The organism is Moritella sp. JT01 (assembly GCF_001574435.1).
Taxonomy (GTDB): Bacteria; Pseudomonadota; Gammaproteobacteria; order Enterobacterales; family Moritellaceae; genus Moritella.
Window position 1 is genome coordinate 1 of record NZ_LOCN01000031.1, and the last position, 57,671, is coordinate 57,671.

Below are 57,671 nucleotides of genomic sequence, written 5' to 3' on the forward strand. Positions count from 1 at the left end.
ACAAGAATCCCCTTCCTTCCCCGACTTGTCGGGCGCGAAGCGAGGTGGGGGAGCTTCAACTAACCTTATGTCCGGTACTTTACGGTCTTCTTTATTCAATTAAATTTTTTAACCAGATATGGCGTTGTGAATTGCGATTACGGGTATGCCAGATTTTTACTATTTCAAAAGGAGGCACTTCAAAAGGTGCTGGGGTTTGCGCGAATTCTTTGAATAATGATTCAGACAGTTTTGAAGGCATTGTCGCTATAATATCAGTGCCTTTAATTAAAGAGGCTAGGGCGCTAAAATTTGGTGCACTAGCAACAATTTTTCGCTTGGCGCCAAAACGCTGCAAGTCCACATCAATATCTGTTTTCTGCGAGTTATTAAATGACATTATGGCATGCGGTAATTGGCAGTATTGTGCTAATGTTTTTGGGGCACTCTGATACTCTGGATCGTAAAAGCACACTTCTCTATCACTGAATAATGTTGTTTGTACTAGATCGAGTTCACTGCTATCTAAGGTTGGAGATAGCACGAGATCGACCTCTCCTGAACGTAATAAATTCGCCCACTGAGATTGCGTTCGTGCAGGGGCAATGTGCAGTGTACTCAACGGTGCTTGTACCCGAAGTTTTTTCAGTAACGGTTTGATAATGGTTTCTATCTCATAATCGCTAGCCGCGATGGTAAAGGTAGAAGTATCGAGCATGGGATTATACTGCTCAGGGGTGGCGAAATCTTGCATTGCGACAATAATCTCACGAGCTTTATCTATCAGTACATCTGCTTTTGGTGTCGCGGTAATACTTCTACCAGACTGTACAAACAAATCATCTTGTACTATTTGGCGCAATTGATTAAGGCCGTGACTAACGGTTGATTGTGTCAACTCCAATGTCGCAGCCGCTTTCGTGACAGATTGGCAGTCATAAACGCTGATAAACATGCGTAGCAAGCGCACATCTAAAGACGTGTAATCGATTTTTTTCATAGGTGGTATTTAACTCATGATATTTATTAATTCAATGTGACTAATCATAATCGTTTTAATCTCACAACAACAGATGGATATTTCACAATGATATTAAAACGAACTTTAGTTACAGCGACACTTAGTTTGGGATTATTGCTAGCGGCGCCGGGCTTTGCTCAAATTAAGATGATAGACGAACAGACAGAACAGTCCGTTGAAATAGCGCAGGGATTTTACTTTGATGTCATTAAGTATCGAAACCTTAATAACTTCTCTCGATATGTAGGTGAAACATACTTGCAGCATGCTCCCGCCTATGGTGACGGCCCTGCACAGTTAATTTCAGCTGTGGCGCTTGAGTTGACGAATGATCCAGGTGTTAAGGTTGAAATTTTACGCACTATCGCAGAAGGTCCTTATGTTGCAATTCATTCAGCATGGACAGCAACCAGTGGCGATGTGTATGTCTATATCGATATTTGGCGTACAGAAAAAGGGAAGTTAGTCGAGCACTGGGATCATTATCAGCAGGTGCCTACAGAATCAGCGAATAAAAATACGATGTATCAAGGCCCTGACGCTGATATATATTCGCGACAGAACAAAGAGCAAAACAGAGAACGTTCACTGGCAATATTAGCGTCATTTAATAATCCATCAAATGTTTCTGCTGTTGATAATTTTGTTGCCGAGCAGTATATCCAACATAACCCCTATGTTGCAGATGGTCCGCAAGCGCTTGTTGATTATTTGAAAAGCTTGGCCTCTGACGGTGTTCGTTTAAAAACGGAGATAGCTAAAACGATCGCAATGGGCGATATGGTTCTCGTTCATTCACGCCAAACTAACCTCGATATTAAAAGTGATCTAGGCACTGGCTACATAGATATTTTTCGCTTTAATGACGAAGGAAAAATAGTAGAGCATTGGGATATAGAAGAAAAAGTTAGCGGTAAGTCTAATAACGACAATGATATCTTTGGTTACTCTCAAAAATAAACCTTTCTCGATCAGGTTTATATACACGACCATTTTAAATACTAACTCAGGATTTCGAATGGTCGTGGTTATATGTCCGTGGGATAGAGATATGTTTGATAAATTTAATGGTGTAAATGCAGATTGATTCTAATTGTTATTGATTCTCATTAATAATCGGGTAGACTAAGTGTTATGTTATAACATAACGCTTGAGGTAGTAATGAAACAAGGCATACACCCGGATTATCAAAAAGTCGCTTTTCACGATATAGCAGTAGATAAATATTTTATTGTTGGTTCAACGTTGAAAACGAATAGAACGGTAGAAATTGAAGGCATAACATATCCTTATGTGCCACTGGATGTATCAAGCGAATCGCATCCTTTTTATACGGGTAAACAAAAAACGATCCAAAGTGATGGGCGTGTGGCGCAGTTTAATCGTCGCTTTGGTGGGTCAAAGAGCCAAAAGGAGGTTTGATATGAAGGTTTTAAGCTCACTTAAAAGCGCCAAGCAGAGACACCCTGATTGCCAAATTGTGAAACGTCGTGGTCGTGTTTATGTTATTTGCAAAGCCAACCCCAGATTTAAAGCTGTTCAGGGAGGAACGAAAAAACGTGCTTAAGCTTTAATACCACTGTCGTTAAGTAATCTCACCATATCTAAATGACAAAGCCTCAACACATGTTGGGGATTTGTTGTATCTGGCGCTAAGTCTTAAAACTCCTACTTTCTATACCGAATTCAAGTTTTTATAATGATTTGAGTGAGTACATTGGAGCCTATGCTGAAGTTGTCAATTATACGTAATAAAGAGATCGGTAAATGTTTTGCTAGCGGGAAAATAAAGAACTTATTAAATAGATGTTTACTGTATTTATTTTTATAAATAACCTGATAATTGACGGTTAAATGATTAAAAAGGTTATTGGTGGCGTCGTCATTTACGTCTGTTATCCAAATAAACCCACCCTCGTTCAATTGCGCTTTTACGTTATTGATTACCTTTAATTGTTCGGCTTCTGAAAATTGTGCTATAGCGGTCGAAAATATAACGAGGTCGAATTTAATGCCTGTTTGCATTGGCTTAAGCAAGTCGTGGACAAAATAATGAATGTGCGGGTTTTGATTTTTACATTCGTCAATGCTTTGCTTCTCAATGTCGCAGCCAAAAATAGATCTCGGTCCGAAATGCTCCCGTAACTCTCTGGTAAGCGCCCCCGTCCCGCAACCTGCATCTAAAATTTTAAGTTCTTCTAAGGACCGTTCGGCGTCAATAGCTCTAAATCCTCGCACGAACTCACGCTTACACATTAAGTCGATGTATAGATACGCCTCTTGTGTCCAATGGAACATTTCACGATTTCTCATAGAGCCCTTAAATTATAGTGGTTTAGTAAAGAAGTGTTTCACCCATTTGTTATGGGCTATGCAGATGTTCCCTGCGTCTGCAGCTAAAAAAGCTTATCAACTAAGGATTTAGCTGATAAGCGTATATAATCAAAGTTATAATTTGCTAATTTAACGCAGATTATTATTGATTATCTCAGTACAATAAGCGGCACTCGACAATTTTCAATCATACGCATGGTATTGCTACCAAGGAAAAAGCTCCTCACCTTGGAATGAGAAAATGCACCCATCGCCACAAGCTGAATATCATGCTCTTTTTTGTAGTTCATTAGCGAAGAGGAAATATCGCCTTCAATATAAGAGGCAATGACTTTAAAACCTTCTTGCTTAAGCAGCTCTTGGGCTTGTTCAAATTTTTCCTTGTGTGCGTCTTCACTGTTTTTAATTGTGACTAAATGACATATCAGCCCTTTGAGTAACCCACCTTGAATGATGCGTTGTACTACTGTATCTGCTGTTTCACGCCCATCATAAGCCAACATGAAGTTAGTCGGTTCGATAAAATCTTTTGGTGCAATAATGATCGAAGTATGGACCTGACGAATGAGAGTTTCAATATGATAACCAAGCGCTTTAAAATCGCCTTGATGTCCATCCCCAGATCGTCCGACAACCATTAAGCGCGCATCTGCTTCTAAGGCAACCAATGCATCAACAAAATCGCCATGTTGTTGTTTATGCTCAATGTCTGTAAGACCTGCTGATTTAGCGCTATTTACAGCAGCATCTAACATGTCATTTCCCAACTGAATTTCAATTTTGCCACGCTGCTCATCAAGTTCTGCCATTTTGTTAAGCAATGCTGAGCGAGCACCTAGCCCAATAGAACCCGTTAAGTCATCTGCACCATGTTGTTGTTGTTTCTCGATTGTATGAAGAAAGAGAATACCGTTACTCAAGCGCTTTGATGCCCAAATTGCAGTCTCACATACTGCTTTTGCTAAAGCAGAACCATCAATACATGCTATTATTTTGTTCATTATCTTCTCCTTAGTGACCTGCCATCATTTTTTCAACGGCTGCGGGATCATTATGAATTGCAAATTTATCTATCACGGTCGCTGTTGCTTTGCTCATACCGACAATATTAACGTCTGCTCCCTCTCGTCTGAACTTAATGACAACTTTATCCAATGCCCCAACCGCGCTAATATCCCAAAAGTGAGCGTGCGATAGATCGATGATGACTTTACCGACGACGTCTTGAAAATCGAATGCATCAACAAATTTATTCGCAGACGCAAAAAATATCTGACCCGTTACCTGATAAGTCGGCACTTGTTGTCCTACCATTGTATTTTTCACAACCATAAAACGACTGATTTTATTAGCAAAAAATAGCGCAGAAAGTAACACGCCGACAAATACGCCAATGGCTAGATTATGTGTTCCAACAACGGTGATCACGGTAGCAATCATGACAATATTTGTTGATAGCGGATGTGTTTTTAGATCTTTAATTGAGCTCCAAGAAAACGTACCAATCGCCACCATGATCATTACTGCAACCAAGGCCGCCATCGGGATTTGTTTAAGCCAGTCCCCCAAGAAAACCACCATAATAAGCAGGAATACCCCGGCAGCTAAACTTGATAGGCGACCTCTACCACCCGATTTAATATTAATGATTGATTGACCTATCATGGCGCAACCAGCCATACCACCCATTAAACCAGCGCCTATATTTGCAAGACCTTGTGCTTTACATTCTCGATTTCGGTCACTTTTAGTATCAGTTAAGTCATCGACGATCGTTGCTGTCATCATAGACTCTAAAAGTCCAACAACTGACAAACCTATTGCATAAGGTAAAATTATCCACAGCGTTTCTAACGTTAACGGTACATCTGGCCATAAGAAAATAGGCAAAGCATCTGGTAGATCACCCATATCGCCAACTGTTCTAATATCTAACCCCATAGCCTGCGATAAAACGGTAAGTACTACGATACAGACTAAAGGAGAAGGAATTTTTTTCCCTATCACTGGAATGTAAGGGAATAAATAGATAACGCCTAGCCCACCGACTGTCATTGCGTAGACATGCCAAGTGACATTCGTTAACTCGGGTAATTGGGCTATAAAAATTAAAATAGCAAGGGCATTTACAAAACCAGTCACCACAGAACGGGAGACAAATCGCATTAAACTGCCCAGTTTAATATAACCTGCGAACACTTGAAGTAGACCCGTTAACAAGGTTACGGCAAGTAAATATTCTAACCCATGTTCTTTCACTAATGTGACCATGAGTAAAGCCATAGCCCCTGTTGCTGCGGAAATCATTCCCGGTCGACCACCTGTAAAAGCAACAATTGTCGCAATACAGAACGAGGCGTACAGACCGACTTTAGGGTCTACACCGGCAATAATAGAAAACGCGATAGCCTCTGGTATAAGCGCTAGGGCGACAACAATACCGGCTAAAATATCTCCTCGAACATTTCCAAACCAGTCTTGTTTTGTTGATGAAAAAATCATACTTATCCTTTTTTATACATATATTAATCACTAAAATAATGTGATTATGCACGGGTATTCTGTTTTAATTAGCCATTAAATCGAGTGTCATTATGCTATTTCATTCACAGCCAATGGCTGCGGAAAGGACGACATCCTTGCCTGCAAGGTATACTCAATTTATTGTGCTTTTAAACGATAAATAGCGCTGGCAATAGTGCCATGCTGGGAATTCCTGCTTTAAATGAACTGTATCGTCTTAACTAATCCAGCTTTAAGATCAGAAATTCAAAATTCTCTCTGCCGTATGCATCCGATATAACTGCATAGATAGCAAGTACGAGAAAATCGAATAAACGATGTCTTTTGCCACGCTTAATACGAGGATAGATTGATCAGTTCAAAGTATTTCAGGAACGTAGGGGTCATTACAATGAGCAAATTATCGTGTATCGATATGCTCAGTGTTTCTGATAAAGTTCAATTTATAATGATTTTACGGCGTGCAAAAACCTAACTTTATGTAGAAAAAGTCATATAAATGGCGTGCAAAATCCTAACTTTATGTAGAGAAAGTTATATAAATGGATTAAATAATGGGGGGCGTATGGTTATGGCGGCGTCATCACTGTACCTTTGGTTTAAATAAATAAGCGTATTAGTTGATCTGTTTCTTTATCGTGATGAGTAGTTTAGAAAGTATATCTTTTTCTTCATCAGAAAGAATATTGCAAATTTCATTTTCAATTGAATCTGCAATATTCCACAGTTCTTTAATAATAGGCTTGGCTTTTGTCGTTAATTTTAAACGAAATACTCGTCTATCTTCCTTATCATTTACTCGCTTGACTAAACTCAACGCTTCTAGCAAATCAATTTGTCTTGCTAGAGTAATTGGTTTCACGTTTAAAATATCTGCTAAATCAATTTGTCGACAATTCTCATTTTCAGAAAGGTGAACCAATGCTCGCCACTGAGAATGTGTAATGCCCATACTTTCGGCTTGTTTGTTAAAACGTTGTCTAATGATGTGACTGATTTCATAGCTAAGAAATCCAAATTTAGAATGTATCATGATTCAAGCGGCATATAATAAGGTAGGCTTATTATATACCGTGTATAGCTTTAAAGTAAATATGTTATTTAAATGACAAAGCCTCAGAATACGCTGGGGCTTTGTTTTATCAGGGGCATGGCGCAAATATAAATTAAACCTTAATTGCGACCTGCAATAACCCCCCCATCTACATCCCAAATTGCACCTGTTACCCAGCTTGTTTGATCAGACAGTAAGAAACAAATACTGTTGGCAATATCTTCTGGTGTGCCTACACGACCGATTGGGTGGAATGCGTTAAAACTTGCTAATGTCGCATCCATATCTTCAGGACTGATGAATGTTTCATATATTGGTGTTTTCACTACCGCTGGCGATACCGCATTGACGCGAATATTATGTTCGGCCAGTTCCATTGCCATATGTTGAGTTAAAGCGTGTAGTCCTGCTTTTGCCATCGAGTACGCAGAAGAAGGTGTGGCTTTAATGGCTTGCTTACCCCACATCGAACCGATATTAACCACGTTACCACCCCCATTGGTGATCATTTTTTTAGCTACCGCCTGCGTGATCTTAAATGTAGCTTTGTTTAATTCATGGTAAAGGTCATAGTCTTGCTCGGTATGCTCGATAAATGGTTTTGGATTAAAGTAACCCGCGGCATTAACAAGGTAACCGATGTTCTTATCCTGCTCGGTGATATTGTCAATAAATTGCGCGACACTGTCGTTGTCATAGAGGTTTAATTGAATGCCTGTCACGTCACCGATTTGACTAAGTTCTGAAACAGCTGCGTCTAGTTTGTCGATATTGTTACCTACAATGGTGACTGGAATATGTTGAGCTGCAAGTTGTTTTGCTGTTTCAAATCCCATGCCACTTGTGCCACCAATGATGAGTGCAATACCTGATTGAGTAAATGTCATTTTCTTTCTCCTAAGATTTCGTATGTGGTAATCTTAGGAGTTAATTCACTTATTAAATAGTAAGTACAAATCGGTTACCTAGGTACTTATTGGTACATCTTCATGAATAATAACGAAAAAATATTTATAAGAAAAACCGCGCCGGAAAATAGCGCAAGAATGGTCGAAAGTATTTATGGCTGCAAATGGTCATTGACTGTCTATCAGTTACTGGCTCATGACATTAATCGACCGGGTGAAATGGTACGTAACGTAGAAGGCTTAAGCACCAAAGTATTGAATCAATGTTTAAAACGAAATGTTGAATTCGGTATCTTAGATAAAGTAGTCTACAACGAATTACCTCCTCGAGTAGAGTATCATGTGACTGAGTTTGGTAAGAAGTTCCTTGGTATTTTGGCACAGCTCGACGCTTTGCAGGATGAAATTGACGACCAATATGACGCTTGATGAATTTGACTTAGCCACCCCCTCCAAACCTCAACGGACTCTAAGTATTCGACGCTTTTATAAAATACCTATCTGTAATTTGTCATTGTAAAGTTCAATAAAACTACGTTTGTTGTAAGAGGGTGTAAGACGTTGTAAGGGAAGGGGCCGAATATAAGAAATAGAATAAATAATATGTTACGTTTTTATTCCTAGCTCGATACCCCATGGGCAATATAATAGGAATCGCTAATATGCCACTTCAAAGTCAATCCCACTTAGAATTAGATCTGAGTATTATCTACAACCACTTAGGCAAGGTCGGTGTATGCTCGAACGAATTTAATAAATGGTTAGACCGATTACAAAATTCGTACGGGAAAAAAAATGCAATTAGGGCGCTTCCTTCTCTACAAAGAGGGATTGATGGTGTTTACTCATTACTTGAAAAAATGAAATACCGACACCACAAGGGAAGCAGTAGTGCATATGAATATGGTGTATCAGCGATTACTGAAGATCCGACGTGGCAATGTCTTGTTTCTTCTGTTGTTCGTCATTTCCCTCAACAGGTTAAAGTGGTTAGACCGAGTCGAACACCGCATGAAGCGATTCGAGATAAATGTGTTAATCGAACGTTTTTTAATTTTATTTTTCAGAAGCAACGTTTAGCTGAAATGATGAAACCGAATATTATTGCCCAAGGTGAGTTAGGTCGTTTACAGGTTCAGATTCTTGACGCTCAGATATCCTCTTTAGAGAAAGCCTATAATGAGCGAAGTCGGTTCAGTGAGCAGGTATGGACAATTCTGAATGACTACAAATGTCGTCAGAGTGTATTTCAGGCTACAGCCTCACCTAAAGCGAGTGCAGAAGCAAAGGGTAATAGCTTATCTGCTGATGCAAATTTCGAGCTTTTTGCAGGTTTGAAAGTTGAAGTAATTAAAGAGTGGGATTTTGCTAATATAATGCGTAATAAAATAACTACAAACGCATTAATTGGTAGTGATTTTAAGGCCAAAGTCAGTGCTAGCGCTAAGATAAACGACGTGAGTTACGCAAGTGCTAGTGCTAAAATTGACGAAGCAAAAAAGACCACGAATAAGAGCGGTTTTTCTGATTCCATGCAATTGATACCCGGTATTGATTTAGGTGTAAATGCAGAACTTGCAGCAATGGTTGGGGCAAAAATTACCGTTAAGCATGAGCTTACTGTGGGTCAGATTATGGCCATGACCAATGAAGCTGAACTGTTTGTTGGTGCAGAGGTAAAGGCCTCAGCGTCAGCTACGCTGAACTCAAATAACATTTATGGAAAAGATGAAATAATTGTCGGAAAGCTGGGGGCAAGTGCTTTTGCGGGACTAAAAGCTACAGGCTCGAGTACCGTTACCTTTAAAGCGCGAGGAATCAATGCAGCATCGGTGAAGGTTTCAGGATCTGTGTCGGCGGGGATAGGTATAACAGCTGAAATTGAAGCATCGGTTCGAACGTCTGGAGATATCAAATTTAAAATTGCATCAGGTGCGACCGCGGGGATAGGGGCTTCAACAGAACTGGGCGCAACCGTTAACCCGGTTGCTCTTAAAGTGATCTTATGGGATGGTTTTGCCCATCACCTGACAACAAAAAAATACCAGATACGCAAAAATGAAAAGCTAGATAGAAATTTAAATACAGTGGCAATTATACGCTGCAGTGAGCATGCGCTTATGTCATTAAATTCTTTAGAAGACGATTATAGAAAAATGGCAGAAGAGCTTTGGCGAATTCCGGTCGATGTGAACTTTTCTAATGGAACTTATCATGATGATTTATCCCGAGGCGTTGAGCTTGATAGTGCTTACATGCGTTCGGTTGAGATGAATAGTGATAACGGCATGGAGAAAGCCGAGGAGGGAATTATGCGTAGTTCTCAGGTTTTAAGCCAATCGGTTGCCGTTAATAAGTCGCATCTAAATAAACAATCTCGAGGTCGAAAAGCAATACGTAGAACGAAAGGATTACTCGCAATACAGCCACCGGTAGGGGCTTGGGTTTAATACCATTTAAAATAATGACAAAGCCTCACCTATGTTGGGGCTTTGTCATTTCTAATCTCCAACTTTCACCCGAAATAAATGAACTGCCTGAATCTTAACCGCTTGTGAATAAACAACAATAATTTGATCTTGATGATTTAATATATCTATATTTTCTAATAAAATAGCACGAAATTTTGTTAGTGATACTTATAATGAGCATTATTAACTATGTCTGTATTAATGTTTTAACAAGGAATTAAGTGGATGAACAATATAGATCAAGGGCCTAAAAACCTTAATCGTCGTAAATTTCTTAAAAGTACAGCGGCCAGTGTGGCGGTTGTAGGGCTTGGTGGTTCAGTATTTGCATCAGAATTAGATCCTGATTGGTTGCCCTATACACATAATACACATAATAGACATAACAGAAATTTTTGGAATAAAGTTCAGAAACAGTTTGTGTTAGATAAAAGAACAACCTACATGAATGTGGGTACAACAGGCTCAATGCCAAGGCATGTACTAGCAGGATTTAATGACAATAATAAAGCCGTGGCGAAATACCCATGGGATATGGATGCACGTTTTGGCTCTTGGCCATATATGTCAGAGATGGTCGCTGATGTAGCGCCGGGATTTGGCGCTGAAGCCCATGAGATCGTGTTGAGCCGTAACACCACCGATGGCATATGTTCTATTATCAACGGTCTTCACTTTGAAGAAGGTGATGTTATTCTGACTACGCACCATGAACATATGGCATCGACAACACCAATGAAGATTGCTAAACAGCGCTTTGGAGTGAAAATAGTGGAAGTTCAGCTTCCTGTTTACACTGGGTTTGAAACAGTGACAGAAGAGGATTATGTTGAAGCATTCCGAACTGCATTGAATCAAAACCCGAATGTTCGTCTGATTGTGTTCTCTCATATTACCTACAAAACCGGTACAAAGCTGCCAGCAAAACGTATTTGTGAATTAGCAACGCAATATGCCGTACCAACACTCGTCGATGGCGCGCATTCGATCGGTATGCTTGATTTGGATTTTCACGATATGGATTGTGATTTTTATGCGGGTTCTGGTCATAAATGGCAATGTGGACCAGGTGCGACCGGCATTTTATATGTGCGTGATAATGCACAGCGTTTAAATGAATACTGGAGTGACCGTGTTAATCCGCTTTGGATTATTAATTCATCATTATCGCATGCTGATTACCTTTGTTATCAAATGCAGTACATAGGTAATGATAATTACCCAGCGAAACAAGCCTTGGTTGATAGCTGTAAAATGTGGGATGACATTGGTCGAGCGCGTATTGAAAAACGCGTGTTAGATTTAAGCGCATTGTGCAAATCATTATTGGCCGAGGCGTTGCCTAATGCCTACCTATTTTCTCCAAACGTTGACGCGCTAGCGAGTGGTTTAACAACATTCAATCCATTTGAGTTAGAAGATGATGAGCGACTGACTGAGTTTAGAGATCGGTTACGCAATCACTATGGCTACATCATTCGCACAACCAACTTTAAATTGTATAAAGAAGATACCGCTAACACTTATGCGTTAAGAATTTCTACACACCTTTTTCACGATGAAAAAGATGTGAGAGGTTTAGTTAACGCGATTAAGAAGCTATACAAACGCATGGCTTAATACTTAGGCGTCCAGTCGAACTGGGCGCTCTCTTTAAATTAGAGCCGATGAGATAGAGTATGTCGATGAGAGTTACAAAATTTAAAAATACGATAAAGAATATTTTGTTTATGGGTTCAGCCATGATTTTTAGTCAAGGTGTCTTGGCTATTGATTTACAAGATATAAAAAAACAAGGTGTGTTACGTCATATTGGCGTACCTTACGCAAATTTTGTGTCTTATATTAAAAAAGATGACTTTGAATTGTTAAGCGGAATGGATGTGGAACTGGTGAAAGGTTTTGCAGAATATCTGGGTGTTGAGTACCAATATGTACCAGCAAAATGGAACAACGTGATAGGTAAATTAACCGGTCAACATGCGCAATTCGAAAATAATAAAACCATCATTGGCGATGAATGCACAATAGAAGGCGATATCATTGCTAATGGTGTCACTATTTTAGATTGGCGTGCTGAACTAGCTGATTTTTCAAATGATTATTTCCCCTCAGCAGTATGGCTGGTGGCACGTGCAGATTCAGATCTGCACCCTATTCAGCCAACCAACTCGATTGATAAAGACATTAAGAAAGTGAAGCTGCTTATTAATGGCAGAGATGTGTTAGCGATGGAACATTCTTGCCTAGACCCTAATTTATATAACCTTTATAGCACGGGTGCGAATATAATATTACCCGCGACTGAACGGAGCTTGAATGAAATGGTTCCGGCGATCTTGAATAAAGATGCAGAAAGTACCTTGCTTGATGTTGCTGATACCTTAATTGCACTCGAAAAGTGGCCCGGTGAAATAAAAGTGATAGGGCCAGTGTCACAAGAACAAAGAATGGGGGCTGTCTTTAGAAAAAGTTCGCCAGAGTTACGTAAAGCGTTTAATCAATATTTAGATGACATAAAAAAAGATGGGACTTATCTACAATTAGTTGAGAAATATTATCCATCTGTGTCTGATTTCTATCGCGATTATTTTAACCACTGTCATAAGTTAGGCCGATGAAAAAGTTGAAGCGGAAATTATCCAGTAGCCGTTTAATTATTATTGCGGCGGTATTACTTGCGGCGTATTTAGTATCTATTTTGGCTGTAACCAATTTTGGACAGACACGATTGAAAGAGTCACAGCAACGAGAACTTAATCTGAAGGTGCAAAGTTACACCAATATGTTGGAAAATTTTTTCAATGTGACGAATGATGAGTTAACGGATCTTGCTAATGATAAATCAATGTTGACCTATTTTGCGAATTTGGCATCAGGTATGTCAATGCAATATGGCTTAGGTGCGAGTTTATTTAACCTTAATAGGGAACTGAACCGCCTCATCGATAATACTGAAATAAGTCAACAATCGGTTTATCAACGCTTGGTGCTTGTTGGTTATGATGGCACTGTTATTGCGGATACGGAAAAGAACCCAGATACCGCGTTCGATAGGGTCAATATGCCACATATTCGCGAACAGAGTTTGACCATTCGCGTAGTTCAAAATGATAAGTGTCCTTATATTCAACTGGTTAAACGTGTTGAATACGCAGGTAAACCGGTCGCTTTTTTGGTTGCTGATTTGAACAGGAAAGTGATCGTTTCACAGCTGACGGCACAGGAGCATGTAGACAGTCGAAGCCGCATGGATTTAATTACGGCGGATGGTGATATTTTTATCTGGGATTCATTAACAACGGAACCACAATCGGATGATAAAAATGTGCTCGCCAATAAAATTTATTTTGAAATGGAAATTGAAAATACCCCCTTTAAATTAAGAAGTTGGTTTGAACCCGTCAATGAAAAAGATATTTTCACTTCGGGTTGGTTTATCGCAGGTCTGTCTTTTCTTGCCGTGCCTGTTGTGTTTGGGCTTTTCTATACATTCATGATTAATAACGCAAATGTTATTTTAAGAACCAAATTTGAAGAAAGTCATAAACAACGACGGATCTTATCGACTCAAAACCAATTGTTAATAGAAGAGATTGAAAAAAGAAAGGCTTCAGAGCAAGAGCTGGCTTATCAAGCCACGCATGATGCGTTGACTGGGTTACCCAATCGAAATTGTGGCAATGACCGCTTGGAGCAAGAATTAGTAAGAGCAAAAAGATCGAATACTAACGTATTAGTCATGTTTATTGATCTTGATAATTTTAAACAGATCAATGATACCTTAGGGCATTCTGCTGGTGATCAGGTCTTGATGCAGAGTACCGCAAGATTACTGGATTCTATACGTGATACCGACGTTCTCGCCCGTTTAGGTGGCGATGAATTCTTATTAGTTATCCCCGAACTGAACAATTTGGATTCGGCAACATACTTAGCGGCTAGGGTATTGTCGTTATTTGATGATCCTTTTATCTGGAAAAACCAAGAGTTGTTTATCTCTACCAGCATTGGTATGTCGGTATATCCTCAAGACGGTAATAATGTGCAACAGTTACTTGCCAGTGCTGATACTGCCATGTATCGAGCCAAACAAGATGGGCGTAATGCCTTCAGTTTTTATAACGCGGCGATGAGTGCTGATTTACAGCGTACGTTAGATCTCGATGGCCGATTACGTCAAGCGCTTGCGCGCGATGAGCTCGAAATTTACTATCAGCCGATTATTGAGCTAGCATCCAACCAAATTATTGGTGCTGAAGCCTTGATGCGTTGGCATGATACCGAGTTTGGTTTTATATCACCGGATGAATTTATTCCTTTAGCTGAGAAAAATGGCTTAATACACTTACTTGGTGAATTTGCGATTAACAAAGCTTGTATGCAGGCTGCTGAATGGCAAAAGATCACACCGTTACATATCGCCATTAACTTTTCGAGTGTGCAATTTAGACATTGCGATAAGCTATTCGAGAAAATTAACGCTGGATTAATGCAATCTGGTTTACCTGCGGATAAGTTGGATATTGAGATTACCGAAAGCTTGCTGTTCAATCACAACGACGAAGTGGTCTCCTTACTTAATAAACTGCAAGCGATGGGCATGCAGCTCTCGATTGATGATTTTGGTACGGGTTATTCGGCACTGAGTTATTTACAAAAATTCCCCTTTGATAAATTAAAAATAGACCGCGCTTTTTTGCAAAACATGCATGAAAGTGACTCTGATCGTGAGCTGGTCAATGCGATCATTGCGATGGCGAAAGCACTTAACTTAAAAGTAGTCGCAGAGGGAATTGAAGACCAATGGCATGCGGATTATTTGAGGTCAATGCATTGTGAATATGGACAAGGTTATTTTTACAGTAAACCAGTGCCCGCTAAAGAGTTTGAAGCGTTATTACATCAACAAAAAGAGGATTCAGTGTAGATAATCAAAAGGTCAGCTTTATCATAAAACGAGATGATAATCATATATATACATATTTGTTTACCGTCTGGGTTGAAATGTTGCTGTTTCGTTAGAGTATTTTCACTAATGTAATGTATTATTTATAATTATTAATATAATCAATAGTTAATAACTAAGCCAAGGACTAGGTAATGCATTTAAATAAAATACTTTCATTGTTGATTTTAGCGTCCCTATCGCTAAGTCAGGTTCATGCCACAGAGAACATGGAACCCAGAATTATTAATGGAGAAAAAAGTGCGAGTGGGAACTGGCCATTTATGGTGGCTTTAGTCCATAAAAATCGGGATATAGATAAAGGTCACTTTTGTGGGGCGAGCTTCTTAGGGGGGCGCTATATATTAACCGCGGCGCACTGTGTAGAGGATATGGAGGGGGCAGATCTGGATGCCGTTATTGGTATTTCGGATCTAACTCAGGTTGATGCTGCTGCACGTCGATACAGTGTTAAAGAAGTTTATGTTCACGAAAGCTACTTGGATGCATCGGATGGCAATGATATTGCTATTTTAGAACTTGAGCGCGAGGTAAATTATACAGCCGTTAATTTGGCTGATAGGAAGTTACGTCATAATCTTTCAACGGGCGATATGTTAACTGTGATGGGGTGGGGAGATCAAGATCCAAAGCCCGGGCTAGAAAACATGAAATTTGACAATGAGCTATATCAAGTTGACGTACCGCTAGTCGAACAAGCGCTATGTCCAGGTGATGTCAGTTCAAAAGATAATGCATTTTGTGCTGGATACCTTAATGGTGGTTATGATTCTTGTCAGGGTGACAGTGGTGGGCCAATCGTTGTAGCCAGTGGTAACGGTTATGAACAACTTGGTATTGTGAGTTGGGGTTATGGGTGTGCAGAAGCCGGAAACTACGGTGTTTATGCTAATGTGAGCCATTTTTCAGATTGGATTGCAGGAAAAATGCAAGGATTCAGTTACCGTCAGTCAGAGTTTGTAGGGGTTAAGCCTTTAGGTGCCAATTCGCATACTTTCACTATTCACAATAATACAGCAAAAACGATTAGAACGTCCGGAGTTCAGGTGCAGGCCTATGATGCTTCAATAACAGCGAATACTTGTTCCGTAATAGCTGTTAATGCTAGTTGTGCTGTAACCATTAATTACAATGCCAGAGAAAGTTTTGGAGAGGTATCGGTCAGGATGCTTACAGATCTTGTGCAAACACCTAACCTCGATCTAAAGGTGTCATATATTGGTATGGGAACAGCGTCTACAGATGTTAGTAATATGGTTTCTGTTGCGAACAGTGGCATATATTCTTCTGCAAATTTATGGTTTAAGAATGGTAGCTCAATTGAAGCACCAGTGTTGGGTTACAATGAGTTCGCGCAATTAGCGATTACGGGATTAGCTGCAGGGACGTTATCTTTTAATGTCGATATCTCAATTCAAGAATACTATGATTATTTTAATATATATATTAATGGTCATTTGTATGGAGGAGTGAGTGGTATTAAGTCTGGTAAGCTTACTATTGGCTTACCTAGAGATAATAATACGGTTGTATTTGAGTATAGGAAAAATTCATATAATTCGTATGGCGATGACCGAATTATGATCAGTAATTTTACTCACTCGGTAGCTGGTGGTTCTACTGGTAGCTCTACTGGTGACTCTACTGGTGGTTCTACTGGTGACTCTACTGGTGACTCTACTGGTGAGTCTACTAGACCTGATGGTAATTCTACGAATAGAAGTTCTGCTGGTAAAGGCGGCGCTATTAATTGGATTACTTTACTTGCTTTAGGTATGTTAGCGTTAGTTAGAAGACGACTAGTATAAGCACTTAGTCAGTTGTAATTAGTGACCCAACTATTAGTTGGGTCACTTGTTACCTACAAACGGCAGCTTGCGGTAATATCTAAACGTGGGTTAATCACGTCACTTTCGACACCGTACAATCCAAGTAAAGTGTGGAATAAATTATCGTGAGAGAACGTTTCTGTTTTTGCTTTTTCTATTAAACAGCGTTTATCAATGCCTTTCGCGTCAGCATATTGTTGCGGTAGCCACATGAATAATGGTACTTGAGTTTGCTCTTCAGGAGCGAACGTATAAGGCGTACCGTGTAAGTATAACCCTTTTTCGCCTAATGATTCTCCGTGATCAGACAGATACATCAGAGCGACGTTATAATCTTTTGAATAGCTTTGCAGTTTCTTAATTGTTTCCGCAATCACGTAATCGGTATAAGCGATCGTATTATCATAGACATTAACGATTTCTTCGTCGGTACAATTTTCAATATCACTCTGATTACATGATGGCGTAAATAGTTCTTTTTGCGCCGGGTATCGCTGCCAATATGTCGGACCATGGCTGCCAATCAGATGCATGGCGATTAATTTATTGCCTTTCATTTTCGCGACTTCATCATCAAATGACTTTAACATGACTTCGTCATAGCAGGTGGAGCCATTACACACATCGGTATATTTATCGGTATCGATAGTGATTTTAGTAACCCCTTTCGCTACTGATTTATCTCCTCCATCATTCTCTTTCCATAGCGTATCTATGTTTGCATATGTTAATACATCAAGTACGTTATCTTGGCTGTTAGCTCGGTTTTTATTATAGTTGTTGCGATCTAGATTTGAGAACATGCAAGGTAATGAGTGTGCTGTTGCCGTACCGCAAGATGAAACATCTTGAAACGAGATAATCCCCATATCCTGTGTGTAAGGGTTGGTATTACGTGAATAACCGTTATAACCAATATTCATGGAACGTGCGGTTTCACCAACAATCAATACCATTAAGGTAGGCTTACCATTGATTGCTACGGGTAGAGTTGCATCTGTACCTTGCGTTTTATAAGCTAGCTTTTCTGTAAAGAATTCATTTTTTATGTATTTAAAACTATTAAAAATATGTGCAGGCACAATCATTTTATTGAGATAAGAGTTATTGCGGCCTACAGAAGCATAGTCTTTATAAAAAAATGCTGCGATTAAAACCAATACAACGATGGCAGATAAGACCAACATCAGTCTTTTGAAAGCACGTTTTAGTAATGACTCTTGGGTATTAAATTTTATTAATGCAATTAATATTACGGGAAGAATACCAACCAACAACAGATAACTGATCGAACTTGAATTGACATACGATGACATCTCACCAGTATTGGTTTCCATCACATTTTCAATCATTGTATAATCAAATAACACGCCATATTTTAATGTCGCATAGCAAGCTGCGGCGGATGACACGAGTACAAAAATAAAGAATGGCTTGGCAAAATAAGGGATCGCAAATAACGAAAAAATAATGACAAAAGCACTGCTTAGTAAGAGGGGTGCAGTATAAACAAATAACCAATTGTTGGTATCTGCGGTAATCTCAATTAAGCGTGAGATGATTGGTACATTGAGAACAAAGCCAAAATACAACGAATACAGCAATAAAAACTTGGTCATGCTGATATTAATACGAAACTTACGTAATGTATTGGTACTAATATTAAGGCTCGAGATTGAGCTATTTTGTTGAGCGTTAAGTATGTTTTTCATCGTTATAGTATCACTATCATAAACCAAATGAATGCCGTTAAGCACAGAGTGACAAACACGGCCGCTGAGCCGATGTCTTTCGCCCGACCACTTAATTCGTGATGTTCTGTGCCAATGCGATCAACAACTGCTTCAATAGCCGAATTTAATAATTCAACAATGAACACGAGTACTAATGGTGCAACGAGCAATATTTTTTCAACATTACTGATGTCTAATAACAGAGCTATAGGCGTGAAAATGACCAGTAATAGTAATTCTTGTCTTATCGCGGACTCGTATTTAAATGCAGCTCTTAATCCTAGATATGAATATCCGGTGGCTTTAATAATTCGTGTTATACCTGTATATCCGGGTTTACCGGCGTTGTTAGGTACTTTTTTTTGATTCATTTGTTCATCGATCCTAATTTTTTGAAATAAACAGCTAATTAAAACATAATTATAGTGTCGTGTGTTGTAAGTGAATGTAAGAGTTTCTACACAGTATTGTATAAAAAGCAGGCTGTAACGTAGTGTTATTGGCTGTTTGTAGCGCTGACTACGCTAATTTTAAAGATAAATCAATCTAATCTAATCTCATATCAAATAAATAAAACTGGACTACTTTAGCGTGGGGGGTGTGGGGCGTTGTAGTTACTGTTGCGCTATTAGGCATCACATTTCATGTTTTTGTATTGTTACCGTGCTGTGTGTTCGGTAGTATTGATGTTTATGACAACATAATGTATTGGATTGGATGAACAAAATGAAGAAAACCCTGTGTGCGGCGATCATTATATCGGCTGCTGGATTATCAGGCTGTGCGTCGACTGAATCAACGCAACAAAATGTTCATAATACCAATGATGTTGTAGTCATGGATGAGGCTGCGCTAGCGATACAAAAAATTAAAGCGCTGGCTGAACATGTTGAGCAGCAATACCAAGCGGCAAAAGAACAGAACTATGTTTACTTTGCACCAGACAGTTGGGGAGATGTAAATTCCGATGTCCGAACGATGCGTACACTGGTGGCGAGATTTGATCCCAATGACCAAGGATTTTTTGGCGGTCCCTCGGAAAGCAAAGTAATCGATAAAATTGAAGAGGCGCAAGCAGCATTAGATAAAGCTGTGCGTATTAAACAACTGGTATCGGTATTTTTAGCGCAGCAGTTAGCTGACATTGAATATTTATCACCACAAGTTCATGGGCAATGGCAAAATGCATTAAATGATATTAACGAAAGTACGGCTGATTTAATTGCGGACATTGAAGATGATGACTCAACTGACGGTTATGAAAAACGCAGTACGGCTGTGCAAGCACGTTTATTACAACTCGAGATCCGAATTGTTAAAAGTAATTACTACACGCCATTGGTAAAGAAAATGAAAAAAATGGATCAAAACCTGATCCCACAAACATATGCCCAAATACAACAGAGCGTGCAGCAGTTGAATGATGCGATTGTGCTTGCTCCGCGAAAGCAACATATTATCGAAAATATCGTGACTAAAGTGGAAGACGATTTACGCCGCGCCAACAACGTCACCACAGAAGTGAAGTGGATCAACAGTGTTGATCGTTCTGACGGTGAAAAGATCGCGTTACGTTATCGCGATGCGATTGCAACAGTGGCATTTAATTTATTTTCAGAAGATATTTCTAGCCTTACCTATGTTGAGCAAATCACGTATTTTAATGATGCATTGCATAATAAACTTGAACAGCAACAAGCCCGTAATGATGAGCAAGCCCAGCTAATTATTACCTTAACAGAAAAGGTGAAAACGGCACTGACAGAGACTGATATTGTAACAAACAATGCAGTCATCATTGACTCGGATATTATTACCAAGACTGCTGCAGAGTAGGCATAATGAAGATTGAACTGCTTACTCCTCATATTGGCGCGTTGATCCATGACGTTGATTTAGCCACTTGTAATGACAGTACGTTTGAAGCTGTGTATCAAGCGTGGTTTACCCATCAAGTGATCTTCTTTCGTGAGCAAGCTTTTTCACCGCAGCAACAGTTAACTATTGCTGCCCGTTTTGGGGAATTAGAGCCAGTACATCCTTTTTTCCCTTATGTAGAGCAAGCGCCACAAGTCAGTGTTATTGAAACCGTTAGCGGTAAGCCACCATTAGAAAGTTTTTGGCATACCGATTTAACCTGGCGAGAGCAACCTTCTAAAGCGTCTATTCTTCACGCGCAATATGTGCCTGCCTGCGGTGGTGATACCTTGTGGTGCTCGATGAGCGCTGTATTTCGGGATTTACCTGAACAAGATAAAGTACTGCTGCGAGAGCTATCTGCCATGCATGCGTTATTTGCCTTTGATGGTATAGAAGCGAGTGAGATCACCGAGGATTGGCAAAAAGAGGTGATTGCAGTATCGGCACAAAATCCGCCTGTATCGCACCCTGTTATAACGCGTCACCCAGACACAGGTGAAGAAGTCTTATTTATTAACGAGCAGTTCACCCGTTATATTATTGGTATGAACCGTGATGACAGTCATGCGTTGTTAGCGAAATTATTTTCAATGGCAAGACAACCAGAGTATCAGGTTCGTTTTAAGTGGCAGCCAAATTCAGTGGCAATTTGGGACAACCGTAGCACCCAGCATTATGCGGTCATTGATTATGCCGATAGCCCACGTAAATTACACCGCGTGACGGTCGTTTGATTTAGTCGAATAAAGAGTAATTCTAATCGATAAAAAAAGAGAAATACGTGAGTCGTATTTCTCTTTTTTATCGTCTAATGTTATTGCACATTAAATGATGGCGAAATTAACGCTACTCTAATTAAGCAATGCCAATTCACTATCAATATCGAACAAGTGGCAGTGTGCCATATCGAAATGCATAAAATGACTTTCGCTATGTTGGATATTGGTATTTAGATCAAAGTGACAGCGAGAAATAATCTGTTCTTGCCCTAATGTACAATAGAGATAAACTTCATTGCCCATCGACTCTACGACTTTAATGTAAGTCAGTTCAACGTTTTGTTTTGGCTCTGATGTATTTTCTTTTGAGGGTGTAATCACTGAAATGTGTTCAGGGCGCAGCCCAAACCAAACTTGTTGACCTATTTTATGGGTGACTTTGTCGGCTTTATTCGCTGGTAATACGAATTGTGAACCGTTATCTAATTGCACATAAGTAAGGTCGTTTTCTTGAGCAAGTGTCGCGCGGATCAAGTTCATCGCGGGAGAACCAATAAAGCCTGCAACAAACTTATTGGCGGGATAATGATACAAGTTCATTGGCGTATCAACTTGCATGATCTGACCTTGGTCCAGCACGCAAATACGATCACCGAGCGTCATCGCTTCGACCTGATCATGGGTCACGTAAATCATCGTTGCATTTTGACCTTCGGCTTTCAAATTCTGGTGTAATTGGGCGATACTGATACGGGTTGAAACGCGTAATTTAGCATCTAAATTTGACAAGGGTTCGTCAAATAAAAATACATCTGGTTTACGTACCATCGCACGACCTAAGGCGACACGTTGGCGTTGTCCTCCTGACATTTCACCGGGTTTACTGTCGAGTAGGTGAGTGATTTCTAAGGTTTCTGCAGCATCACTAATGCGACGTTCTATTTCGCGTTTATTGATTTTTTGTTGTTTTAAACCAAAGGCCATATTCTCATAAACAGACATATGCGGGTATAACGCGTAATTTTGAAATACCATCGAAATGCCACGGTCTTTGGGTGGTAAATTATTTACACACTTGTTACCAATCATGATCTCGCCATTGCTGATTTCTTCTAATCCAGCAATCATGCGTAATGTGGTGGATTTTGCACAGCCAGAAGGACCAACAAACACCATGAACTCACCTTCATTAATGGTGAGGTCGATACCATGAACGGCTTTGAACCCATTTGGATAAACTTTTTCTACTTGACGTAGTATTACTTCAGCCATTGTGATTTCCGTATTATTAGTTGTTATTATTATAAATTAATCGTCATTAATAAACTTGTGTCAAAGTCGGCAACTGAATGCAGGACAATATCAGCGTAAGGCTGTAATTCGTCGTCGGTTGCAGTCCCAGTTAAAACACCGACCGTGCTAGCGCCCGCATTACGGCCAAATTCCATATCAGAAACCGTATCGCCAAACATGGTGACTTGCTGTGGCGTGAGATCGCAGCGATTGCAAAATGCATTAAGTAGTGCTGGCGCTGGTTTTGGCGCGATATCACCATCTGAATAACCGACATAATCGAATAAGTCATAGAGTTCAGCTTGCACGAGACTGTAGACAGTTGAATCTTTAGTGTCCGCCGTAGCAATGCCGAGTTTGAAGCCTTGTTCTTTTAGAGTAAGCAGCTTCGCTTTAATACCTGGCAATGATTGGATCAGTGCGGGATTATCTTGAACTTGCTTATTGAAAAGTTGTTTTACCGTGTGGCTGAACTGGGCCTTATCACTGCTTAGTTGTAATAATTGATACCAAGCATCAGCCGTATCTTCGACGGGGTTGGAGGCAAGCAAACCATGATTATCAACATGATTACCGCGTACACCTATTGCCGCTAACAATGCAACGTCATCAACGTCATGGTTATTTTCTGCTACGTAGGCAATTAATGTGTCTGCCGCTGCGCCTTGCGCTACGTGTAGCCACATTTGATGAAACTCCAGTAATGTTCCGTCTTTATCGAACAGTAATCCTTTAATTTCCATTATTATTTATTAACTCCATTAGTTCGCCCCAAGTACCAACTAAAGGCTGGCTAAAGATGGCTTGTGTACCGTTATAAATCGGGTTTATGACGCCCTCAAACTCGGACGCCGCAAGGTCATCTAATCGACCTCGGCGGATATCAATACGTAACCAGGCATATGTACTCATATCCACTTGAAAATGGATATTTTTGGTCGTGAGTTTAATGCGTTTTATCACATTGCCGTCAGCGATACATTCTGCATAATAGCTCGTGCTGTTATCTGTCACCGCCAGATGATAATCGACTATATTTGTGCCGACATCTTGACCTGGTAAGACTGCACCAGAATTAAGTTGAAAAACCAACCCACATTGACGCTCTAGATAAACATGACCTTGGCGTAAACCTTGTAAAATACCGTTACCCGATAAGGTATCGGCATAGACAAATGTACTTGGATCACCATAGACAGATGGCTCTGTTGCATTGGCATTGCGTTCATGGGGCGCTAAGTGTGAGTCACTGCCACCAACAGCCGCGATACGATGACCGCTGTTCCATATGTGCGTTAATAGGATTAATGCATCTTCAGTGGCTTTGGGTGATGTTGACCATGTAGGGTCACAGCAGACCTCAAAGGTATTTACTTTTTCTAGCGCGATATTTGCGTAATGCCAGTGCCAAGGTTTCATCGCTGGGTGATTAATACTGATATTACCTTCACCTTGTGCCACTAGACCGAGTCCCTGTTCAATCAATGCAGCACTGGAATAAGTGGCATTAAACATATTGAGCGTGCGGCGCGGGCCGTGCACATTAAAATGGCCTTGGTCTGTGGTGACCTCAATCGCAGGTAACATTAATGTATGTTCACAAACGGGCAGTGCAGGGTGACAAATATTGTGCTCGGTGAGAAAAAAGAAATCGAGCGCTTGTTGCTGGGCTATTTGGGTTGCTGCAGCGAGGGTATTATTCCCATCTGATAATTGCGTATGGGCATGTAAATCACCACGATACCAAGCGGCGTTATTATTTTTACTGTGGTTGTAATCAAAATGAATGCTGTGATCAAGCGGAGCGTCTTTATCGGCAACTAAACAAGCATGCGTTTGCGTTGCTAACAATTTCTCATGACTGCTATATTCGGGATCAATATGCTCACTTAATTCAACATCAATCGCATAGCACATGGCTTTTGGCGTTCTGGTTTCACCTTCAAGATTATACAAATGTAATTGCCAATCGCCTGGAGGTAAATGACCTGAAATACCACCAAGTGAGGCAGATTCCGGCGTTAAAATTAAGGTTTTTCTGGCTTTTTCAAATAACAAATTTGCACGTAACTGTTGCTTACTGTCATACAGATAGGCATATAAAAAGCCTTTCTTTACTGTAGTTGCAGTAAGGGTGAGGGTATTAATATTGGCGTTAACATTAAAATTCAAAACGCGATGGCCAAAGACCAACTCACCGGTAAAATTCAACATGGTAAATCCTTGTTGCTATTAGTTGTACTGGTGATGAATGCAGCGCACTCATCACCCATATTTACGTTTACTTTTGAGACTAGCGATTAGCGCGATCTAGTGCTCGCTGTGCTCGTTTTGCCGCTTGTTTTAGGGCTTTCTCCGCGGGTATATTTTCGATTAGGATCTGATCTGCCGCGATAGATAATGCATCTATGATCTTGCCTTTGGTTGGATCAAAGAAGTCCTGGCTTGCTGTGCTTGCTTGTTTTAACGGGATCAAGGATTGGGGATTTTTAGCCGTGTAATCTTGGTATGCAGGAACCTGTTTTACGCTGTTTCGTACCGGGATATAACCCGTTTTCATTGACCAGCGTGCAGTATTTTCTGCAGATGTGTAAAACTTCATGAACTCAAATGCCCCTTTTGATGCTTCATCATTGGTGCCTTTTGGCATGACAAAACTCACTGCGCCAGCTTGCGGTGCTGCAGGATGATTACCCCAGCCAGGTTGTGTGGTTGCACCCAGTTTAGTGAAATCAAGATCACCTTGATCACCTGATGAGCCGGTATAACCCAATGCGCGATCTTTCACTACGTCATCAATAGTTTTGTACCAGTATTCCCAACCTTGACCACCGTGATGAATACGCATCGTTTCATCTTCATGGATCCACTTGCGGAAGCTATCCCAAACCGTTATCCATTCTGGGGTGTTAATTAAAATAGTTTTACCGTCATCACTGATCACTTTACCGCCGTTAGAGAATGCAGCATCGATTAAGTTGTCTTCGCCCCACATCGGCTCCCAGCCATAAAATGTCGTATTCCCTTTTGCATCTTTTTGGGTTACTGCTGCCGCTACTTTAGCGACGCCTTGCCAGGTGCTAAGGTCTTTGTCAGTAAAGCCATGCTCTGCAAGTACTTGCTTGTTGTAATAAAGAATTTGCGTAGTGCCGTAAGCAGGTAAACCATAAACTTGACCATCTTTTGCGGTTACTTGCTGGCGGAAAGAACCAAGAAAATCATCAAAATTAAATGTGCTGTCCATATAAGGGCGGATATCTCGAGCCAGATTTCGTTCGGCCATCATCTGCGCTTGGCTTGAATAGAGTAATACAAATTCAGGGGCCGTTTTTGACGCTAATCCGGCCTGTAGTTTCTGATAGGTTTCGTCGTAGTTGCCTTGCAAAGCACTTTTAATCACATACTCATTCTGGCTACTGTTAAATTCAGTAATCAGTGTCGTCATTAATTGCTGCTGCTTTGAACCACCAGAATACCAAAAGTCCACTTCGGTTTTCGCCATTGCACTACCAGCGAAAGCGAATGCACCCACTGCGTAGCTAGAACATACAATTGCTAATGTTTTCAGTTTCATATTTATTTACTCTTTTACACCGTTATCGGCTATGCCGGACAAAATTGTTTTTTGACAAATAATGAATAAAATCAACAGTGGTAGTACAGCGATGGTACTTGCTGCCATTATCTGTGACCAATTTAAGCCATAGTTACCTTCGGCAATAAAAAACTGTCTAATACCGGTCGCAATCAAATTAAGATCTTGCGAGGTGATCAACAGGCTTGGCCACATGTAGCTGTTGTAGTTAGTTATAAAGGTAATCAGGAATAAGGTCGCTAATGCTGCTTTGCACTGGGGTAGCACGATCGCCCAGAGAATTTTTACTTCTCCGGCGCCATCAATTCGCGCCGCTTCAATCAGTGATGGGTGCACTTTTAAAAATACTTGGCGTAGATAAAATACCCCGAACACACTCGCAGCATTGGAAATAATCAAGCCGGTATGGCTATCGAGTAAACCCATATTGGCCAAGGTGATATACGACGGAATATATGTCACTGCACCCGGTAGCATGTAACAAGCCATGACCACAAAATAGAGAGCCGTTTGTGACTTAAATTTAAGTTGGGTGATGGCATAAGCAAACATTGCCGAGTTAATCATCACGATAAGTGTGGTGAATAATGCCACCGTAAAACTGTTCATGATGTACAAACCAAACGGTGCACTGTTGAAGGTTTCTACGAAGGTTTCCCAACGAAATTGCTCTGGTAAAATATTCAGTGGATTACTGAATATTTCATCATTGGACTTCATCGAGCCTGACAGCATCCACACAAATGGGAACACCATGAACAAACCCGAGATGGTTAAAAAACCATGTTTTAGCAGTGCTAAACCCGTGGGTTTTAATACTGCTTTAGTCGGTATGTTCGTTGTTGTTACTTGTGTTTCTATAGCGTTTTTCTGTTTACCGGTTTGGCCGTTAGCCAAGGGTAAATCGATGGATTTAGTTGTCATCTGTCTTTTCCTTAGTAATATATCCAACGTTTACCCATCTCGGTGTTAACCAGTGTTAACACGCCTGTGATCAGTAAAATGATTAATGAGGTTGCTGCCGCAGGACCCATATCGTATTGCTCAAATGCTTGTTGATAGAACAAATATAATAAGGTTCGAGTACTGCCACTTGGGCCGCCTTGTGTGAGTACCTGGAATTGGTCAAAGGCTTGTATCGCGGTGATCATGTTGACGATGATAAGGAAGAAAGTTGTTGGCGAAATTAACGGTAAGGTGATCTTTATAAAACGCGTCCACGAGTTACAACCATCAATTAATGAGGCTTCATGGAGTGATTCAGGGATCTTGTTTAATGCACTGATGAAAAATAACATAGTCCAACCAACGGCTTGCCACACGGTAACTATAATCACCACGATCATGGCGGTATCACCGCTTTCTAACCAAGGGATAGGCTCAAATCCTAATTTACCCAATAGTAAGTTTGCTAACCCTGATTTAGTTTCGAATACCCATGACCAAACGATTGATACAGCGACGGTTGGTGTGATCCAAGGTGAGAAAATAACCGCACGATAAAGTTGGCTACCTCGGAAGTTTTTATGCAGTAATAAAGCAAACGCTAACCCTAACATGACAGTTGGGATCACAACCCCCAGTGCAAATACGAAGGTATTATTTAACGCATCCATAAAGTAACTATCTTCAAACATGTATTGATAGTTTTCTAAACCGACGTAACTGTATTCTGGCGAAATGTAATCCCAGTCTGTAAAGCTGATATAAATGCTCCAGCCAAATGGCACAATCCAAAAGGTCAGTAGCGGGATCAACAAAGGTGCGATAAATAACACTACCTTTAATTTGTCCGAGATTGAGTGCGAATTAATCTTCATGATAAAATTTTTCCTTAACTGTATGTGAGCATCATAGATTGGCACTGTGACAAATTTGGGTGTGTCATCATCATATTTTCCATCGTCAGGCATAAGAAAATGTGATGATTAAATCGATTACGCATTAGAAAACATAGCCTGTATAGCGCTATCGGAATCTTGCTGGTGTAGCCAATCGCAAAAAAAATTAACTTTAGGGCTGCGTTTATTGGCGGTGATAACGTAATGACCTGAATCAGACGGCATGCTGCCATTCAGTGCTAAGACTAGTTCGCCAGACGTCAGTGCTTTTTTTGCCACTAACGAGCGTACCAGCATCAACCCCATACCTTGCTTCACCGCTTCTAGACCATGTAATGAATTACTGATTTCGAGTCGGACATTAGGTGGCACGGGATCGATATCATGGTGACACAGCCATTGCATCCAGCTTTCTTCATAGCCTTTAACTTGAATGGCAGGTAGTTGCGAAATATCTTTGTTGGTTAGTGCATCAAGATGCTGTTGTTTGAATGCAGGACTGCAAACCATCAACCATTGCTCTTGGCATAGGCGTTCGACTTGGGTGTTTTCACTGTCAATAAAACCATTGGTGATCTCAACATCTGCTTCACTGCAAGGCTGTCGTGATGGCCAGTCGACTAAGGTCAAATCTAATTTAATGAACGAAAATTTGTTACTGAAATCAGCCAGTTTTGGAATTAACCAGTTATGACCAATCGAGGTGTTGGCCTTAATGCGTAGCACATCGGATTGTTGCGCTCCGAATAATATTTGTGTTTGCAGCTTAAGATGTTGCAGGGTTCCGGTTACTACTGGCAGATATTGCTGCGCAGCTTGGGTTAAGGTAACGCCACGCTGATTGCGAATAAATAAAGTGCAATTGAGGAATTGTTCAAGGCTTTTTAGTTGTTGGCTTACAGCCGCTTGTGTCACGTGGAGTTCACGCGATGCAGCACCAATCGAGCCTAACCGAGATACGGCTTCGAAAGCCAAAAGTGCACGTTGTGGAGGAAGCATACATTGCCTTAACAAGTAAATTGTTAAAGTAATTCATTTTTATGACAGTAATATTAAAAAAATAGGCAATGTGAAATTAATATTACTGTTAGTCCTGATTTTATTTAATGTAATAACCTTAATCAGTGGCTTATTGTAGTAGAAAATACGTTAATTATGACACTTCCAAGTAAAATTAAGCTTATTCCAATAATGGCTACCCAATCGAGTTGTTGCTCATTTTTTATTTGAATTGTAGGGTGTTTTTTCATAAATTTTATATAAATCTGTAATTTAAATGTAAACAAAAACAACTTTAGTTAACACTTGTTTATATTTTTACCTGTTATTTGACTGGCTGTCATGTATTAAGTTGTTGTTTATTAAGTGTTATTTGTCAATTTATTTGAATTGGAACGTTTTTAAAATACTGATAGATCATTCTAGTGTACAGCTGTAAGCTCTATTTAACTTTTAGGGAGAGTGCTATATGCTTAATGAACTAACCAATAAATTGTCGCTGACGTTATTTAATAACGATACATTCAAGGCTTACTTCGCCCCATTTTCAAGCAAGCCAATTGCGGTACTTATGGGTGAGATGCACGCGGCAAGAGTCGTGGGAATAAAGACTGAAAATAATGACATGTATTCATTAACATTAGCGATATCAGGCAAGGTGAACGAACAATATTTTTCATTTAAGGCTGGTCAATATGTTGAGCTGCAAGTAAAGAAAAATGGCAGTTATGTTAAACGTCCTTTTACCATTTCTTCGCCGATATCGCAGTTACAGCAAGATAAAACCATCACTTTAACAATTAAAAAGCAATTTGAAGGTCGGATCACGCCTTGGTTGGAAAGTGCTGTTGAGAAAGGAGATCTATTTGGTATTTCTCCTGCCAAAGGTGACTTTGTATTAAATACAGCGGTACCACAAAACCGAAATGTTCAAACAACTAAAGAGGTTATATTCATTGCTGGTGGCAGTGGTATTACCCCTTTTCACAGCTTGCTGTTATCGCATGTAGTGAATAACCCGACGATCAATTTTACCCTGCTTTATTATGCTCGAGCTAATCAGCATGCGCTGAGAGAAAACCTTGTATCGTTAGAAGTAGAGCACGCTAATTTTACGCTGAAGTTATTACAGAGTGAACGTGATGGTCATTGTTCTCAAGCGCATATTAACGCCATCACAAGCGATTTAGCACGTTGTGATGTATATATCTGTGGTCCAAATAGCATGATGGATAACACACAAGCATTATTAGTTGAGATGGGATTGCCACTGGATGGATTACACCTTGAGCAATTTGGTCTCGCCAGCTTTAGTAATGTCGATTTAAATGTCGCGCGTAAAATTTCATTCACCACGACGAACAAAGACATTGTTGTCAATGAAGACAATCAGCAAACGCTATTAACCATTGCCGAGGATAATTATGTCCCCGCGAAATATGGTTGTCGTATTGGTATTTGCCAAGAGTGTAAGTGTAAGAAAGTAAGTGGTGTGGTTTATAACAGCCAGACTAAAACATATTCAGATACTGGCGAAGAAGATATTCAAGCTTGTATCAGTGTTCCAGTGACTGACGTCGTTATTAATTTATAGGGAGAGCGTAATGGCAAAGTTAAATGAAGAGCAGTTAGAACAACTGGCGATAGACCTTGATGGCGTAAAAGCAAAAGCCATGAAACAAGTGGGTAGTACCGATGAACGTTATATTAAAAAGATTGTACGCCTGCAACGTACGCTAGAAATATCTGGGCGTATTTGTCTCGTACTGGGCTTTCTTTCATTGTATTTCTGGGGTGTAGGTGTGCTGCTATTAAGCGCCTCTAAGATTTTAGATAATATGGAAATTGGCCATAACGTATTGCATGGTCAATATGATTGGATGAATGATCCGACGCTTAATTCACAAACATTTGAATGGGATAATGCGTGTAGTTCAGAATCGTGGAAGCGTGTGCATAATTATGAACACCATACTTATACCAATATTATCGGTAAAGACCGTGATTTTGGTTACGGGTTATTACGTTTAAGTGATGATTTTTCTTGGCGTCTACGTAACTCATGGCAGTTCATTACGTACCTTGTGTTAAGTACGTTATTTCAATGGGGTATTGCATTCCATGAGATGGCGGGCGAGCGAGTATTCTTTGGTAAAAGAAAAGAAGGTCGTGCATCACATGTTGATATCGAGCAATTAAAGAAAGTATTTTACAGCAAATCAACACGCCAAATTTTAAAAGATTACGTTATCTTTCCAATCTTAGCCGGACCGTTTTTCGTGATGGTACTGTTAGGTAACCTATGTGCTAATTTACTGCGTAACTTTTGGACTTCAACGATTATTTTCTGCGGACACTTTCCTACCGAAGTATATACTTTCACGGAAAAAGAATGTGAGGATGAATCTCGTGGCCATTGGTATTATCGTCAAATTTTAGGTTCGGCAAACTTAACCGGACCTAAATGGTTCCATATTTTGACGGGGCATTTAAGCTGTCAGGTAGAACACCATTTATTCCCTGAAGTGCCTGCACATCGTTATGTGGCTATGTCGAAAGAAGTGCAAGTAATTGCGGCTAAATACGGGATTGCTTACAATACCGGGAGTTTCTTTAGCCAGTATGCATCGGTAGTACAACGCGTTATTTATTTCTCATTCCCAGTAGGTAAAGTCACGGGTAAGAACGCGGCACTTTACCCTCGTTTTTAACGCTTATTAAGGTCAGTGATACTGGCTAGTTAAATGGCAATAAATACGAAAAAAGCCTGACAGTGTGAATCGTCAGGCTTTTTTGTGCGCTCAATATAAGTGCGAATATGCGCTATTTATGAAGGCTTGTGCTGTTATTAAGCGCGTTGTTATTTCTCAATTAACGGTACTAAGTTAACGGTGACCAAGTTAATTGCGGCCAGTGCTGTGTTTCAGCATAACGGGCTAATTGTGGGCATGGGTTAACAACATGCGGGTATTGACTGAATAAACATAAAGGCAGATCGTTAATTGAATCCGTATAAAAATAAGTATCAGTAAAGCTCTCGGTTTGCTCTGCTAACCAAGATTCTAAGCGTGTGACTTTACCTTCTCGGTAACTGGCCACGCCGAGTATGTTTGCCGAATAACAGCCATCCTCAACTAACATATCGATACCCATCGCATGGTCGATGCCAAGTAGCTTGGCTACTTTTTTCACAATGAAGCTGACCGTCGCCGAGATCAATACCGTGGTAATATTGTCCTGCTTAAGTTGTGCTAACAATTGTAGTGCTTGCGGAAATACTGTTGGCATAATGTGCTTTTCTACACATTCATCCACTAAGCTATCGACTTGTTCTTTAGGAAGCAGGGCAAGGGGCGCCATCGCAAAATTAAGGTACTCAGGCATATCCAATTTACCGGCTGAATACAGAGTCATTAAACGTTGATCTTCAGTGAGAAATTCTGGGTCTGTAATGATCCCTTTCTTCACTAAAAATTGATGCCATAACATCGCGCTATCAGCACCAATCAGGGTTTCGTCCAAGTCAAAAATATATAATGGTTGGCTCATGGTATTCACTCTCTTAACTGACTTGTTGTAATTCATTTAAATTAAACAGTAACTCGAGTCGCGAGCCCGTTTCGAATAGTCGCTCTGATGAACGGTTGAGTAAATCGACGGTGATATCACAGCCTTTTACTTCTACTTGATAGCGGATCACATTGCCTAATAATTGATGACTTTTAATAATGCCTTGGGTCGGCGCTGAAATATGTTCACCATAAGTACGACCCGCTTCACGCACATAAATTGATTCTGGGCGAATCGCCAGTTTGCCACTAATTTTCATATTAAGTACATCTTGCGTCTGTTGCGCAGACAATAAATTATAATTACCCATGAACCCGGCTACAAATTCATTGTGTGGTTGGGTGTATATTTGCTCGGCACTGCCTTGTTGTACAATCGAGCCTTCATTCATCAAAAAGATACGATCAGACATGGTCATGGCTTCTTCTTGATCATGGGTAACAAACACAGTAGTGAGATTAAGTTCTTTTTGAATATCACAGATTTGTTGACGTAAATGTTTACGAATACGGGCATCCAATGCTGACAGTGGTTCATCAAGCAGTAATATTTTTGGTTGTACCACTAATGCTCTAGCCAACGCAACCCGTTGTTTTTGACCACCTGATAATTGATGTGGATGCTGGTGTTCTTTGCCTTTTAGCTCGACTAATTCAATCACCCGCGCCACTTGTTTGTTTATTTCATCTTTGCTCAGTTTTTTCATTTTTAAACCGAAGGCGATGTTATTTGCTACCGTCATATTCGGGAATAAAGCATAAGATTGAAACACCATGCCGATGTCTCTTTTTTGTGGGGCTAAATGGGTAATATTCTGTTCACCAACCCATATTTCACCAGCTTCGACGTTATTTAGACCAGCAAGACTGCGTAACAAGGTTGATTTACCACAACCACTGGGGCCGAGTAAGGTAACAAATTCACCTTGCTTGATACTGAAGTTAATATCTGAAAATACGGTATTACTACCAAAGCTTTTTTGTAGATTTTTTACAGTAACAAAACTCATGATGGAGCTCCTCGGCTAATACGGCTGGCCAACCAAGTGAAAAGAAAAATAAAGGCGAAGTAAGTCATTACTAACGCGGAGGTGAAGTGACCACTGGTTTGGCGCATGTTATATAAATAGATTTGCAGGGTTTCATAACGTGTACCCACCAAAATGTTAGAAAATACGAATTCACCTAATAAGAACGAGAAAGATAAAAACAGTGAGGCAAATAACCCTTTCTTCAAGTTCGGTAAAACAACCATAAAGAATGCTTGCGTCGTACTCGCACCAAGTAAGTGCGCGGCATCCATTAGGTCCGCTAAATTAATCGCTTCAAAGCTGTTAGCGATAGCGCGATACATAAATGGCAACGCAATGGTGAAATAAGTACCAATCAAGATCCACGGTGTACCAACAATTTGTATTGAACTATCAGCATATATTTGCAGTAAACCCACGGACGACACCACGGGGGGGACGGCAAAGGGCAATAAGATCAGTACATTCATCAGCCCATTTAATTTAGGGAAATAATAAAAAACCACAAAGATGGCGGGAATGATCAACACACTGCTTAATATCAATGCGCTAATACAGATAAACAGTGAGCGACCAAATGCCGCAATAAAGCGCGGATCTTGCCATAACTGACTATACCAATCGAGAGTCAAACCATCGGGTAAAATCGTCGCCCCCCAACTAGAGGAAATCGAATAAATAAACGTCGCGAGGATAGGGATGAATAATAACGTCACTGTGCCATAGACAATGAATTTATGAAACGACGAAGAATTAGCGTTTTGCATGATAACTCCGGCCAATAAGCATTTGGTTAATGATGGTAATAAATGCCAGTAATAAGATGAGTAAGACCGAAATTGCGGCGGCTAGATTCGGTTCCAGAAAAATATCGCCCGACACTAAACTGGCAATACGTACGGTGATGACATTGTAGTTACCCGTCGTTAACGCATAAACACTGGCGTACGCACCCATGGCATTAGCAATCAAAATAATAAAGGTGCCGAGTAAGGCGGGTGATAATACTGGCAGGGCAATGTAACGCCAGAACTGCCATGTTTTTGCGCCCAGTAATGCGGATGCCGCTTGCCAATCGTCGCTCAATGCATCAAATGCAGGGTAGAGTAGTAGTACGGCGAGCGGTACTTGAAAATAGATATAAAGGGCCAGCAGTCCCCATTGACCATATAAATTAAAATCGTCAATAATACCGTATTTTTTCAGTAATAATGTCAGCGCACCGTTAAAACCGAGAATGATAATAAAAGCGAAGGCCAGAGGCACACCACTAAAATTCGCGGTCATATTGGTAAACGAAATGATCCAATCGCGTAACCAAGAATCAAAGCGGCGCAGTGATGAAACGAAAAACGCGGCAATAATAATACCGACTAAGCTAGACGTTATGGATAGCCATAGACTATTGGTAAACCCTTGCAAGATAAACGCAGAATCAAAGATCTCCAGGTAATTCTCGAAGCTGAACGCTTCTTCATAAATGAAACTGTTGACCAGTACCCATAACATTGGGGCTATTTGGAACATAAAAAATAACAGTGCAAACGGCAGCAAGATTAATGCAGGTTTGAACTTCGTTAATGCCAAACGCTTATGGTTTGGCTTTGTGGTTGTTACTTGTGTAACTGGGACAGAAACAGTGTTCATAGACTTATTTACACTCTTGGACTGTTTGATTAAGCGAGCTAGATTGTTTGATTAATCGCTCAGGGTGTTTGATTAATAGATCCTGATTGTAGGATTTGTCATGGTCGGTTAATCCCAATAATTGGCAAACGTTGCCGCAAATATCTGTTTGTTTCATTGCCGTAGGCTGGTGGCTAAAATGTTCACCGATCACAAACAAAGGCACAGCGCGTTCTTCAGGTAAGATGCCGCCATGTGATTTATCATTGTTCATGCCATGATCACTGGTGATCATGATCTGATAGCCTGCTTGTAACCAAACATCCACATAGTTAGACAAAATGATATCTGCGCGACGCGCTGAATTACGGTATTGGCTCGAGTCCAGTCCAAATTTATGCCCCGCATCATCGATGTTCATCGGGTGGATCAGTAAGAAATCAGGTTGGTGCTGTTGACGTAGATGCTCAGCGTCCAAAAACAACATTTCGTCAGGGTAATGATCAAGGTGATAGAAACAACCATGTTGAATATTCAAACTTGGATCTTGGGTAAAGCGATCGCGCACGGCATTGTAAGGTGCGATGTTATATAGCTCGCTCATCCAATGGTAAGCGGCAGCAGCTGTGGTGAGAGAGGCTTGTTTAGCTAAACTAAATATACTGCTATGGTGGGATAGACGAACAATATCATTATTGACTATGCCACTTTGTGCTGGCGTTACCCCTGTTAATAAACATTCATACAGCGGGCGCGACATTGATGGTAGTTCGCTGATAATCGGATAAAGTGTCGCTCGATCTTGTTCGATTAATGCATTCAAGTAACCCATGCACTCACGGGCTACTTGATGATTAAGACCATCGAGAACAACAAGTATGACTTTATTGTTCATTCAATTCTCGTTATTTGATATGGTTTTTGCTATTTAATATTGATCAGTACGTTTTCTTGCCACTGACGTGGTAATTTACGCGCGCTTTTTCCCCAGGCCTTAAAGTCTGTTACTGGATGAACATTGGTATATTGTTCATCGGGTAACAATTTCGCTTGAATTGACGCTGGTAAACTCACATTGTTACGGATTGGACGTGCGTAGCCTTCGGCTAAATTGATTTGGCCTTGGTCACTGAAGATGTATTCACGCGCAAGTTTTGCTGCATTTGGATTTTTGGCATATTTATTAATGATGGTGGTGTAACCAGAGATAACGGAACCATCTTGTGGAATCGATACCGTGAAACGGTTACGATCAATTTTATCGCGATAGCTCAGCGCATTAAAGTCCCAAAGAATGCCGACTTCAACTTCGCCTTTTTCAAGATTAGCGACAACAGGATTATTAAATGATAGGCGACCTTGCTTTGCGAGTGTCGCGAAAAATTTAAGGGCCGGTTTCAGGTTATTTTCACTACCACCTAGGGCAAATGCAGCAGCTAGGACTGCATTATTTGCTTGTGATGCGACGCCTACGTCACCGACAGTGACTCTATAATCACCTTTTAAGATATCGTCCCATGATTTAGGCGGGTTTTTTACTAAGTTATTATTAGAGATAAATGAGATGGTGCCAGTATAAGCAAGTGCCCAGTGACCATCTTTATCTTTAGCCCAATTGGGTATGCTATCCCATGTGCTTGGTTTATACGCTTGTGTTACGCCTTTTTTTACTGCTATACGCGCAAAAGCAAATCCTACATCACCGATATCTGCGGTTGCATTGTGTTTTTCGGCTGCAAATTTTGCAACTTCTTGTGCTGAACTCATATCCGTATCTTGGTGTTTTAAGCCATATATAGTACTCAGATCACTCCAAGTACCTTTCCAGTTCGCCCAGCTATCCGGCATGCCGACACTGTATACAGCGCCTTCTTTTTTTGCAGCGACAATAATTGAATCAAGATTGTCATCCGCATTAACTGCTGTTGTCATCAAGCTTACGATTAATGTAGTACTGGTTAGCAACGTTTTCATTATCTCTATCTTCCTAGACAGGTGAGTAAGTTCGTTGTGTATGTTATGTCTTTTTTGTGACAGTTTTTGTGGGTTTTTATGACAGTTTTATGAAAGTGTGGTGACAATAAATAGTATTTAAATAAGGCGGTATTTTAAATATCAATGTCTATATTCAGGGTAATACTCTGCTATTCAAAGGTTTAGTGGCAGGTATGACCTTTCGTTTGATTGCTATTTAGATTTATATTGTTGTGCTGTATGATTGCGAAAATCAGTCGTAACAAAAGGTTGAACTAATAAGGATGTGAATGTTCATTAAGTTTATTAATGTTAAAAACAATATCACTAGAAAAAAAATTGCTATTAATAGCAGGTAGCCTGTCTTTCGTATTTGTTATGTTGAGCACAAGTTATTTTTTATATGTACGTAATAATGTTATCGATGACCGTCGCGATGCATTGGCACCTCGCATCAATTTTATCGGTACTATCATCAATGGTTACTATCAGCAATATCTTGATGGTGAGTTAGGGCTAGTCGACGCGCAATCGCAGGCTATTGATAAAATACACCAAATAAATAAAGACAATGATAATTACATTTTTGTGTTTAGGGATGATTATCTCTTACTTGAATCCATTAACCGTTCTGTCTTGCGTAATCAGAATGTCAAAGAGATCAAGGATATTAAAGGTGTAAAGCTCTATCAGCTGTTACATACAGCAGCGGTAGCGAGAGCGAATGGGGGTTATTCTCATTATTATGCTTATTCTAAAGTTTCACATGAAGAGCAGGAAAAAATTTCCTACTCTGAGTATTTTGCCCCTTGGGGTTGGATCTATGGTGAGGGTATGTATATTAATGATGTCGATGAGTCTATTCTCAAGATGCTGACCTCATACTAGTCTCGAGATTTTCATATATATTGTCATCATAAAACCTTAGCCTGCTGGGGTTTTGTTGTTTATGGCCATTAGAATTGCTGACTGGTAGGATGAACAGAGCGCGCAATTCGACGAAAATAGTTGCCGTTATGGTTGCCAGCGAATGATATCACTAGGTAGACTACTAGCTTGGGTATATATATTCAAATAGTGAGTTTAGCGCGACAAGGAGTTGCAAATGTTGGTCTATAGCCTAGAAATGATATGTATTGTTGCGTTTGCGCTCAGTGGGGTATTGGTCGAGTCTAATCGCGGTAAAGATATTGTCAGCATCGTGATGCTAGGTTGGATCACGGCATTAGGCGGCGGCACATTACGTGATCTTATTTTGTCAGCTGAGATGATATTTTGGATCCGCGACCCCAGTTATTTTTGGACCGCGTTGTCGAGTGCTATTATCGGCTTTTTCAGCATTACCCATATCCGTAAGAATAGCCTCAACAAACTCATTATTATGTTTGATACTATCGGCGTATCGCTATTCTCGATATTAGTCACCCAACAATTATACAGTGCTGGTTACGCGGCTTATGTTTCGGTATCAATGGGCATAGTCACTGCGATCTTTGGTGGGGTATTACGGGATATTCTGGCTCACCGCCAAACCTTGTTTAATAATACCGAACTGTACGCAAGCCCGGTTATTTTAGGCTGTTGCCTGTATATATTATTGGTTAACTTGCAGGTTGATATAACATTGGCTGCGTTGACGTGTATGGTATTAATCGTCTCTATGCGTTTGTATATAGTGGTAAAACAGATCCGTTTTCCCGCATTTCTATTATTAAAATAACCGTGCTGATTTATGATGAGGTATTGTCGTAATAGTAAATTATTGTAATGAACGGGTGTATATCTAAGCTAGTATCTTAAAGTACGGTGGTAATAATGCGGATTAAAAGTGGTGACAAGAAACGATGATGAATAAACCTTCGACAAAACCAAGTACAACAGAGTCTGGCGATATGGTTAGTGAACCAATAGTGGCTGAAAACTTTTTAGTCTCGCAGCCATGGCGGGCATTATTGCTGTGTGCTGGCTGCCTTGCGGTGAGTCTTGGCGTGCTCGGTATATTTCTACCTCTATTACCCACAGTGCCATTTTTATTGTTAGCGGCGGCGTGTTTTAGTCGTTCTTCACGAAAATTACAGTTGTGGCTGTTTAACCATCGCTATCTCGGACCGTACTTAACCAATTATTTATTGCGTAAAGGCATCAGTAAAAAGCAGCTGTTGAGTTCACTTTTCAGCATGTGGATTGCGATGTTATTAGCGATATATTTTGCCCCTATCTGGGCGGTAAAAATATTCTTATTAGTCACGGCTTGTCTTGTTAGTCGTCACCTTCTATCCTTACAACGATTGCCGTAATCACCAGTTTTATGATTTTTATATGGCATTTGGGCTGAAATTTCCGCATAAACTGAAGTGAAATACTAATTATTTTATATAAAACGCATTTTCTTTCTAGATCTGCTAACTAACTCATATTATTTTTGTATCTTTAATGTAACACTCCCGCAGCATTAAATTTCGTAAGTTAAGAGGCCCTTGGTATGTTTAAAGCGTTAGATGCACTTTCTCCGTCGTTTATAGATCGTCCATTGGATGAACTTTGGCAGTTAATATCTCCTTTGTATATGGTTGATGAGTCAAAATGGTTAGCAGAATTGTTACCAATGGCACGCCCATCTGCAGAAGAAAAATCTCAGATCACCACCAATGCAACTGTGTTAATTGAACGCGTGCGCGCTGATAAACAAGCCATCCAAATGATTGATGCCTTGTTACTGGAATACAGCCTAGATACCAAAGAAGGTATTTTGTTGATGTGTCTTGCTGAAGCATTGATGCGTATTCCGGATGCGGCAACAGCAGATGCATTAATCCGTGACAAATTAAGCGTTGCAGATTGGAAGTCACATCTAAAAAACTCGGATTCGACATTTGTGAATGCATCCACTTGGGGACTATTACTGACAGGTAAAGTGGTCAGCATGGATCGCAAAGACACTAAGTCGGCGAGCAGCACCATTAGCCGATTAGTAAATAAAGTATCCGAACCTATTATTCGCCAAGCGATGAACCAAGCCATGAAGATCATGGGACACCAATTTGTATTGGGTCGTAACATTGTTGAAGCGCAAAAAAATAGCCGTTCATTTCGAGATAAAGGTTTTACCTATTCGTTTGATATGTTGGGTGAATCGGCATTAACAACCGCCGATGCGAAGAAATATTTTAATGATTACATCAAAGCCGTCGAATCGGTGGGCGGCAACAAATACGGCAACGACAAAACGCCTTCGCCAACAGTTTCAATTAAGTTATCTGCATTGCACCCGCGTTATGAAGTGGCTAACGAAGCACGTGTGATGACTGAAATGCACGACACTGTATTAGAATTACTATTACGTGCACGTGATTTAGATGTTGGCATTACTATCGATGCGGAAGAAGCTGACCGTTTAGAGTTATCTTTAGCATTATTTGAAAAACTGTACCGTCATCCAAAATTACAAGGTTGGGGTAAATTCGGTATCGTAGTTCAGGCCTATTCAAAGCGTGCCCTGCCAACCTTAGTTTGGCTCGCCGCATTAGCTAAAGAGCAGGGCGATGTGATCCCGCTGCGCTTAGTTAAAGGTGCTTATTGGGATACTGAACTTAAATTATCACAGCAAAATGGCTATGATGCTTATCCCGTTTATACTCGCAAAGAAGCCACGGACGTTGCCTATTTAGCGTGTGCGCGCTTCTTGTTAAGTGAGCAAATTCGCGGTTGTATCTATCCACAGTTTGCCAGTCACAATGCGCACACTGTATCAGCAATTGCGACCATGGCTGAGCATAAAGAATTTGAATTCCAGCGTTTACATGGCATGGGTGATGCGCTGTATAACCACGCATTAGAGATCTATGGAATAAATGTTCGTATTTACGCACCAGTGGGTAGCCATAAAGATTTGTTACCATACTTGGTTCGCCGTTTATTAGAAAATGGTGCAAACAGCTCGTTTGTGCATCGCTTAGTTGATGCCGATTGCCCGATTACGGAATTAACAGAACATCCGGTTGATACCTTAGAAAGTCGTCCGACATTACATAACAGTTTGATCCCATTGCCGACTAAGATCTTTGCCGGACGTAAAAACTCATGCAACATCAATGTTGATATCATCAGTGAAATTACGCCGTTTAATACCGAGTTAAGCTTACAGATGCAAAAAACCTGGCAAGCAGCACCTGTGGTTAATGGGCAAGTGATCACCACTGAATTAGACAATGCAAAACCAGTCAGCGCCCCTTACGACCGCCGTATCCACGTCGGTCAAGTATTGTGGTCAACACCTGCAGACGTCACAAAAGCATTAGATACCGCTGCGGATTATTTCCCAACATGGTCAGCAGTTCCAGTGGCGGAGCGTGCAGCATGTTTAAATAAAGTCGCTGATTTACTGGAATCGAACTTAGCTGAATTAGTGGCGTTATGTCATAAAGAAGCCGGTAAAACGATTCACGACAGCTTAGATGAAGTGCGTGAAGCGGTGGATTTCTGTCGTTACTACGCAATGCAAGCCACTGAAAACTTCTCGGTAGCAAAAAACCAAGTACGTTTTGATGGTATCGCTCAGCAAGTAACGCGTCAGGGACAAGGTGTGTTTGTTTGTATCAGTCCTTGGAACTTCCCTCTGGCTATTTTTCTTGGTCAAGTTGCGGCTGCATTGGTGGCGGGTAATACTGTTATCGCGAAACCAGCAGAGCAAACCAGTTTGATTGCGGCGCGTACCATGGAATTAATGTTAGAAGCAGGTCTGCCTAAAGAAGCTGTGCACTTATTGCCTGGTGGCGGTGCTGCGGTTGGTTCTCTGCTGACATCTGACGAGCGTATTGCTGGTGTAGTATTCACGGGTTCAACAGAAACGGCGCAGGTCATTAACCGTGCATTGGCCAAGCGTGATACTAACGTAGCGACGCTGATTGCTGAAACGGGTGGTCAAAACACCATGATCGTTGACAGTACAGCACTGCCAGAACAAGTGGTTCGTGATGTGATGCGCTCTGCGTTTGCTTCTGCGGGTCAACGCTGTTCAGCACTGCGTGTATTGTTTGTGCAAGAAGATATTGCTGACCGTATTACCACCTTGATCCAAGGTGCAATGCAAGAATTACATATTGGTCTACCGCAACATCATCATACCGATGTGGGTCCGGTGATTGATTTACTTGCTAAGAACAAACTGCAAGCGCACATTGATAAAATGCGTGCGATAAGCAAACTAGTCGGTGAAGTAAGTCTGACTGACGAATGTAACTTTGGTGACTTTATTGCGCCAATCGCATTTGAAATTAACAGCATTAATCAGCTAGAGAACGAACAGTTCGGTCCTATTTTACATATCGTGCGTTATAAAGCCGCTGATTTAAACAATGTGATTGCTGAGATTAATGCGACAGGCTTTGGTTTAACGATGGGGATCCACAGTCGTAATGAACGTACTTATACTGATATCGAACGCCAAATAAAAGTGGGTAACTGCTACATCAACCGTGACCAAGTTGGTGCTGTTGTTGGTGTACAACCATTCGGTGGTCAAGGTTTATCAGGTACGGGTCCAAAAGCGGGTGGTCCACATTATCTATATCGTTTCACTAAGCAAGTTGTTAGCGCTTAAGCTGCGTCATTGTAAATTAAGGAGTTAAACCATGGTTGTAGAAAAAAAATTAGTTCAGACGCAGCATCTGATTGAAACTGGCCTTTGTGCGTGGCAGAGCTGGAATGAACAGGGTGTCATTGCCCGTGCTGAGTTGATTGCAAAATGGGCTGAGATCATTAGCCAAGAAGCAGCATTAGGTAAACTTGCGGGTGAAATGGCGAAATATCAAAAACACCAAGCAATTACGTTATTGGGCGATGAAAAATTAATGCCAGGGCCGACAGGTGAAGTGAACGAACTTTACAGTGCCGGACGTGGATTATTTATTGTCGCAGCAACAGATGCTGAGCAAAGTAGCAGTATTAACGCCATTGTGGGTCATGTGAGTGCAGCGTTATTAGCGGGTAATACCTTGGTATTGGCATTACCACAAGCGCAGCAAGCATTGCAATTTGTGTTGCTTAATACACTGCATGCCGCGGGTATTCCTGAACTTGTCGTGCAGGGCGCTGAGGAAACTGAGTTAACGGCACTGATTGAATCTCCAAAAGTAGCGGGTGTTGCGTTTACCGGGGATGAAAAAACCGCGCAAACGATTAACCGTACTTTGTCTACTCGTGATGGTTTATTGGCGCAGTTAGTGGCTGAAGTGAGTGGCTGTGCATTGGCTTACGTCACAGATGATCACTTTATCTTACGCTTTATTACCGAGCGTACCCGTACTATTAATATTACGGCTGTGGGTGGTAATGCAATCTTGTTAGAGCTCGGTGGCGGTGACCATTAATTGCTAGCGCGATTCACAGTAAAATTGATCGTGTAATATGAATACCCCATATCAGGTACGCATTTGAGTACCTGATATGGGACTCCTATCAGTGTAAGTTCCTTTATTTAGTAGTATCATCAGCCTCATTGTCTTAAGTTATCATTTATAAACTTGTGTCTTAAGTTATTATTTGTAAATTAAAAGTAGGTCACTGATGCAAAAAACTACCCGTTGCATGGCAGCTAACAAACGTATCGCGCTTGTAGCCCATGATCACATGAAATCAGATTTGATTGCTTGGTCAAAAGCACGTGCTGAGATTCTCCAAAAACACGATTTATTCGGTACTGGCACCACAGCCACATTATTGACTAAACACGTTGAATTACCTGTTAAAGCATTGTTGAGCGGACCTATGGGGGGCGATCAACAGCTTGGCGCTATGATTGCAGAAGGCGAGATTGATATGATGATCTTTTTCTGGGACCCTATGAATGCAGTGCCACACGATCCGGATGTAAAAGCATTATTGCGTTTAGCAGCAGTGTGGAATATTCCGGTGGCAACCAATCCAGCCACGGCTGATTTCATTATTGATTCTATTCATTCCAGTAGCAAATACGAATATGCAGTGCCTGATTACGAAGGTTATTTAGCAGAGCGTATTAGCGAGCTATAACGTAGTAAATAACGATTTTTTGGCATAACAGAAAATAACGATTGTTTTGAAATAAACAGTATGAAAGGTAATAACAGCAGCGCGTGTCTGCTGTTATTATTGATTGATGTGAGTCGTGTTAATCTTCTTTGAAATGCTCTTCAGTCATCATATGCCCAAGCTTGTCGGCTTTGGTTCTCAAATAATGTTCATTGTGCATATTCTTACCCACTTGTAATGGCTGACGTGCCACCACATTAACGCCGTATTCTTCCATCGCCGCCAATTTTTTCGGGTTATTGGTCATGAGCCTCACTTTGCTAATACCGAGGTGGTCTAACATAGGTTTGCACATGGCATAATTACGTAAGTCTGCAGCAAAGCCTAATTTTTCGTTCGCTTCAACCGTATTGGCACCAGAGTCTTGTAAATTATATGCACGGATCTTATTTAACAGACCAATACCACGACCTTCTTGACGTAAATACAGAATAAAGCCAGAACCTGCTTCGGTGATATTTTTCATTGCGGTTTCAAGTTGAAAGCCACAATCACAACGTAAACTAAACAAGGCGTCACCGGTTAAACATTCTGAATGTATACGACCTAATATGACTTCGTCTGTAGCTAACTCACCATACGTTAGCGCCACATGTTCTTTGCCTGTTTCTGAGTCTTCGAAGCCGTGCATAGTGAAAGTACCAAAAGGTGTTGGTAGTTTTGAAGATGCGATAAATTTAATAGACACGGATTACCTCTTACTATTCATCGCTTATGATTAGTGATGAACGTCAAATAAAATTACTTTGGGCTAGTTTACGCGTTTATGGTGGTAATCTGAATAGAGAATTGTAAAAAGACGGGATAATTATCATTCGCTATCAATGCAAAGTATACAAAGTTATGTTCTTTATCAATGCAAAGTACACTAAAGTTATGTACTTTGCTGTTTAAGATCATGATTAGAGACTGGTTGGATTTGCATCAGCATCAGGATTAATATTAGTGGCGTACGTAAAACTCTTTTGCAAATGATGGACGTGCCGCTTTAAGAGTCTGTGCTTGTTGTTCAGTCATTTTACCTGCAGGAAAACCTAACGCTTTGTGATCGAGTAAAGCGCGGGCCTTAATATTGATACACAGTTTGATTTTACTGCCAGTACCGATGATTTCTTGACTGTTGAGGGCGGGTACTAAAATGCAGTGTTCGATTAAATTGGCAACAGAAGCGACTTCTAAAGGCAGTGAAATAATATCTTTCTTTTGAAAAATGAATTCACGGATCACTGCTTGCTCGGAGGTATTCATTATTTTAACCATTTTGGTTATTTTCTTCATCATATCTGTTTCACTTTGTTTCTCAAGCACTGATTGGCCAGCTTGAACAAGTAACAGCGCGATAAAATAAGCGATGCCTGAAATGACAATAATAGAAATATAACCACGGTATTCCGTCACCCATAGCTCTAACCCAGACACCGACAGTGCAGTGGTTGGCAGTAGTAATACTAATGCTGCAGCAAGCAGTAACCAAGTGGTGGCAATGTTTATCTGTTTGTAATTTTGAATATACTGCTTCAGTTCATGCATGATCAAGCCTCTACTAATAACTGCTGTCAAAAAATTGTCTGATGTATGACATTATTTATGTAATTCTTCTTAGATTCAAATATAAGCATTTTTTGTGCCACTAAATTAATTATTTTCAATGGTCGTGATGTTGATGACTATCAGCAGGTTGCACCGTATACTAACGGCTGTTTATGCACTTTTAAATGGATGTCACATGCAGTATTTGCCAATTTTTATGGATGTAAATAATAAAAACGTGCTGGTTGTTGGTGGCGGAGAAGTCGCGAGTCGAAAAGTTGACTTGTTGTTGAGTGCCTGTGCCAAGGTAACTGTGTTATCCCCACGTTTAAACGATACGCTGCAACGCTATCGTGTTAATGCCAAAATAACAGTGATTATTGACGGCTATAACAGTAACTATCTCCTTGATTATGTGATGGTATGGGTAACAACGGATGATACCTTGCTTAATAAACAAGTATGGCAAGATTGTTGTGAACGTAACTTATTAGTCAATGTGGCTGATCAACCTGAACTGTGTGAATTCATCACCCCTTCTATTATCGACCGCTCGCCATTACAAATTGCTATTTCAAGTGGTGGGGCTTCGCCTGTACTGATCCGCTATTTGCGTGAAAAACTTGAAGCCTTATTACCAGAAACTCTGGGTCAACTGGGTACATTTGCCGGTGAGCAACGTGAGCGGGTAAAGCAACAATTTAGTAGCGTGACAGAAAGACGTCGTTTTTGGGAACGTTTTTTCAGCTCTAAAGCCGTGACGCTGGCCACCGATACAGTGCAATTACAACAAGAGTTTGATTTGCAATTAACCACGCCAAATACCGACGTTGACGGTGATATTTATTTAATCCAATTACCTGACGAAACTGACTTATTACGTTTAAGAGCCTTGCGTTTAATGCAACAAGCGGATGTTATTTTATACGTCGAGGACGGTGATGACAGTATTGCTGACTTTGTTGAATTATGCCGTCGAGATGCCGAACGCTATCCTGTACTGAATGATGATTTTGTTGTGCAAGCGCAAGCGCGTAAACAGCAAGGTGAGCGTGTTTGTTTGTTAATTAATAATAATACACAGTTTGATTTATTAACCACAGAGCTCAACGCGGTTAGTGTTATCGCTTAATTATTTGTAGGATTGATTTTAAGATGTATTCAGGTTTTCTCATTGTTATCATACCCTTGATACTGGGCTATCTTGTCGAATTAAAACAAACTAAACATATTCATTGGATTAATGTTTGTACCAATAAAATGATCTACGTGATCTTGTTTTTGATGGGAATTAGCTTATCGCATCTGGATAATTTCGCGCAAAATATCCAGAATATCGGATTATACAGTTTTACGGTGCTCAGTTGTGTGTCAATTGCGAACTTAATGGCATTGTGGGGACTGGATAAACGTTTAACTAAAACGATAGCGGGAGAAGGGGAGTCATTAAGTAAATGGCATCTTATTTTAGAATCACTACAGTTAATTTGTGTTATTGCTGCCGGTTTTATATTGGGTTTATTTGTTTCTTCAGAACTGATTGAGATTGATGCAATCAGTGAAGGCGCATTGGTATTGTTGTTACTGTTTATTGGTTGCCAGCTACGTAATAGTGGGATGAAGTTACGGGAAATTCTACTTAATACTTGGGGTATCAAGATTGCAGTGGTCGTGATGCTAAGCTCTTGGTTAGGAGGGATGGCGGCCGCTTTATTCCTCGGTATACCGTTAGCTAATGGTCTGGCGTTAGCGTCGGGTTTCGGTTGGTATTCGTTATCGGGTATTTTATTGACCGATGGCTTATCACCGGTATATGGGGGCGCGGCGTTTATTATTGATTTAGGCCGTGAGCTGGTGGCTATTTTAATCATTCCATCATTGATTCGTTTATACCCATCAACCGCAATTGGTTATGCGGGTGCGACGGCAATGGACTTTACTTTGCCAATGATCCAAAAATCCGGTGGTAATGGTTATGTACCGCTCGCCATTGTCAGTGGTTTTATTTTAAGTTTATCGTCACCGTTATTTATTAGCGTGTTCTTGGCGCTGTAATCACGGGAACTTAGGCTAATAACCCCAGATAAACAAAAGGGAGATGCTGTTAGTCAGCGTCTCCCTTTTGTGTTTTCTCCCCGAACAAGTTAATTATTGTTCGGGGAGATTGCTTGTAAATTAGCTAATCTTACCTTCAACTAATAGCTGACGAATTAATGGCGCACAGATAAGCTCCATCGCCAGTGCCATTTTTCCGCCAGGTACAACCAAGGTATTGATACCTGAAATAAATGAGCCATCGATCATGGTTAGCAAATAAGGGAAATCAATATTCTTCACGCTTTGGAAACGGATCACCACCAAACTTTCATCCAGCGTTGGGATCGTTGTCGCACTAAATGGATTCGAGGTATCAACTAGCGGCACCCGCTGAAAGTTAATGTGGGTGCGTGAAAACTGCGGCGTAATAAAGTTAATGTAATCGTCCATTGAGCGCACGATAGAATCGGTTACCGCTTCACGAGAGTGCCCACGGTCTTCAGTATCACGGACTAACTTTTGGATCCATTCTAAATTGACGATTGGCACCATGCCGATCAACAGATCAACATGCTTAGCTACGTCATTGTCTTTGGTTGCGACCCCGCCGTGTAGACCTTCATAAAATAAAAGGTCAGTACCCGTTTCGATATCTTGCCAAGGGGTAAACGTACCCGGCATTAAGTTATACGGTACGGCTTCGTCAAACGAGTGCAGGTAACGACGGTACTTACCGCTACCATCACGGCCATAGTCTTGAAAGAAGCTTTCCAGTAACTCAAAATCATTGGCTTCAGGCCCAAAATAGCTGATATGCCGACCTTGTTCACGTGCTTTGCGGATTGCCACATCCATTTCGGGACGGGTATAACGATGAAAACTGTCGCCTTCGATAAAAGACGCTTTGATGTTTTCTTGCTGGAACATGTGTGCAAAGGCCAAGCTAGTGGTAGATGTACCGGCGCCTGATGAACCTGTCACAGCAATGATAGGATGTTTTGCTGACATTTGATCGACCAACTAGTTGAATTTAAGGAAATAGAGCTATGTTATACGAGGTTAATGCTTTCAGATCAAGTATAAAATTTGCACGATTATTGTGGGTTTTTAAGAACTTCGCTCTTGGCTAGGATGTTCACGCTATCATGCAATTCAGAGTAAACGATGACCACATCACCGCTTTCAAGTTGTTTGGTTACTTGACATACTTTTTCTGACATTGACATCTCAAGGGTGCCATAATCAGTACCTTCTCGTAGTACGAAATGTTCGATTAATGTATTTAGCGTATTCTTATCGAGTTGTTGATATGGAATAATCATAATTGAGCTCTACGTTGTATATACCAATAATTTGCCTAATATTAACATATTTATTCTAATTGATTGCTAAATACAATTAGCTTAAATACAATGATTCTCATTTAGATTATTTATATTTATAATTCGCTAACTCTTACTTCATATTTAGTCGCAGTGGAATAACATGAACTATTCAGCAATTTGGTCAATTGGGTTACTTGCAGGTACATTAATGATGCCTGTTCAGGCTGCTCCCGCAACGAGCGAGCTTGATAATATTATCGGTAGTAAGCAGCAATCACAGGCGCAAGCACAACGTACTCAGGATCATATTGCTGATCTAGATGACAAAACCAGTGAAACTGTCAGTGAATATCGCGCCTTGTTACGTGAAAATGCAGTATTGACCGCTTATACAGCACAGTTAGGCAAGCAGGTCTCGCAACAGCAGAAATTGTTAATCGGTTTAGAAAAGAACATGGCCAGCGTCCGTGAAACGCGTATGGAACTGACCCCGTTAATGCAAGAAATGGTGCAAGTACTGACCCTGTTTGTCGAACAAGATATCCCTTTTTTATGGCAAGAACGTCAATTACGTTTAGCTGAACTCAACCGTTTATTAGATAACCCTAATATCAGTGTTGCGGATAAATATCGTCGAATACTCGAAGCTTACCAAATCGAAACTGAATATGGCGACACCATCGAAACATGGCAAGCACAATTGCCATTAAGCGATGCGGACAAAACCGTACAGTTTATTCGCGTTGGTCGGGTGGCTTTATATTACCTGACGCCAGATCATAACAATGCGGGCTATTGGGATAACAGCAGCCGTACTTGGTTAACATTACCAGCCAGCTGGTTAGCCAGAGTGAAGCAAGCTTATGACGTCGCGGATAACAAAACCGTACCGACGTTATTAGCACTGCCTTTATTAGAAACATCTTTATTACAGGCGCACGCGGTTCCAGCAACGCAACAGCAGGAGTCGCTATAATGACTATAACTATCTCTCTATTTAGGGTTGTGCTTAGCACCCTGTCTATGCGTTGTAACGCCGTTATTATTGCCACTAGTTTGTTGATGTTCAACGTCAACGCCACACCACTGGATGACCTGTTAAAGCAAGTTAAGCAAAGTAATGTGGCAGAAACCAAAATAGATAATGAAGCGTTAACGCGTTTTAAAAGTAATTTAGCGACGCAAAAAGCCAATTTAGCGAAACAAGCTACGCGTAACCAAGCGTTACAACAAAAAATGACTCAGTTGCAAAATACCATTGCTGGCAACAACAAACTGATTTTAGCCAAACAAAAATTAGCCAATAGTGAAAAGTCCGATCTGGATAAAGTGTTCAGTGAATTCCGCCGCGCCAGTCAGGATCTACGGGGTCAATTAAATAAAAGTCCATTAAGTGCAACACTGCCAGGACGTGCAACGCAACTTTCTCCGTACAGTGAAGCGAACTACGAACCGGATCTGGTTGCCATTAAACACTTATGGTTATTGTTTACCGAGCAAATGGTGGCGAGCAGTAAAGTGACGACTGCGGATATGTTAGTGACTATGGCTGATGGTAGTAAAAAAACCTTAGCTGTTACGCAAATCGCTGGTTTCACCGCATTTACAGCACAAGGCCCATTGTTATACCAAGCGGGCAGTGAAAGTTATCAATTATTAACGCCAACTACAACGGATATGGCGGCACGTATTGCTGCATTTTCACAACCGTCTGAAGGTTTTGTTGGTACGTTGATTGATCCATCCGGTGGTGCATTATTAGCTCGTGCAACACAGACTAGCGCGTGGTGGAAGGTATTTTCTGATGCGGGTGTTGTCGGTGCTATTATTGTCGCCGTGGGTATTATCGGCATGACAATCGGTTTATTCCGTCTGTTGGTTCTGACGCGTGAAGCGAAGAAAATAGAATTACAAAAACAACAATTAGATAAACTGACCGATAACTCACTCGGCCGTATCATCGGTGTTGCCGAGCGTCACGAACGCAGTAATGCCGATGAATTAGCACGTTTTCTTGATGAAGCAATCTTGGCTGAATTACCTGAATGTCGTAAAGGGTTGGGTTCGATAGCGGTACTGGCGACTATCGCACCACTGCTCGGGTTATTAGGTACAGTGGCGGGGATGATTGAAACATTCCAAGCTATTACCGCTTATGGAAACAGCGATCCACAAGTGTTATCAAGTGGTATTTCTCAAGCTTTGTTAACGACTAAGTTTGGTTTGATTGCCGCCGTGCCACTCATGTTATTACACAGTTTATTAATCAGTAAAAGTGACAGTATCTTGCATGTGATAGAACATCAAAGTGCAGGTTTATTAGCGCAACGTCAACAGCGTCTCAGCTTATATGCCAATGAAGCAGAGCCTCGAGTAATGACTCATCAGCAGCAAGCGATAGGTAACGTGTAAGTATGTCTGGGTTTATGGATTTTCTTAGCAATGCATCGGTGATCTTTTGGGTTATTATGTTGTTGTCTGTGGTGATGTGGTGGACGATTGCCCGCTGCTATTTACAGTATGGGTTGCAATACCCTGTATTGTCTAAACACTACCAAGGTGAATGGGCGCAATGGCAGGGACAATCTCATTTACTGGCAGTCGCGGTGCGCGATGGCTTTATTTCTGAATTACAAAGTCAGCTCACTCGTAAGCTTATTTTTATTAAAACCTTAACTGGGGTTTTACCCTTATTAGGGTTACTGGGCACTGTCGATGGCATGATTGATAATTTTGCTGTGTTGTCTGACAGTCTCGGTGTATCGGAGTTATTTAACAGTGGGATTGCCCAAGCATTATTAACTACGTTGGCGGGGTTGGTGACGGGGTTATCAGGTTTGTTTTTTTGTCACAGTTTGAACAAACGGGCGAATTTATTGACTTTAGATCTGGCCCAAAAATTAGTTGTTAAAGGGATATAAATGAGAACGCGATTTAGCCGAAATAATAGTGATGCGCTCACTGTCGATTTAACACCTATGATTGATATGGTGTTTATTTTACTTATCTTTTTTTTAGTGACTGCATCGTTTAATAAAATGAATGCGATTGATATTCAACGTCCCGATGGCGCGACGAATGATCTGCAAGGGTCTGTGAGTTTAGTCGTGTCTATCGATGCTGAAAATGGCGTTTGGATTGAAGGCGAGCCCGTCGATATCCGCAAATTGCGTAGCCGAGTAAAGACCTTGAGTAGTAGTGATCATACTTCGGTGATGTTGAATGCCGATCGCACGGTTGATACCGGTCGTTTAATTGAAGTATTAGATCAAATTAGATTAGCTGGGGTGGACAATGTTGCAGTTGCAACAGCGGGGCAGTAAACGCTTTCGTTTGATCGCGTTGGTACTGGCGGTACTGGTTAATATTAGTTTAGCGGGATTAATTTATTCTCTCACCATTGGTGGGAATAAAGCGCCGGTGAACGATCCGATCACCATCAACTTTCGTCAGTTCACTGATTCGAATGTGGAAGAGCAGGACATTACCCCTGAGTTAGAGGTGATCCCAGAGCCGAAACCACAGCAAGATATGGTCGCACTGCCACAATCGATACTGCCGAGTTTCGATGTGCAGAACATTAATTTAAACAGCAGCATAACCTTGCCTGCGTTAGCAGTACCGATGTTTGATGTCTCTCCACAATTTGTTGATGTAACGAGTTATATTCAACCCCAAGTCGAAGTTACGCCCGTTGTAGTAACGAATGTAGTGCAAGCGACTACTGGTGAGCCTGAAATTGGTTTTGCAAAAATATTACGTAAAACTGAACCGCAATATCCGTATAAAGCCAAACGCCTCAGGATTGAAGGGTATGTGTTATTACATATCTTGGTTAATGATGATGGCCGTGCAGAAGAGATCAAGGTAGTGGAAGAAAAACCACGTGGTTATTTTGCTAAAACATCGCGTAAAGCGGTGCGTCGTTGGCAGTTTGAAAAAGCCCCCGCAGGTACTGAGGTGTGGAAAAAATGGAGAATGACTTTTGAACTTAACTAAAGTGAAACAGCATTGTTCAGCCTTGCTATCTGTGACCTCGTTATGCTTGGGCTTTTTATTATTATCAATATTGCTTTCAATTACTAGCGCAAACGCTAAGCAAGTCCCCGCGTCGGTATATAGTCGTTATATTACCTTAACAACGGCTTTTGCGAAGATGTCAGCGCAAGACGAGAAACAAACTAAAGCGAAGGTAGAATCGAATAAGATCTTAACGAACGACATTGCTGACTTTTACCAACAGCAGCGTGATCACTCGACAGAACGTCAATTGCTGGCCAGTAATTTACAGCTGCAAGTTCTGCTCATGCCGCAGAACTCTCTGCAAGGTTACGAGCAAGCCTATCAAGTGGTGACTCAGTTATTAAGTTTATCGCTAGAGCTTGAGCAACAACTGATATTCCAGCAATTGGCAGCGCAGTTAGCTGCATCGTTAACAACAGAAACTGTCGCGACGAAAGGACAAGAAAGCAAGTCGTGGAACTTGGTCGCAAAACACCTTAATGCTTGGTTTACGCTGGTGGACAAACTCGATGAAAAACAACACGAAAAATATAAAATTACTATAGCAAAACAAGCCAGTAATGCCGCATTATTAGCGCAAGCCTATTATTTACAAGACAAGTTAACTGCCGCCCTAACGCCATCAAAACGTGCTTATCAATTAGTACCCAAAAATGAATCTTATCTGCAATTGTTATTAGCTTTGTTACAGCGTTTAGAGCAAGACAAACAGCTTAATAAACACCTTGAAATTGCGGTCGTGGATTTCCCTAAGTCAAAAGATTATTGGGAACGACTGGCGTATAGCTACCTGACTTTAGAGCAGAATAAATCCGCGTTATCGACATTGGCGATCACTCGTAATCAAGGTTTGCTCACCGCACAAGGTTATCGCGTATTAGCCTCGCTATATCTACAGCAACAACAGCCTCGATTAGCCGCCGCTGTGTATTTAGAAGGAGCTGAAAAGAAATTATTGCAGCAAGATAGCGCTTATTTTAAAGGCTTGAGTAATGCGTGGTTAATGGCGCGTGAACGTAGCATGGCACTTATTGTTTTAGCCCAGGCTGCTGACGCAGGCATTAAGTTAGCCAAACATGACCAACAGCAAGCGCAGTTATTGTATTTAGAAGCACGTTGGTCAGAAGCGGAATTAGCGTATGCAGCGTTGTTGGATCATGGTGTTAAGGGCGAAGATCAAAAGACCTTACTCATGACTGACAAATGGCGTTTTTTATTAGCCGTCAGCCAGATTGAACAAGGTAAAAAAGCACAAGCGAAAGATAATTTATTGCTATTACAGACCAAACAATATCAAGGTTACAGTAAAGGGTGGTTAGCGCAGTTGTAAATCGTAATGTCATCTTAAGTGATGATAGCGTGGTTATACATGCTAATAAACTTACTTACAATAGAGTATTTATCTAATAGTGGCTAGGGCAGGGTTATTAAATGCCTTCTATAGTTAAATGATAAAAATATATAGAAGGCAACCGTAATGAAACTATCTAATATAGTACAGCGTGGTTGGGAAGCCGTTGACAGAGGTGATTTCGATACCTTAGTCGCTGATTACACAGATGATATTACATTCATAATGCCCGGGCAGGAGAATATAGTGAGAGGGCTGACGACGTTTCGCACTGTGCTAGACCAGCTGGGTGGCTTACTTCCTCCTGGTTTCGAGATCACAGAACTTCGTCAGATTGAAGGAGAAAATGAAGTCGTCTCAATCGTTGAATGGAAATCAAATAAAATAGAGTTCTCCGCATTATCCGTCTTGTTCAGATTTGAAGGCGACAAAATTTATGAGGAAAGGTGGTTCGTCGATACCGAACAATGGAAACGCCTATTTTGAACAGCTGAGAAATATTATAATTTAAAGCGGGGCTTGTTATCATAAGTTTAGTTCCGCTGCACATTCTCGCTATCACTTTTTATTTAAATATTACGTGCAACTTTATCGTGCAAATAGACATACATTAAATTACGATTTGATTCGATGCACAGGTACCGTTACTTCATAAATAAAGAGTTAATAACTATGGCTTTAGCACCGATTAAAACAGCCGTTATCGGCTATGGGTTTTCTGCAAAAACTTTCCATATCCCCTTTCTTACTAGCCTGCCTGAGTTTGAGTTAGTTGCCATTAGCAGTAGCCAGCGTGATGCTGTTGTTACTGATTTTCCTACCGTCGATCATTACACGACAGCCGACGATCTTCTTACGAACTCTGATGCCGAACTTGTCATTATTACTGCGCCCAATGATGTGCATTTTTGTTTAGCAAAACAGGCCTTAGAAAATAACAAACATGTTGTTCTCGAAAAGCCGTTTGTCACCAATATTGCTGATGGTGAAGCATTAATCGAATTAGCCGTCGAGAAAGGGCTTGTTCTGAGCGTTTATCATAATCGTCGTTGGGATGGTGATTTCCTTACCGTTAAAAAATTAATTGAAGAAGATCGTATTGGGGAACTGAAGAGTTTCGAATCTCATTTTGACCGTTTCCGGCCTGCAGTACGTCAACGCTGGCGTGAACAAGCTGCTAATGGAGGAGGTATTTTATTTGATTTAGGCCCACATCTGCTTGATCAAGCGTTGGCATTGTTTGGTGTACCAGATGCGATCACTGCTCAATGTTTAATAATGCGAGAGGATTCAACGAACGTAGATTATTTTAATCTTGTACTGCATTACCCCAATCAAGTGACAACCCTGCATGCTGATCTATTCAGTGCTGGTCCAAATAAACGTTTCAGCGTTAAGGGTTCGAAAGGTAGTTATGAAAAATATGGATTAGATCCACAAGAAGCGCGTTTAATTGCGGGTGTATTACCTGTCGATGCATGTTGGGCCGATGAAACAGCTGAGCAATACGGTTGTCTATATAGCGCTGATGATGCTGAAATAATAACAACGGAACGTGGTTGTTATCAGCAGTATTTTTTTTCAATGGCTAATGCGATTCGATTGAAGACCAAACCACCGGTCACAGCAGAAGAAGCGCTGTTGAATATTAAATTAATTGAACTGGCTATGGAAAGTAGCCGCTTAGGCAAGACTTTATCAGTGACGTTGTAATGACAGTAAGAGGCAGAGATAAGATCTGCCTCTACTTACTATGTCGTTTAAGCGTGTTCGCTTTCTTCAACCATCTCTTCAAGCTGTTCGTTCAAGTCCATCCAGGTGGTTTCAGCATCTTCAATCGCCACAACAAACTTCGCTTGCTCGCTTAATGCGGTTTTTAGCTTAGCTTTGTTTTGATCTTCATAAATACTGGTTTCACTGAGTTGTGTTTCAACGGCTGTCAGCTTGTCGCCTAAGGTTTCGAGCTGCTTGTCGATTTTTTCAATGTGCTTGCGTACTGGTTGCGTTAATTTACGTAATTCAGCGGCTTTACGTTTTTGATCTTTCTTCGCTTGGGCACTGTTAGCGCCAGTATTGATCACTTGCGTGGCTTGCTTCTCAACTTTTTGTTGTTCGCTTAACCAGCTATGGTAATCATCTAAGTCGCCGTCAAACGGTAATACCTTTTTATCGTGTACCAGGTACAGCTCATCAGTCGTAGAGCGTAATAAGTGACGATCATGCGATACTACAATCATAGCGCCTTCGAAGCCTTGTAGGGCCACTGACAGCGCGTGACGCATTTCCAAATCCAAGTGGTTGGTTGGTTCATCAAGGAGTAACAGGTTCGGTTTTTGCCATACGATCAGGGCTAATACCAAACGCGCTTTTTCACCACCCGAGAATGGACCGACGAGATCTAATGCTTTTTCACCGATGAAACCAAAACCGCCTAAGAATTTACGCAGTTCTAATTCTGTTTTATCGGGCGCAAGACGCACCATGTGTTGTAATGGCGTCTCGTCCAAACGTAAGAATTCTAATTGGTGCTGAGCAAAGTAACCGACTTTTGAATTCGGATTAACTTCTAACGAGCCTCTTAGTGGCGCCATTTCAGCAGACAACAATTTAATTAATGTTGATTTACCTGCGCCGTTACGACCCAATAAACCAATACGGCTGCCTGGAACTAGATTCAACTTAATGTTATCAAGAATCAGGGTGTCGCCATAACCTGCACACACATTTTCCATTGTTAACAACGGCATTGGCAGCGCATCTGGTTTTAAGAAACGAAAGCTAAATTGCGAATCAGCATTGGCCGCAGAAATAAGCTCCATACGTTCCATCGCTTTGATACGACTTTGCGCTTGTTTCGCTTTTGATGCTTTGTAACGGAAACGATCGATATAGCTTTGCATGTGGGCAACTTCACGTTGTTGCTTTTCAAACATCGATTGCTGTTGTGA

55 protein-coding genes (1 of these 55 running past the window's edge) are annotated in these 57,671 nt (G+C 40.8%); 29 read left to right on the top strand and 26 right to left on the bottom strand.

Annotation, left to right across the window (positions count from 1 at the left end; all coding sequences use genetic code 11):
• Window positions 1-91 precede the first annotated feature (91 nt).
• Entirely contained in the window at window positions 92-979 is an 888-nt protein-coding gene (locus AKG98_RS19375) for a LysR family transcriptional regulator (RefSeq protein ID WP_198155573.1), read from the bottom strand.
• 87 nt (window positions 980-1,066) lie between these two features.
• Between AKG98_RS19375 and AKG98_RS19380 the strand changes: the two genes are divergently transcribed.
• The 3 genes from AKG98_RS19380 to ykgO all read left to right on the top strand — a co-directional run bounded on the left by AKG98_RS19380 (window position 1,067) and on the right by ykgO (window position 2,568).
• Window positions 1,067-1,960, top strand: coding sequence for a nuclear transport factor 2 family protein (locus tag AKG98_RS19380; RefSeq protein WP_067049934.1), 894 nt, complete (start codon window positions 1,067-1,069; stop codon window positions 1,958-1,960).
• Between the two features lie 202 nt (window positions 1,961-2,162).
• Window positions 2,163-2,423: a type B 50S ribosomal protein L31 gene (locus AKG98_RS19385; RefSeq protein WP_067049937.1), complete on the top strand. Its 261-nt coding sequence runs from the start codon at window positions 2,163-2,165 to the stop codon at window positions 2,421-2,423.
• 1 nt (window position 2,424) lies between these two features.
• Entirely contained in the window at window positions 2,425-2,568 is a 144-nt protein-coding gene (gene ykgO, locus AKG98_RS19390; RefSeq protein WP_006030112.1) for a type B 50S ribosomal protein L36, read from the top strand.
• Window positions 2,569-2,687: 119 nt separating this feature from the next.
• Here the strand turns inward: ykgO and AKG98_RS19395 are convergent, their stop codons facing one another.
• The 5 genes from AKG98_RS19395 to AKG98_RS19415 all read right to left on the bottom strand — a co-directional run bounded on the left by AKG98_RS19395 (window position 2,688) and on the right by AKG98_RS19415 (window position 7,799).
• Entirely contained in the window at window positions 2,688-3,314 is a 627-nt protein-coding gene (locus tag AKG98_RS19395; RefSeq protein WP_067049940.1) for a class I SAM-dependent methyltransferase, read from the bottom strand.
• A 170-nt stretch (window positions 3,315-3,484) separates the two neighbouring features.
• A complete protein-coding gene (locus tag AKG98_RS19400; protein ID WP_067049943.1) occupies window positions 3,485-4,336 on the bottom strand; it encodes a universal stress protein in 852 nt (283 codons plus the stop codon).
• Window positions 4,337-4,346: 10 nt separating this feature from the next.
• Entirely contained in the window at window positions 4,347-5,837 is a 1,491-nt protein-coding gene (locus AKG98_RS19405) for a SulP family inorganic anion transporter (RefSeq protein ID WP_067049946.1), read from the bottom strand.
• Between the two features lie 637 nt (window positions 5,838-6,474).
• On the bottom strand, window positions 6,475-6,891 hold the full coding sequence (locus AKG98_RS19410) for a MarR family winged helix-turn-helix transcriptional regulator (protein WP_083544025.1): 417 nt from the start codon (window positions 6,889-6,891) through the stop codon (window positions 6,475-6,477).
• Between the two features lie 140 nt (window positions 6,892-7,031).
• Window positions 7,032-7,799, bottom strand: coding sequence for an SDR family NAD(P)-dependent oxidoreductase (locus tag AKG98_RS19415; protein ID WP_067049949.1), 768 nt, complete (start codon window positions 7,797-7,799; stop codon window positions 7,032-7,034).
• A 102-nt stretch (window positions 7,800-7,901) separates the two neighbouring features.
• Between AKG98_RS19415 and AKG98_RS19420 the strand changes: the two genes are divergently transcribed.
• The 6 genes from AKG98_RS19420 (at window position 7,902) to AKG98_RS19445 (ending at window position 17,068) form a co-directional block, all read left to right on the top strand.
• Entirely contained in the window at window positions 7,902-8,249 is a 348-nt protein-coding gene (locus AKG98_RS19420; RefSeq protein ID WP_067049952.1) for a helix-turn-helix domain-containing protein, read from the top strand.
• 233 nt (window positions 8,250-8,482) lie between these two features.
• Complete coding sequence (locus AKG98_RS19425; protein WP_067049955.1) at window positions 8,483-10,270, top strand: hypothetical protein; 1,788 nt, start codon at window positions 8,483-8,485, stop codon at window positions 10,268-10,270.
• Window positions 10,271-10,516: 246 nt separating this feature from the next.
• Complete coding sequence (locus tag AKG98_RS19430) at window positions 10,517-11,911, top strand: aminotransferase class V-fold PLP-dependent enzyme (protein WP_067049958.1); 1,395 nt, start codon at window positions 10,517-10,519, stop codon at window positions 11,909-11,911.
• A gap of 65 nt (window positions 11,912-11,976) precedes the next feature.
• Window positions 11,977-12,912: a transporter substrate-binding domain-containing protein gene (locus AKG98_RS19435; protein ID WP_067049961.1), complete on the top strand. Its 936-nt coding sequence runs from the start codon at window positions 11,977-11,979 to the stop codon at window positions 12,910-12,912.
• Window positions 12,909-15,221, top strand: a complete 2,313-nt coding sequence (locus AKG98_RS19440; RefSeq protein ID WP_067049964.1) for a bifunctional diguanylate cyclase/phosphodiesterase — start codon at window positions 12,909-12,911, stop codon at window positions 15,219-15,221. The genes AKG98_RS19435 and AKG98_RS19440 overlap by 4 nt, the downstream gene beginning before the upstream one ends.
• 173 nt (window positions 15,222-15,394) lie before the next feature.
• The gene (locus AKG98_RS19445) at window positions 15,395-17,068 is read left to right on the top strand and encodes a trypsin-like serine protease (RefSeq protein WP_067049967.1); all 1,674 of its coding nucleotides are present in this window, start codon (window positions 15,395-15,397) and stop codon (window positions 17,066-17,068) included.
• 53 nt (window positions 17,069-17,121) lie between these two features.
• On the opposite strand, the gene AKG98_RS19450 is transcribed toward AKG98_RS19445, so the two are convergent.
• Both AKG98_RS19450 and AKG98_RS19455 read right to left on the bottom strand, forming a co-directional pair.
• Entirely contained in the window at window positions 17,122-18,801 is a 1,680-nt protein-coding gene (locus tag AKG98_RS19450; protein ID WP_228140369.1) for a phosphoethanolamine transferase, read from the bottom strand.
• Between the two features lie 2 nt (window positions 18,802-18,803).
• Entirely contained in the window at window positions 18,804-19,193 is a 390-nt protein-coding gene (locus AKG98_RS19455; protein WP_067049970.1) for a diacylglycerol kinase, read from the bottom strand.
• 355 nt (window positions 19,194-19,548) lie between these two features.
• On the opposite strand from AKG98_RS19455, the gene AKG98_RS19460 reads away from it, so the two are divergent.
• Window positions 19,549-20,658, top strand: a complete 1,110-nt coding sequence (locus tag AKG98_RS19460; protein ID WP_067049973.1) for a hypothetical protein — start codon at window positions 19,549-19,551, stop codon at window positions 20,656-20,658.
• A 5-nt stretch (window positions 20,659-20,663) separates the two neighbouring features.
• The gene (locus AKG98_RS19465; RefSeq protein WP_067049976.1) at window positions 20,664-21,476 is read left to right on the top strand and encodes a TauD/TfdA family dioxygenase; all 813 of its coding nucleotides are present in this window, start codon (window positions 20,664-20,666) and stop codon (window positions 21,474-21,476) included.
• A gap of 117 nt (window positions 21,477-21,593) precedes the next feature.
• Here the strand turns inward: AKG98_RS19465 and AKG98_RS19470 are convergent, their stop codons facing one another.
• From AKG98_RS19470 to AKG98_RS19500, 7 genes are all read right to left on the bottom strand, one after another.
• On the bottom strand, window positions 21,594-22,733 hold the full coding sequence (locus AKG98_RS19470) for an ABC transporter ATP-binding protein (RefSeq protein WP_067049978.1): 1,140 nt from the start codon (window positions 22,731-22,733) through the stop codon (window positions 21,594-21,596).
• 29 nt (window positions 22,734-22,762) lie between these two features.
• Window positions 22,763-23,497 (bottom strand): HAD family hydrolase, encoded by a 735-nt coding sequence (locus AKG98_RS19475; RefSeq protein WP_067049981.1) that lies wholly within the window; start codon window positions 23,495-23,497, stop codon window positions 22,763-22,765.
• Window positions 23,487-24,968, bottom strand: coding sequence for a CehA/McbA family metallohydrolase (locus AKG98_RS19480; RefSeq protein WP_067049984.1), 1,482 nt, complete (start codon window positions 24,966-24,968; stop codon window positions 23,487-23,489). The genes AKG98_RS19475 and AKG98_RS19480 overlap by 11 nt, the downstream gene beginning before the upstream one ends.
• Before the next feature lie 79 nt (window positions 24,969-25,047).
• Entirely contained in the window at window positions 25,048-26,328 is a 1,281-nt protein-coding gene (locus AKG98_RS19485) for an extracellular solute-binding protein (protein ID WP_067049987.1), read from the bottom strand.
• A 6-nt stretch (window positions 26,329-26,334) separates the two neighbouring features.
• Window positions 26,335-27,273, bottom strand: a complete 939-nt coding sequence (locus AKG98_RS19490; protein ID WP_067049991.1) for a carbohydrate ABC transporter permease — start codon at window positions 27,271-27,273, stop codon at window positions 26,335-26,337.
• A gap of 11 nt (window positions 27,274-27,284) precedes the next feature.
• Window positions 27,285-28,169, bottom strand: a complete 885-nt coding sequence (locus AKG98_RS19495; protein ID WP_067049994.1) for a carbohydrate ABC transporter permease — start codon at window positions 28,167-28,169, stop codon at window positions 27,285-27,287.
• Window positions 28,170-28,286: 117 nt separating this feature from the next.
• Complete coding sequence (locus AKG98_RS19500) at window positions 28,287-29,189, bottom strand: LysR substrate-binding domain-containing protein (RefSeq protein ID WP_067049997.1); 903 nt, start codon at window positions 29,187-29,189, stop codon at window positions 28,287-28,289.
• Between the two features lie 469 nt (window positions 29,190-29,658).
• Between AKG98_RS19500 and AKG98_RS19505 the strand changes: the two genes are divergently transcribed.
• The gene (locus AKG98_RS19505; RefSeq protein ID WP_067050002.1) at window positions 29,659-30,783 is read left to right on the top strand and encodes a ferredoxin reductase; all 1,125 of its coding nucleotides are present in this window, start codon (window positions 29,659-29,661) and stop codon (window positions 30,781-30,783) included.
• A 10-nt stretch (window positions 30,784-30,793) separates the two neighbouring features.
• On the top strand, window positions 30,794-31,900 hold the full coding sequence (locus AKG98_RS19510; RefSeq protein ID WP_067050005.1) for an acyl-CoA desaturase: 1,107 nt from the start codon (window positions 30,794-30,796) through the stop codon (window positions 31,898-31,900).
• A 169-nt stretch (window positions 31,901-32,069) separates the two neighbouring features.
• Here AKG98_RS19510 and AKG98_RS19515 read toward each other — a convergent pair whose 3' ends face one another.
• From AKG98_RS19515 to AKG98_RS19540, 6 genes are read right to left on the bottom strand one after another with little or no spacing between them, the layout of a single operon-like run.
• Window positions 32,070-32,738, bottom strand: a complete 669-nt coding sequence (locus tag AKG98_RS19515; RefSeq protein WP_067050008.1) for an HAD family phosphatase — start codon at window positions 32,736-32,738, stop codon at window positions 32,070-32,072.
• Window positions 32,739-32,751: 13 nt separating this feature from the next.
• On the bottom strand, window positions 32,752-33,768 hold the full coding sequence (locus AKG98_RS19520) for an ABC transporter ATP-binding protein (RefSeq protein ID WP_067050011.1): 1,017 nt from the start codon (window positions 33,766-33,768) through the stop codon (window positions 32,752-32,754).
• Window positions 33,765-34,556, bottom strand: coding sequence for an ABC transporter permease (locus tag AKG98_RS19525; protein WP_067050014.1), 792 nt, complete (start codon window positions 34,554-34,556; stop codon window positions 33,765-33,767). Before AKG98_RS19525 ends, AKG98_RS19520 begins: the two co-directional genes overlap by 4 nt.
• Window positions 34,543-35,436, bottom strand: coding sequence for an ABC transporter permease subunit (locus AKG98_RS19530; protein WP_067050017.1), 894 nt, complete (start codon window positions 35,434-35,436; stop codon window positions 34,543-34,545). Before AKG98_RS19530 ends, AKG98_RS19525 begins: the two co-directional genes overlap by 14 nt.
• Window positions 35,437-35,440: 4 nt before the next feature.
• A complete protein-coding gene (locus AKG98_RS19535) occupies window positions 35,441-36,310 on the bottom strand; it encodes an alkaline phosphatase family protein (RefSeq protein WP_067050020.1) in 870 nt (289 codons plus the stop codon).
• A 29-nt stretch (window positions 36,311-36,339) separates the two neighbouring features.
• Window positions 36,340-37,389, bottom strand: coding sequence for an ABC transporter substrate-binding protein (locus tag AKG98_RS19540; RefSeq protein ID WP_067050023.1), 1,050 nt, complete (start codon window positions 37,387-37,389; stop codon window positions 36,340-36,342).
• Between the two features lie 309 nt (window positions 37,390-37,698).
• Here AKG98_RS19540 and AKG98_RS19545 point away from each other — a divergent pair, with 309 nt between their 5' ends.
• The 6 genes from AKG98_RS19545 (at window position 37,699) to AKG98_RS19570 (ending at window position 44,418) form a co-directional block, all read left to right on the top strand.
• Window positions 37,699-38,277, top strand: coding sequence for a cache domain-containing protein (locus AKG98_RS19545; protein WP_067050026.1), 579 nt, complete (start codon window positions 37,699-37,701; stop codon window positions 38,275-38,277).
• 217 nt (window positions 38,278-38,494) lie between these two features.
• Complete coding sequence (locus AKG98_RS19550; RefSeq protein ID WP_067050029.1) at window positions 38,495-39,109, top strand: trimeric intracellular cation channel family protein; 615 nt, start codon at window positions 38,495-38,497, stop codon at window positions 39,107-39,109.
• A 124-nt stretch (window positions 39,110-39,233) separates the two neighbouring features.
• A complete protein-coding gene (locus AKG98_RS19555) occupies window positions 39,234-39,686 on the top strand; it encodes a YbaN family protein (protein ID WP_067050032.1) in 453 nt (150 codons plus the stop codon).
• A gap of 185 nt (window positions 39,687-39,871) precedes the next feature.
• A complete protein-coding gene (putA, locus tag AKG98_RS19560; RefSeq protein WP_067050035.1) occupies window positions 39,872-42,988 on the top strand; it encodes a bifunctional proline dehydrogenase/L-glutamate gamma-semialdehyde dehydrogenase PutA in 3,117 nt (1,038 codons plus the stop codon).
• Window positions 42,989-43,019: 31 nt separating this feature from the next.
• Window positions 43,020-43,757, top strand: a complete 738-nt coding sequence (locus AKG98_RS19565; RefSeq protein ID WP_067050038.1) for an aldehyde dehydrogenase family protein — start codon at window positions 43,020-43,022, stop codon at window positions 43,755-43,757.
• Window positions 43,758-43,953: 196 nt separating this feature from the next.
• Entirely contained in the window at window positions 43,954-44,418 is a 465-nt protein-coding gene (locus tag AKG98_RS19570; RefSeq protein ID WP_067050041.1) for a methylglyoxal synthase, read from the top strand.
• Window positions 44,419-44,536: 118 nt separating this feature from the next.
• Here AKG98_RS19570 and ribA read toward each other — a convergent pair whose 3' ends face one another.
• Window positions 44,537-45,145, bottom strand: a complete 609-nt coding sequence (gene ribA, locus AKG98_RS19575) for a GTP cyclohydrolase II (RefSeq protein ID WP_067050044.1) — start codon at window positions 45,143-45,145, stop codon at window positions 44,537-44,539.
• 254 nt (window positions 45,146-45,399) lie between these two features.
• Window positions 45,400-45,987 (bottom strand): super-infection exclusion protein B, encoded by a 588-nt coding sequence (locus AKG98_RS19580; protein ID WP_067050047.1) that lies wholly within the window; start codon window positions 45,985-45,987, stop codon window positions 45,400-45,402.
• Between the two features lie 196 nt (window positions 45,988-46,183).
• Here AKG98_RS19580 and AKG98_RS19585 point away from each other — a divergent pair, with 196 nt between their 5' ends.
• Both AKG98_RS19585 and AKG98_RS19590 read left to right on the top strand, forming a co-directional pair.
• Complete coding sequence (locus AKG98_RS19585) at window positions 46,184-47,119, top strand: bifunctional precorrin-2 dehydrogenase/sirohydrochlorin ferrochelatase (protein ID WP_067050050.1); 936 nt, start codon at window positions 46,184-46,186, stop codon at window positions 47,117-47,119.
• A 23-nt stretch (window positions 47,120-47,142) separates the two neighbouring features.
• A complete protein-coding gene (locus AKG98_RS19590) occupies window positions 47,143-48,042 on the top strand; it encodes a lysine exporter LysO family protein (protein ID WP_067050053.1) in 900 nt (299 codons plus the stop codon).
• 120 nt (window positions 48,043-48,162) lie between these two features.
• On the opposite strand, the gene AKG98_RS19595 is transcribed toward AKG98_RS19590, so the two are convergent.
• Together AKG98_RS19595 and AKG98_RS19600 are read right to left on the bottom strand one after the other, a co-directional pair.
• A complete protein-coding gene (locus tag AKG98_RS19595) occupies window positions 48,163-49,032 on the bottom strand; it encodes a phosphoribulokinase (protein ID WP_067050055.1) in 870 nt (289 codons plus the stop codon).
• Window positions 49,033-49,118: 86 nt separating this feature from the next.
• Window positions 49,119-49,346, bottom strand: a complete 228-nt coding sequence (locus AKG98_RS19600; RefSeq protein ID WP_067050059.1) for a YheU family protein — start codon at window positions 49,344-49,346, stop codon at window positions 49,119-49,121.
• A 163-nt stretch (window positions 49,347-49,509) separates the two neighbouring features.
• On the opposite strand from AKG98_RS19600, the gene AKG98_RS19605 reads away from it, so the two are divergent.
• The 8 genes from AKG98_RS19605 to AKG98_RS19640 all read left to right on the top strand — a co-directional run bounded on the left by AKG98_RS19605 (window position 49,510) and on the right by AKG98_RS19640 (window position 56,436).
• A complete protein-coding gene (locus AKG98_RS19605) occupies window positions 49,510-50,325 on the top strand; it encodes a DUF3450 domain-containing protein (RefSeq protein ID WP_067050063.1) in 816 nt (271 codons plus the stop codon).
• Complete coding sequence (locus AKG98_RS19610; protein ID WP_067050066.1) at window positions 50,325-51,761, top strand: MotA/TolQ/ExbB proton channel family protein; 1,437 nt, start codon at window positions 50,325-50,327, stop codon at window positions 51,759-51,761. The genes AKG98_RS19605 and AKG98_RS19610 overlap by 1 nt, the downstream gene beginning before the upstream one ends.
• Before the next feature lie 2 nt (window positions 51,762-51,763).
• Complete coding sequence (locus AKG98_RS19615) at window positions 51,764-52,270, top strand: MotA/TolQ/ExbB proton channel family protein (protein WP_067050069.1); 507 nt, start codon at window positions 51,764-51,766, stop codon at window positions 52,268-52,270.
• Window positions 52,271-52,672 (top strand): biopolymer transporter ExbD, encoded by a 402-nt coding sequence (locus AKG98_RS19620; RefSeq protein WP_067050071.1) that lies wholly within the window; start codon window positions 52,271-52,273, stop codon window positions 52,670-52,672.
• Complete coding sequence (locus tag AKG98_RS19625) at window positions 52,644-53,348, top strand: energy transducer TonB (RefSeq protein WP_067050074.1); 705 nt, start codon at window positions 52,644-52,646, stop codon at window positions 53,346-53,348. Before AKG98_RS19620 ends, AKG98_RS19625 begins: the two co-directional genes overlap by 29 nt.
• The gene (locus AKG98_RS19630) at window positions 53,335-54,702 is read left to right on the top strand and encodes a hypothetical protein (protein ID WP_067050078.1); all 1,368 of its coding nucleotides are present in this window, start codon (window positions 53,335-53,337) and stop codon (window positions 54,700-54,702) included. Before AKG98_RS19625 ends, AKG98_RS19630 begins: the two co-directional genes overlap by 14 nt.
• 147 nt (window positions 54,703-54,849) lie before the next feature.
• The gene (locus tag AKG98_RS19635) at window positions 54,850-55,209 is read left to right on the top strand and encodes a nuclear transport factor 2 family protein (RefSeq protein ID WP_067050082.1); all 360 of its coding nucleotides are present in this window, start codon (window positions 54,850-54,852) and stop codon (window positions 55,207-55,209) included.
• Window positions 55,210-55,395: 186 nt separating this feature from the next.
• Complete coding sequence (locus AKG98_RS19640; RefSeq protein WP_067050085.1) at window positions 55,396-56,436, top strand: oxidoreductase; 1,041 nt, start codon at window positions 55,396-55,398, stop codon at window positions 56,434-56,436.
• Between the two features lie 47 nt (window positions 56,437-56,483).
• On the opposite strand, the gene AKG98_RS19645 is transcribed toward AKG98_RS19640, so the two are convergent.
• A protein-coding gene (locus AKG98_RS19645; RefSeq protein WP_067050088.1) for an ABC transporter ATP-binding protein crosses the window boundary here: on the bottom strand, window positions 56,484-57,671 show its 3' portion. The gene runs 726 nt beyond the window's last position; only the last 1,188 of its 1,914 coding nucleotides appear in the window; its start codon lies beyond the right edge, outside the window; its stop codon occupies window positions 56,484-56,486.

Coding starts and splice junctions, on each gene's coding strand:
- AKG98_RS19375 (WP_198155573.1), bottom strand. CDS start 979: ATGAAAAAAATCGATTACACGTCTTTAGATGTGCGCTTGCTACGCATG.
- AKG98_RS19380 (WP_067049934.1), top strand. CDS start 1,067: ATGATATTAAAACGAACTTTAGTTACAGCGACACTTAGTTTGGGATTA.
- AKG98_RS19385 (WP_067049937.1), top strand. CDS start 2,163: ATGAAACAAGGCATACACCCGGATTATCAAAAAGTCGCTTTTCACGAT.
- ykgO (WP_006030112.1), top strand. CDS start 2,425: ATGAAGGTTTTAAGCTCACTTAAAAGCGCCAAGCAGAGACACCCTGAT.
- AKG98_RS19395 (WP_067049940.1), bottom strand. CDS start 3,314: ATGAGAAATCGTGAAATGTTCCATTGGACACAAGAGGCGTATCTATAC.
- AKG98_RS19400 (WP_067049943.1), bottom strand. CDS start 4,336: ATGAACAAAATAATAGCATGTATTGATGGTTCTGCTTTAGCAAAAGCA.
- AKG98_RS19405 (WP_067049946.1), bottom strand. CDS start 5,837: ATGATTTTTTCATCAACAAAACAAGACTGGTTTGGAAATGTTCGAGGA.
- AKG98_RS19410 (WP_083544025.1), bottom strand. CDS start 6,891: ATGATACATTCTAAATTTGGATTTCTTAGCTATGAAATCAGTCACATC.
- AKG98_RS19415 (WP_067049949.1), bottom strand. CDS start 7,799: ATGACATTTACTCAATCAGGTATTGCACTCATCATTGGTGGCACAAGT.
- AKG98_RS19420 (WP_067049952.1), top strand. CDS start 7,902: ATGAATAATAACGAAAAAATATTTATAAGAAAAACCGCGCCGGAAAAT.
- AKG98_RS19425 (WP_067049955.1), top strand. CDS start 8,483: ATGCCACTTCAAAGTCAATCCCACTTAGAATTAGATCTGAGTATTATC.
- AKG98_RS19430 (WP_067049958.1), top strand. CDS start 10,517: ATGAACAATATAGATCAAGGGCCTAAAAACCTTAATCGTCGTAAATTT.
- AKG98_RS19435 (WP_067049961.1), top strand. CDS start 11,977: ATGAGAGTTACAAAATTTAAAAATACGATAAAGAATATTTTGTTTATG.
- AKG98_RS19440 (WP_067049964.1), top strand. CDS start 12,909: ATGAAAAAGTTGAAGCGGAAATTATCCAGTAGCCGTTTAATTATTATT.
- AKG98_RS19445 (WP_067049967.1), top strand. CDS start 15,395: ATGCATTTAAATAAAATACTTTCATTGTTGATTTTAGCGTCCCTATCG.
- AKG98_RS19450 (WP_228140369.1), bottom strand. CDS start 18,801: ATGAAAAACATACTTAACGCTCAACAAAATAGCTCAATCTCGAGCCTT.
- AKG98_RS19455 (WP_067049970.1), bottom strand. CDS start 19,193: ATGAATCAAAAAAAAGTACCTAACAACGCCGGTAAACCCGGATATACA.
- AKG98_RS19460 (WP_067049973.1), top strand. CDS start 19,549: ATGAAGAAAACCCTGTGTGCGGCGATCATTATATCGGCTGCTGGATTA.
- AKG98_RS19465 (WP_067049976.1), top strand. CDS start 20,664: ATGAAGATTGAACTGCTTACTCCTCATATTGGCGCGTTGATCCATGAC.
- AKG98_RS19470 (WP_067049978.1), bottom strand. CDS start 22,733: ATGGCTGAAGTAATACTACGTCAAGTAGAAAAAGTTTATCCAAATGGG.
- AKG98_RS19475 (WP_067049981.1), bottom strand. CDS start 23,497: ATGGAAATTAAAGGATTACTGTTCGATAAAGACGGAACATTACTGGAG.
- AKG98_RS19480 (WP_067049984.1), bottom strand. CDS start 24,968: ATGTTGAATTTTACCGGTGAGTTGGTCTTTGGCCATCGCGTTTTGAAT.
- AKG98_RS19485 (WP_067049987.1), bottom strand. CDS start 26,328: ATGAAACTGAAAACATTAGCAATTGTATGTTCTAGCTACGCAGTGGGT.
- AKG98_RS19490 (WP_067049991.1), bottom strand. CDS start 27,273: ATGACAACTAAATCCATCGATTTACCCTTGGCTAACGGCCAAACCGGT.
- AKG98_RS19495 (WP_067049994.1), bottom strand. CDS start 28,169: ATGAAGATTAATTCGCACTCAATCTCGGACAAATTAAAGGTAGTGTTA.
- AKG98_RS19500 (WP_067049997.1), bottom strand. CDS start 29,189: ATGCTTCCTCCACAACGTGCACTTTTGGCTTTCGAAGCCGTATCTCGG.
- AKG98_RS19505 (WP_067050002.1), top strand. CDS start 29,659: ATGCTTAATGAACTAACCAATAAATTGTCGCTGACGTTATTTAATAAC.
- AKG98_RS19510 (WP_067050005.1), top strand. CDS start 30,794: ATGGCAAAGTTAAATGAAGAGCAGTTAGAACAACTGGCGATAGACCTT.
- AKG98_RS19515 (WP_067050008.1), bottom strand. CDS start 32,738: ATGAGCCAACCATTATATATTTTTGACTTGGACGAAACCCTGATTGGT.
- AKG98_RS19520 (WP_067050011.1), bottom strand. CDS start 33,768: ATGAGTTTTGTTACTGTAAAAAATCTACAAAAAAGCTTTGGTAGTAAT.
- AKG98_RS19525 (WP_067050014.1), bottom strand. CDS start 34,556: ATGCAAAACGCTAATTCTTCGTCGTTTCATAAATTCATTGTCTATGGC.
- AKG98_RS19530 (WP_067050017.1), bottom strand. CDS start 35,436: ATGAACACTGTTTCTGTCCCAGTTACACAAGTAACAACCACAAAGCCA.
- AKG98_RS19535 (WP_067050020.1), bottom strand. CDS start 36,310: ATGAACAATAAAGTCATACTTGTTGTTCTCGATGGTCTTAATCATCAA.
- AKG98_RS19540 (WP_067050023.1), bottom strand. CDS start 37,389: ATGAAAACGTTGCTAACCAGTACTACATTAATCGTAAGCTTGATGACA.
- AKG98_RS19545 (WP_067050026.1), top strand. CDS start 37,699: ATGTTAAAAACAATATCACTAGAAAAAAAATTGCTATTAATAGCAGGT.
- AKG98_RS19550 (WP_067050029.1), top strand. CDS start 38,495: ATGTTGGTCTATAGCCTAGAAATGATATGTATTGTTGCGTTTGCGCTC.
- AKG98_RS19555 (WP_067050032.1), top strand. CDS start 39,234: ATGATGAATAAACCTTCGACAAAACCAAGTACAACAGAGTCTGGCGAT.
- putA (WP_067050035.1), top strand. CDS start 39,872: ATGTTTAAAGCGTTAGATGCACTTTCTCCGTCGTTTATAGATCGTCCA.
- AKG98_RS19565 (WP_067050038.1), top strand. CDS start 43,020: ATGGTTGTAGAAAAAAAATTAGTTCAGACGCAGCATCTGATTGAAACT.
- AKG98_RS19570 (WP_067050041.1), top strand. CDS start 43,954: ATGCAAAAAACTACCCGTTGCATGGCAGCTAACAAACGTATCGCGCTT.
- AKG98_RS19580 (WP_067050047.1), bottom strand. CDS start 45,987: ATGCATGAACTGAAGCAGTATATTCAAAATTACAAACAGATAAACATT.
- AKG98_RS19585 (WP_067050050.1), top strand. CDS start 46,184: ATGCAGTATTTGCCAATTTTTATGGATGTAAATAATAAAAACGTGCTG.
- AKG98_RS19590 (WP_067050053.1), top strand. CDS start 47,143: ATGTATTCAGGTTTTCTCATTGTTATCATACCCTTGATACTGGGCTAT.
- AKG98_RS19595 (WP_067050055.1), bottom strand. CDS start 49,032: ATGTCAGCAAAACATCCTATCATTGCTGTGACAGGTTCATCAGGCGCC.
- AKG98_RS19600 (WP_067050059.1), bottom strand. CDS start 49,346: ATGATTATTCCATATCAACAACTCGATAAGAATACGCTAAATACATTA.
- AKG98_RS19605 (WP_067050063.1), top strand. CDS start 49,510: ATGAACTATTCAGCAATTTGGTCAATTGGGTTACTTGCAGGTACATTA.
- AKG98_RS19610 (WP_067050066.1), top strand. CDS start 50,325: ATGACTATAACTATCTCTCTATTTAGGGTTGTGCTTAGCACCCTGTCT.
- AKG98_RS19615 (WP_067050069.1), top strand. CDS start 51,764: ATGTCTGGGTTTATGGATTTTCTTAGCAATGCATCGGTGATCTTTTGG.
- AKG98_RS19620 (WP_067050071.1), top strand. CDS start 52,271: ATGAGAACGCGATTTAGCCGAAATAATAGTGATGCGCTCACTGTCGAT.
- AKG98_RS19625 (WP_067050074.1), top strand. CDS start 52,644: ATGTTGCAGTTGCAACAGCGGGGCAGTAAACGCTTTCGTTTGATCGCG.
- AKG98_RS19635 (WP_067050082.1), top strand. CDS start 54,850: ATGAAACTATCTAATATAGTACAGCGTGGTTGGGAAGCCGTTGACAGA.
- AKG98_RS19640 (WP_067050085.1), top strand. CDS start 55,396: ATGGCTTTAGCACCGATTAAAACAGCCGTTATCGGCTATGGGTTTTCT.